61 protein-coding genes, 1 tRNA gene and 2 pseudogenes (2 of these 64 cut by a window edge) are annotated in these 56,597 nt (G+C 46.8%); 48 read left to right on the top strand and 16 right to left on the bottom strand.

The genetic code is table 11. The annotated features are described in order from the left end of the window. On the top strand, positions 1-395 hold the 3' portion of the coding sequence (locus HAP68_RS16365; protein ID WP_024085850.1) for an acyltransferase. It extends 124 nt beyond the left edge of the window; only the last 395 of its 519 coding nucleotides appear in the window; its start codon lies beyond the left edge, outside the window; its stop codon occupies positions 393-395. Between the two features lie 16 nt (positions 396-411). Here the strand turns inward: HAP68_RS16365 and HAP68_RS16360 are convergent, their stop codons facing one another. Beyond that, the gene (locus HAP68_RS16360) at positions 412-1,137 is read right to left on the bottom strand and encodes a C39 family peptidase (RefSeq protein WP_003151460.1); all 726 of its coding nucleotides are present in this window, start codon (positions 1,135-1,137) and stop codon (positions 412-414) included. A 241-nt stretch (positions 1,138-1,378) separates the two neighbouring features. Here HAP68_RS16360 and HAP68_RS16355 point away from each other — a divergent pair, with 241 nt between their 5' ends. The 21 genes from HAP68_RS16355 (at position 1,379) to HAP68_RS16255 (ending at position 21,419) form a co-directional block, all read left to right on the top strand. Continuing rightward, positions 1,379-2,551, top strand: a complete 1,173-nt coding sequence (locus tag HAP68_RS16355; protein ID WP_024085849.1) for an ATP phosphoribosyltransferase regulatory subunit — start codon at positions 1,379-1,381, stop codon at positions 2,549-2,551. Continuing rightward, the gene (gene hisG, locus HAP68_RS16350) at positions 2,544-3,185 is read left to right on the top strand and encodes an ATP phosphoribosyltransferase (RefSeq protein ID WP_024085848.1); all 642 of its coding nucleotides are present in this window, start codon (positions 2,544-2,546) and stop codon (positions 3,183-3,185) included. Before HAP68_RS16355 ends, hisG begins: the two co-directional genes overlap by 8 nt. Further along, positions 3,182-4,495 (top strand): histidinol dehydrogenase, encoded by a 1,314-nt coding sequence (hisD, locus tag HAP68_RS16345; RefSeq protein WP_024085847.1) that lies wholly within the window; start codon positions 3,182-3,184, stop codon positions 4,493-4,495. Before hisG ends, hisD begins: the two co-directional genes overlap by 4 nt. Further along, positions 4,461-5,045, top strand: a complete 585-nt coding sequence (gene hisB / locus HAP68_RS16340; protein ID WP_024085846.1) for an imidazoleglycerol-phosphate dehydratase HisB — start codon at positions 4,461-4,463, stop codon at positions 5,043-5,045. The genes hisD and hisB overlap by 35 nt, the downstream gene beginning before the upstream one ends. Continuing rightward, positions 5,046-5,684, top strand: a complete 639-nt coding sequence (hisH, locus tag HAP68_RS16335) for an imidazole glycerol phosphate synthase subunit HisH (RefSeq protein WP_024085845.1) — start codon at positions 5,046-5,048, stop codon at positions 5,682-5,684. Then, positions 5,681-6,418 carry a 1-(5-phosphoribosyl)-5-[(5-phosphoribosylamino)methylideneamino]imidazole-4-carboxamide isomerase gene (hisA, locus tag HAP68_RS16330; protein ID WP_015387650.1) on the top strand — a complete coding sequence of 246 codons (738 nt, stop codon included), beginning with the start codon at positions 5,681-5,683 and terminating at the stop codon, positions 6,416-6,418. Before hisH ends, hisA begins: the two co-directional genes overlap by 4 nt. Then, on the top strand, positions 6,415-7,173 hold the full coding sequence (hisF, locus tag HAP68_RS16325) for an imidazole glycerol phosphate synthase subunit HisF (RefSeq protein WP_003151470.1): 759 nt from the start codon (positions 6,415-6,417) through the stop codon (positions 7,171-7,173). Before hisA ends, hisF begins: the two co-directional genes overlap by 4 nt. Beyond that, the gene (hisIE, locus tag HAP68_RS16320) at positions 7,170-7,790 is read left to right on the top strand and encodes a bifunctional phosphoribosyl-AMP cyclohydrolase/phosphoribosyl-ATP diphosphatase HisIE (RefSeq protein WP_014305903.1); all 621 of its coding nucleotides are present in this window, start codon (positions 7,170-7,172) and stop codon (positions 7,788-7,790) included. The genes hisF and hisIE overlap by 4 nt, the downstream gene beginning before the upstream one ends. Before the next feature lie 212 nt (positions 7,791-8,002). Beyond that, entirely contained in the window at positions 8,003-9,772 is a 1,770-nt protein-coding gene (locus HAP68_RS16315; RefSeq protein WP_024085844.1) for an ABC transporter ATP-binding protein, read from the top strand. Between the two features lie 88 nt (positions 9,773-9,860). After that, positions 9,861-10,478, top strand: coding sequence for a hypothetical protein (locus HAP68_RS16310; RefSeq protein ID WP_024085843.1), 618 nt, complete (start codon positions 9,861-9,863; stop codon positions 10,476-10,478). A gap of 36 nt (positions 10,479-10,514) precedes the next feature. Then, complete coding sequence (locus HAP68_RS16305) at positions 10,515-11,192, top strand: response regulator transcription factor (protein ID WP_015387652.1); 678 nt, start codon at positions 10,515-10,517, stop codon at positions 11,190-11,192. Then, positions 11,189-12,250: a sensor histidine kinase gene (locus HAP68_RS16300; protein WP_024085842.1), complete on the top strand. Its 1,062-nt coding sequence runs from the start codon at positions 11,189-11,191 to the stop codon at positions 12,248-12,250. The genes HAP68_RS16305 and HAP68_RS16300 overlap by 4 nt, the downstream gene beginning before the upstream one ends. Before the next feature lie 115 nt (positions 12,251-12,365). After that, positions 12,366-13,820, top strand: coding sequence for a tetratricopeptide repeat protein (locus HAP68_RS16295; protein WP_024085841.1), 1,455 nt, complete (start codon positions 12,366-12,368; stop codon positions 13,818-13,820). A 396-nt stretch (positions 13,821-14,216) separates the two neighbouring features. Beyond that, a complete protein-coding gene (gene cwlO, locus HAP68_RS16290) occupies positions 14,217-15,629 on the top strand; it encodes a peptidoglycan DL-endopeptidase CwlO (RefSeq protein WP_003151485.1) in 1,413 nt (470 codons plus the stop codon). Between the two features lie 206 nt (positions 15,630-15,835). After that, on the top strand, positions 15,836-16,786 hold the full coding sequence (gene trxB, locus HAP68_RS16285; protein WP_007407423.1) for a thioredoxin-disulfide reductase: 951 nt from the start codon (positions 15,836-15,838) through the stop codon (positions 16,784-16,786). A 273-nt stretch (positions 16,787-17,059) separates the two neighbouring features. Next, positions 17,060-17,527 carry an 8-oxo-dGTP diphosphatase gene (locus tag HAP68_RS16280; RefSeq protein WP_003151491.1) on the top strand — a complete coding sequence of 156 codons (468 nt, stop codon included), beginning with the start codon at positions 17,060-17,062 and terminating at the stop codon, positions 17,525-17,527. 25 nt (positions 17,528-17,552) lie between these two features. Next, positions 17,553-18,440 carry an RNase adapter RapZ gene (gene rapZ / locus HAP68_RS16275; protein WP_184123321.1) on the top strand — a complete coding sequence of 296 codons (888 nt, stop codon included), beginning with the start codon at positions 17,553-17,555 and terminating at the stop codon, positions 18,438-18,440. Next, entirely contained in the window at positions 18,437-19,390 is a 954-nt protein-coding gene (locus HAP68_RS16270) for a gluconeogenesis factor YvcK family protein (RefSeq protein ID WP_007407422.1), read from the top strand. The genes rapZ and HAP68_RS16270 overlap by 4 nt, the downstream gene beginning before the upstream one ends. A gap of 26 nt (positions 19,391-19,416) precedes the next feature. Next, on the top strand, positions 19,417-20,367 hold the full coding sequence (gene whiA, locus HAP68_RS16265) for a DNA-binding protein WhiA (protein WP_003151494.1): 951 nt from the start codon (positions 19,417-19,419) through the stop codon (positions 20,365-20,367). A 23-nt stretch (positions 20,368-20,390) separates the two neighbouring features. Beyond that, positions 20,391-20,648, top strand: a complete 258-nt coding sequence (locus HAP68_RS16260) for an HPr family phosphocarrier protein (RefSeq protein ID WP_003151495.1) — start codon at positions 20,391-20,393, stop codon at positions 20,646-20,648. Between the two features lie 24 nt (positions 20,649-20,672). Next, positions 20,673-21,419, top strand: a complete 747-nt coding sequence (locus tag HAP68_RS16255) for an arylamine N-acetyltransferase family protein (protein WP_014305898.1) — start codon at positions 20,673-20,675, stop codon at positions 21,417-21,419. 59 nt (positions 21,420-21,478) lie between these two features. Here HAP68_RS16255 and HAP68_RS16250 read toward each other — a convergent pair whose 3' ends face one another. Then, positions 21,479-21,868 (bottom strand): ribonuclease, encoded by a 390-nt coding sequence (locus tag HAP68_RS16250; RefSeq protein WP_223203805.1) that lies wholly within the window; start codon positions 21,866-21,868, stop codon positions 21,479-21,481. Positions 21,869-22,072: 204 nt separating this feature from the next. After that, complete coding sequence (locus HAP68_RS16245) at positions 22,073-23,038, bottom strand: 2-hydroxyacid dehydrogenase (protein WP_024085840.1); 966 nt, start codon at positions 23,036-23,038, stop codon at positions 22,073-22,075. A 400-nt stretch (positions 23,039-23,438) separates the two neighbouring features. On the opposite strand from HAP68_RS16245, the gene HAP68_RS16240 reads away from it, so the two are divergent. Continuing rightward, the gene (locus HAP68_RS16240; RefSeq protein WP_003151503.1) at positions 23,439-24,020 is read left to right on the top strand and encodes a beta-class carbonic anhydrase; all 582 of its coding nucleotides are present in this window, start codon (positions 23,439-23,441) and stop codon (positions 24,018-24,020) included. Between the two features lie 2 nt (positions 24,021-24,022). Continuing rightward, positions 24,023-25,612, top strand: a complete 1,590-nt coding sequence (locus HAP68_RS16235) for a SulP family inorganic anion transporter (RefSeq protein WP_015387657.1) — start codon at positions 24,023-24,025, stop codon at positions 25,610-25,612. Positions 25,613-25,656: 44 nt separating this feature from the next. Here the strand turns inward: HAP68_RS16235 and HAP68_RS16230 are convergent, their stop codons facing one another. Continuing rightward, the gene (locus HAP68_RS16230; RefSeq protein ID WP_003151506.1) at positions 25,657-25,977 is read right to left on the bottom strand and encodes a MazG nucleotide pyrophosphohydrolase domain-containing protein; all 321 of its coding nucleotides are present in this window, start codon (positions 25,975-25,977) and stop codon (positions 25,657-25,659) included. 115 nt (positions 25,978-26,092) lie between these two features. Between HAP68_RS16230 and HAP68_RS16225 the strand changes: the two genes are divergently transcribed. Continuing rightward, positions 26,093-26,668: an LOG family protein gene (locus HAP68_RS16225; protein ID WP_003151507.1), complete on the top strand. Its 576-nt coding sequence runs from the start codon at positions 26,093-26,095 to the stop codon at positions 26,666-26,668. 208 nt (positions 26,669-26,876) lie between these two features. Here HAP68_RS16225 and HAP68_RS16220 read toward each other — a convergent pair whose 3' ends face one another. Next, on the bottom strand, positions 26,877-28,253 hold the full coding sequence (locus tag HAP68_RS16220) for an MFS transporter (RefSeq protein WP_003151508.1): 1,377 nt from the start codon (positions 28,251-28,253) through the stop codon (positions 26,877-26,879). A gap of 42 nt (positions 28,254-28,295) precedes the next feature. Then, positions 28,296-29,426, bottom strand: a complete 1,131-nt coding sequence (locus HAP68_RS16215) for a 2-methylaconitate cis-trans isomerase PrpF family protein (RefSeq protein ID WP_014305893.1) — start codon at positions 29,424-29,426, stop codon at positions 28,296-28,298. Between the two features lie 173 nt (positions 29,427-29,599). On the opposite strand from HAP68_RS16215, the gene HAP68_RS16210 reads away from it, so the two are divergent. Further along, a complete protein-coding gene (locus HAP68_RS16210; RefSeq protein ID WP_024085839.1) occupies positions 29,600-30,460 on the top strand; it encodes a LysR family transcriptional regulator in 861 nt (286 codons plus the stop codon). A 43-nt stretch (positions 30,461-30,503) separates the two neighbouring features. Here the strand turns inward: HAP68_RS16210 and clpP are convergent, their stop codons facing one another. After that, the gene (gene clpP / locus HAP68_RS16205; protein ID WP_003151513.1) at positions 30,504-31,100 is read right to left on the bottom strand and encodes an ATP-dependent Clp endopeptidase proteolytic subunit ClpP; all 597 of its coding nucleotides are present in this window, start codon (positions 31,098-31,100) and stop codon (positions 30,504-30,506) included. Between the two features lie 247 nt (positions 31,101-31,347). Beyond that, positions 31,348-32,322: a LacI family DNA-binding transcriptional regulator gene (locus HAP68_RS16200; RefSeq protein WP_024085838.1), complete on the bottom strand. Its 975-nt coding sequence runs from the start codon at positions 32,320-32,322 to the stop codon at positions 31,348-31,350. A gap of 389 nt (positions 32,323-32,711) precedes the next feature. Here HAP68_RS16200 and HAP68_RS16195 point away from each other — a divergent pair, with 389 nt between their 5' ends. From HAP68_RS16195 to HAP68_RS16185, 3 genes are all read left to right on the top strand, one after another. Further along, complete coding sequence (locus HAP68_RS16195) at positions 32,712-33,944, top strand: MFS transporter (protein WP_024085837.1); 1,233 nt, start codon at positions 32,712-32,714, stop codon at positions 33,942-33,944. A 14-nt stretch (positions 33,945-33,958) separates the two neighbouring features. Further along, positions 33,959-35,422 carry a glycoside hydrolase family 32 protein gene (locus tag HAP68_RS16190; protein ID WP_024085836.1) on the top strand — a complete coding sequence of 488 codons (1,464 nt, stop codon included), beginning with the start codon at positions 33,959-33,961 and terminating at the stop codon, positions 35,420-35,422. 215 nt (positions 35,423-35,637) lie between these two features. After that, positions 35,638-35,713: transfer RNA gene (locus tag HAP68_RS16185), tRNA-Arg, on the top strand. Positions 35,714-35,770: 57 nt separating this feature from the next. On the opposite strand, the gene HAP68_RS16180 is transcribed toward HAP68_RS16185, so the two are convergent. Then, positions 35,771-36,082 carry a hypothetical protein gene (locus HAP68_RS16180; protein WP_003151521.1) on the bottom strand — a complete coding sequence of 104 codons (312 nt, stop codon included), beginning with the start codon at positions 36,080-36,082 and terminating at the stop codon, positions 35,771-35,773. Positions 36,083-36,098: 16 nt separating this feature from the next. After that, positions 36,099-37,526 (bottom strand): lipase, encoded by a 1,428-nt coding sequence (locus tag HAP68_RS16175; protein ID WP_024085835.1) that lies wholly within the window; start codon positions 37,524-37,526, stop codon positions 36,099-36,101. Between the two features lie 51 nt (positions 37,527-37,577). On the opposite strand from HAP68_RS16175, the gene HAP68_RS16170 reads away from it, so the two are divergent. Continuing rightward, on the top strand, positions 37,578-37,892 hold the full coding sequence (locus HAP68_RS16170) for a DUF1433 domain-containing protein (RefSeq protein ID WP_014305887.1): 315 nt from the start codon (positions 37,578-37,580) through the stop codon (positions 37,890-37,892). 187 nt (positions 37,893-38,079) lie between these two features. On the opposite strand, the pseudogene HAP68_RS16165 reads toward HAP68_RS16170, so the two are convergent. Continuing rightward, positions 38,080-38,190 (bottom strand): annotated as a pseudogene (locus HAP68_RS16165) (sporulation transcription factor Spo0A); the annotation flags it as partial. Between the two features lie 66 nt (positions 38,191-38,256). Here HAP68_RS16165 and HAP68_RS16160 point away from each other — a divergent pair. After that, positions 38,257-38,601, top strand: coding sequence for a DUF1433 domain-containing protein (locus tag HAP68_RS16160; protein WP_015387665.1), 345 nt, complete (start codon positions 38,257-38,259; stop codon positions 38,599-38,601). A gap of 95 nt (positions 38,602-38,696) precedes the next feature. On the opposite strand, the gene HAP68_RS19575 is transcribed toward HAP68_RS16160, so the two are convergent. Then, complete coding sequence (locus tag HAP68_RS19575; protein ID WP_015387666.1) at positions 38,697-38,822, bottom strand: hypothetical protein; 126 nt, start codon at positions 38,820-38,822, stop codon at positions 38,697-38,699. Between the two features lie 247 nt (positions 38,823-39,069). On the opposite strand from HAP68_RS19575, the gene HAP68_RS16150 reads away from it, so the two are divergent. From HAP68_RS16150 to HAP68_RS16135, 4 genes and pseudogenes are all read left to right on the top strand, one after another. Beyond that, positions 39,070-39,312: a DUF1433 domain-containing protein gene (locus tag HAP68_RS16150; RefSeq protein WP_223203804.1), complete on the top strand. Its 243-nt coding sequence runs from the start codon at positions 39,070-39,072 to the stop codon at positions 39,310-39,312. 189 nt (positions 39,313-39,501) lie between these two features. After that, a pseudogene (locus tag HAP68_RS16145) lies at positions 39,502-39,782 on the top strand (DUF1433 domain-containing protein). Positions 39,783-40,027: 245 nt separating this feature from the next. Further along, the gene (locus HAP68_RS16140; RefSeq protein WP_003151533.1) at positions 40,028-40,186 is read left to right on the top strand and encodes a DUF3237 family protein; all 159 of its coding nucleotides are present in this window, start codon (positions 40,028-40,030) and stop codon (positions 40,184-40,186) included. Positions 40,187-40,207: 21 nt separating this feature from the next. Continuing rightward, positions 40,208-40,696, top strand: a complete 489-nt coding sequence (locus HAP68_RS16135; RefSeq protein ID WP_014305882.1) for a phenolic acid decarboxylase — start codon at positions 40,208-40,210, stop codon at positions 40,694-40,696. 41 nt (positions 40,697-40,737) lie between these two features. Here HAP68_RS16135 and paiA read toward each other — a convergent pair whose 3' ends face one another. Then, positions 40,738-41,256, bottom strand: coding sequence for a spermidine/spermine N(1)-acetyltransferase (gene paiA / locus HAP68_RS16130; protein WP_015387668.1), 519 nt, complete (start codon positions 41,254-41,256; stop codon positions 40,738-40,740). A gap of 132 nt (positions 41,257-41,388) precedes the next feature. On the opposite strand from paiA, the gene HAP68_RS16125 reads away from it, so the two are divergent. Both HAP68_RS16125 and HAP68_RS16120 read left to right on the top strand, forming a co-directional pair. Further along, a complete protein-coding gene (locus HAP68_RS16125; protein ID WP_014305880.1) occupies positions 41,389-42,018 on the top strand; it encodes a YczE/YyaS/YitT family protein in 630 nt (209 codons plus the stop codon). Between the two features lie 79 nt (positions 42,019-42,097). Further along, positions 42,098-42,628 (top strand): dihydrofolate reductase family protein, encoded by a 531-nt coding sequence (locus HAP68_RS16120; RefSeq protein WP_003151538.1) that lies wholly within the window; start codon positions 42,098-42,100, stop codon positions 42,626-42,628. Positions 42,629-42,659: 31 nt separating this feature from the next. Here HAP68_RS16120 and HAP68_RS16115 read toward each other — a convergent pair whose 3' ends face one another. From HAP68_RS16115 to slrR, 3 genes are all read right to left on the bottom strand, one after another. Further along, positions 42,660-42,860 (bottom strand): hypothetical protein, encoded by a 201-nt coding sequence (locus HAP68_RS16115; protein WP_003151539.1) that lies wholly within the window; start codon positions 42,858-42,860, stop codon positions 42,660-42,662. Positions 42,861-43,008: 148 nt separating this feature from the next. Next, complete coding sequence (locus HAP68_RS16110) at positions 43,009-44,457, bottom strand: carboxylesterase/lipase family protein (protein WP_024085833.1); 1,449 nt, start codon at positions 44,455-44,457, stop codon at positions 43,009-43,011. A gap of 80 nt (positions 44,458-44,537) precedes the next feature. Continuing rightward, complete coding sequence (slrR, locus tag HAP68_RS16105; RefSeq protein ID WP_003151541.1) at positions 44,538-44,993, bottom strand: HTH-type transcriptional regulator SlrR; 456 nt, start codon at positions 44,991-44,993, stop codon at positions 44,538-44,540. Positions 44,994-45,237: 244 nt separating this feature from the next. Between slrR and HAP68_RS16100 the strand changes: the two genes are divergently transcribed. From HAP68_RS16100 to HAP68_RS16050, 11 genes are all read left to right on the top strand, one after another. Beyond that, complete coding sequence (locus HAP68_RS16100; protein ID WP_014305878.1) at positions 45,238-45,945, top strand: YveK family protein; 708 nt, start codon at positions 45,238-45,240, stop codon at positions 45,943-45,945. Between the two features lie 5 nt (positions 45,946-45,950). Next, complete coding sequence (locus tag HAP68_RS16095) at positions 45,951-46,631, top strand: CpsD/CapB family tyrosine-protein kinase (protein WP_003151543.1); 681 nt, start codon at positions 45,951-45,953, stop codon at positions 46,629-46,631. Positions 46,632-46,851: 220 nt separating this feature from the next. Next, entirely contained in the window at positions 46,852-48,669 is a 1,818-nt protein-coding gene (locus HAP68_RS16090; protein WP_169539199.1) for a polysaccharide biosynthesis protein, read from the top strand. Between the two features lie 15 nt (positions 48,670-48,684). Continuing rightward, on the top strand, positions 48,685-49,824 hold the full coding sequence (locus HAP68_RS16085) for a glycosyltransferase family 4 protein (RefSeq protein WP_024085832.1): 1,140 nt from the start codon (positions 48,685-48,687) through the stop codon (positions 49,822-49,824). Further along, entirely contained in the window at positions 49,821-50,663 is an 843-nt protein-coding gene (gene epsE / locus HAP68_RS16080) for a glycosyltransferase EpsE (RefSeq protein WP_024085831.1), read from the top strand. The genes HAP68_RS16085 and epsE overlap by 4 nt, the downstream gene beginning before the upstream one ends. After that, positions 50,656-51,792 carry a glycosyltransferase family 1 protein gene (locus tag HAP68_RS16075; RefSeq protein ID WP_024085830.1) on the top strand — a complete coding sequence of 379 codons (1,137 nt, stop codon included), beginning with the start codon at positions 50,656-50,658 and terminating at the stop codon, positions 51,790-51,792. The genes epsE and HAP68_RS16075 overlap by 8 nt, the downstream gene beginning before the upstream one ends. 3 nt (positions 51,793-51,795) lie before the next feature. Next, positions 51,796-52,899, top strand: a complete 1,104-nt coding sequence (locus HAP68_RS16070) for an EpsG family protein (RefSeq protein ID WP_014305874.1) — start codon at positions 51,796-51,798, stop codon at positions 52,897-52,899. An 18-nt stretch (positions 52,900-52,917) separates the two neighbouring features. Continuing rightward, positions 52,918-53,955, top strand: a complete 1,038-nt coding sequence (locus HAP68_RS16065) for a glycosyltransferase family 2 protein (RefSeq protein WP_024085829.1) — start codon at positions 52,918-52,920, stop codon at positions 53,953-53,955. Between the two features lie 4 nt (positions 53,956-53,959). Continuing rightward, complete coding sequence (locus tag HAP68_RS16060; protein WP_014305872.1) at positions 53,960-55,036, top strand: polysaccharide pyruvyl transferase family protein; 1,077 nt, start codon at positions 53,960-53,962, stop codon at positions 55,034-55,036. Beyond that, a complete protein-coding gene (locus tag HAP68_RS16055; RefSeq protein ID WP_024085828.1) occupies positions 55,033-56,067 on the top strand; it encodes a glycosyltransferase in 1,035 nt (344 codons plus the stop codon). Before HAP68_RS16060 ends, HAP68_RS16055 begins: the two co-directional genes overlap by 4 nt. Then, on the top strand, positions 56,064-56,597 hold the 5' end (the start) of the coding sequence (locus HAP68_RS16050; RefSeq protein ID WP_015387677.1) for an MATE family efflux transporter. It continues 984 nt past the right edge of the window; only the first 534 of its 1,518 coding nucleotides appear in the window; its start codon is at positions 56,064-56,066; its stop codon lies beyond the right edge, outside the window. Before HAP68_RS16055 ends, HAP68_RS16050 begins: the two co-directional genes overlap by 4 nt.

Here is a 56,597-nt window from a genome sequence, read left to right as displayed (position 1 = left end):
TTTTAAGCGTGAAAAACTGGCTGTACCGAACCTTTTTGAAAATGAATGTCGGAAAACAGACGTCATTCGCGCTGATGGTGATGCCGGATATCATGTTTCCCGAAAAAATCACTGTCGGAAAAAACAGCATTATCGGCTACAATACGACGATTTTGGCTCATGAATATTTAATACATGAGTACCGGACCGGTTTTGTCACAATCGGTGACGAGGTGATGATCGGGGCAAACACAACCATTCTGCCCGGCGTCACCATCGGGAGCGGAGCCGTTGTATCAGCCGGCACGCTGGTGCACAAAGATGTCCCGGCCGGGGCGTTTGTCGGAGGAAATCCGATGCAGGTGATTTATACGCACGAAGAAATGAAAAAACGAATGGAAAACCCCGCAGATTAACGTCAGCGGGGTTTTTTTATGACTTGATCACAATGGCCTGGCTGCCCATCTGCTTCCAGGCTTTTTCAAAGTCAGACCGGTCTGTTTTTCTGTTTTTATAGCCGTAAGGATCATTAACGTAAACATAATCGTGATCATAACCGGTTACGGCTACGCTATGCATGCTGAACGTAATGTCGATCTTTCCGTTCGGCGTATCCCAAGTCTGCATATGATCAACCGGCTTAAAGGATGTGGTGGTAATCACCCAGACCGGCCGCCCTTTTTCAAGCTGGCGGTACACTGAAGAAATGTCTTTTCCCGTAAGATCGTATACTTTGTTTCCCGCATATTCTTTGGCAAGTTTATCAATCGGCTCATGATAAACGCCTAAACCCGGGCCGTTTTCCATATCTCCGGCAAATCCTTCATTCGGATCTCCCTTCAGCCCGCTGCTGTATGTGAGCGGAACTTTATTGATTTTATCCGCCAATGTATTTTTTGACACATGATATCCGGCATTGTTCAAAATCATGGCAAGGCTGGTCACCTCACAGCCATTGTACAGTCTGGGAGAATCCATCTGTCTGTACAGAACGACATTCAGCGGTGACGCGCTCCCTTTTAACGGTGTTTTCTCATCAGGCTCGTCGGACTGCTGATTGAAAAAATTTAAATGAATATCGTTTGTATAGATGTTATATCCCAGATAGACAAGGATGGCTGTCAGAATCAGCACACATAATGTTCCAAGCGTCTTCATTATCAATTATTCTCCCTTGTTTCTGATGAAGCTGTTCTATGTATTATAGCACTTCTGCTCAATATGATTCGATCGTTCCGATATGTTTACAGGTTTGTTCATTCTTTAGCCATGTTTATGGAAAAGAATAGGCGGACATTGGGCGTTGCAATCCATTCTTTTATCTGCTAACATATTATCATATTAGCGAACTAAAGGATTCGGAATTTTCCTTCAGACAAAGCGGAGGTGTAAAAGGCAAATGTTTATGTTTGAGAAACCGCATGGCATGAGAGATACGCTGCCCGGTTTATACGAAGCCAAGAAAAAAGTCCGTTCCACACTGACGGATTTAATTGATAAATGGGGTTATCAGTTTATGGAGACGCCGACCCTAGAATTCTATGAAACAGTAGGCGTCCAGTCAGCCATTGAAGAACAGCAGCTGTTTAAGCTTCTCGATCAGGACGGAAAAACGCTTGTGCTTCGGCCTGACATGACCGGACCGATTGCCAGGGTGGCGGCATCTAAGCTGCACAAACACAATCATCCGCTCAGAGCGGGGTACGCGGCAAGCGTCTATCGCGCTCAGGAGCGGGAAGGCGGACGTCCGGCCGAATTCGAACAGGTCGGCGCGGAGCTGATCGGCGACGGATCAACAAGCGCGGACGCCGAGGTGATTGCGCTGGCGGCCGGCGCTTTGAAAAACGCGGGATTGTACCGGTTTAAAATCGCGATCGGCCATGCCGGACTCGCTGATGAGCTGTTTGTCGAGGTTTTGGGTAATGCCGAGCGGGCGGATGTTCTGCGGCGCTTTCTCTTTGAAAAGAATTACGTGGGATACAGGGAACATGTCAAATCGCTTCCACTTTCTTCAATAGACAAAAGCCGGCTGCTCGCACTTTTGGAATTGCGAGGCGGGAAAGAGATTTGCGCGAAGGCGGAGGAGATCATCGGAATCTCCGGACAAAGCTTAATTCAGGAGCTGGAAGACCTGTGGGACATTCTTGAGGATTACGGATGTGCCGAGCATATTCGCCTTGATCTGAATATAATAAGCCATATGAGTTATTACACGGGAATTTTATTCGAAGTGTACGCGGCAAATGTCGGTTTCGTCATCGGAAGCGGCGGACGCTATAACAATCTCCTCGGCCATTTCGGCAGTCCCGCTCCCGCCACGGGCTTCGGGCTCCGTATCGACAGGCTGATTGAAGCGCTCGGCATTCAGGAAGAAACAAGTGAAGCGGACGCCGTGATTTTCAGCAAGGAGCAGCGGGCCCAGGCCATTTTATTCGCGGAGGAAGAAAGGGCGAGAGGCAGAAAAGTCGTCCTGCAGGATCTGGCGGGCATTGAAAATATCGATCATATGACAAAATCATTCGCAAACGTCACATACTTTATCGGTGCCAGAAAGGAAGAGAGGAATGGGTAAGGTACTCACAATGGCAATGCCAAAAGGACGAATATTCGAAGAAGCGGCCGGGTTGCTGCGGCAGGCCGGATACAGGCTGCCCGAGGAGTTTGAAGAATCGAGAAAACTGATCATTGACGTTCCAGAAGAAAATCTCCGCTTTATTCTGGCAAAGCCGATGGATGTTACGACTTATGTCGAGCATGGCGTCGCTGATGCCGGTATTGCCGGAAAGGATGTCATGCTTGAGGAAGAGCGTGACGTGTATGAGGTGCTCGATCTGAAAATCAGCAAATGCTATCTCGCCGTTGCGGGGCTTCCCGGGGCGGATTGGAACGGAGTCGCACCGAGGATTGCGACGAAATATCCGAATGTTGCGTCGAGTTATTTCAGAGAGCAGGGCGAGCAGGTGGAAATCATTAAGCTGAACGGTTCCATTGAATTGGCCCCTTTAATCGGGCTTGCTGACAGAATCGTAGATATCGTATCAACCGGGCAGACATTAAAGGAAAACGGTCTCGTTGAATCAGAACATATTTGTGACATCACATCGCGTTTTATCGTCAATCCGGTCAGCTACCGCATGAAGGATGATGTAATCGACGAAATGGCGGCCAGGCTGGCACGGGTTGTGGAAGGAGAAACGGCAAAATGAACATAACCGCAGTAAAAAGAAGCGAGCGGTTTTCACTGAAGCGTTCCATCGACAGCGGAACCGAAGAGCAGCGGAAAACCGTCAGGGGGATTATTGAAGACGTCAGACAAAACGGTGACAAAGCCGTTTTGGCCTATACAAAAACATTTGACGGCATCAGCCTGAACCGGATGGCCGTGAGCGCAGAGGAAATCACCGAGGCGTACCGTCTGCTTGATGATCAGCTGCTGGAAGTGATCAGGCAGGCGATTGCCAATATTAAAGAATATCACGAGCGCCAGCTGCAATCCTCTTGGTTTTACCATCGCAAAGACGGTTCGATGCTCGGACAGAAAATAACGGCGCTCGATTCCGCGGGCGTATACGTGCCGGGCGGGACGGCCGCTTATCCGTCTTCCGTTTTAATGAATGTCATCCCCGCTCTCGCTGCGGGAGTGGAACGGATCGTTCTCGTCAGTCCTCCGGGAAAAGACGGGCGCCTTTCGCCGGGCGTTCTGGCGGCGGCCTCTGAGCTCGGCATAAAAGAAATTTACAAAGCGGGAGGCGCACAGGCGATTGCCGCGCTCGCTTACGGAACGGAAACGATACAGCCTGTAGATAAGATCACGGGCCCCGGAAATATATTTGTAGCACTCGCGAAGCGCGAAGTCTTCGGCGTTGTGGATATTGACATGATTGCCGGACCCAGTGAAATCGTGGTTCTGGCAGACGATACGGCGGTGCCCAAAGAAGTCGCCGCTGACCTGCTTTCACAGGCCGAACACGATATGCTCAGCTCAAGCGTGCTTGTCACCGACTCACGGAAGCTTGCCGAAGCGGTATCAGATGAGGTGGATAAACAGCTTCAGACCCTGCCGCGCAAAGAAATCGCCGAAGCGTCGATCAGGGATCACGGCCGCATTTATATTACGGAATCGATGGAAGATGCGGTGGACACGGTGAATGAGCTGGCGCCCGAGCATTTAGAAATCATGACGCATTCGCCGGAGGCTTTGCTTGGAAGCATCAGACACGCGGGGGCAATTTTCTTAGGACGATACAGCGCTGAACCGGTCGGCGATTATTTTGCCGGACCGAATCACGTTTTGCCGACAAACGGAACGGCGCGGTTTTCAAGCCCGCTGAATGTAACAGATTTTCAAAAGAAATCGAGCATCATCTCTTACAGCCGGAAGGCATTTGAAACGCACGCGGACAGCATTTCCGCCTTCGCGAGACTGGAAGGGCTGGAAGCGCACGCAAGATCGATTGAAGCGAGAAACGGAGGAATGACCGATGAGAAAAGCGGAACGCGCCAGAACAACAAATGAGACGGATATAAGGCTGGCTTTCGAAATAGACGGAGAAGGAAAAGCCGACATCAGCACGGATGTGCCGTTTATGACTCATATGCTTGATTTGTTCACAAAGCACGGGCAATTCAATTTAACGGTTGACGCAGAAGGCGATACGGAGATAGATGATCACCATACGACTGAAGATATCGGCATCTGTTTAGGGCAGGCTTTTTTGGAGGCGCTCGGTGATAAAAAAGGGATCAAACGGTACGGATCAGCGCTTGTGCCCATGGACGAAGCGCTCGCCCAAGTCGCCGTAGACCTGAGCAACCGGCCGCACCTTGAGATGCGCGCTGCATTTCCGCAAGCGAAAGTCGGAACGTTTGATACCGAGCTGGTACATGAATTCCTATGGAAACTGGCGCTCGAAGCGAGAATGAATCTGCACGTCATCGTTCATTACGGCACGAATACCCATCATATGATAGAAGCCGTATTTAAGGCGCTTGGCAGAGCGCTTGATGAAGCGTCATCCATTGATCCGCGCGTCAAGGGTGTGCCGTCTACGAAAGGAATGCTGTAAATGATCGGTGTAATTGATTACGGTATGGGCAATTTATTCAGCGTGTCGAAAGCGCTGGAACGCGTCGGCGTCCCGTATGTCGTATCAGACCGGCCGGAAGAGCTTGAAAAAGCGGATGCTTTTATTCTTCCAGGTGTCGGATCATTCAGTGACGCCATGGACAATTTACGCAGCACGAAGCTTGATCAATTCATACACCGTATGGTTGACGAGGGTAAGCTGCTCCTCGGCATCTGCCTCGGCATGCAGCTCATTTTCGAAGAAAGCACCGAAAACGGCTCTGCAAAAGGACTTGGTTTATTAGCCGGAAAAGCTGTGAGACTCAAAGACAGAGATGCCGAAGGAAACAAGCTGAAGGTGCCGCATATGGGCTGGAACCGGCTGACGTTTCACCAAACGTCTCCTTTGCTTTCGGAAGCGGAAGAAGGATTCGTTTACTTTGTCCATTCCTATTATATAGACGGGATGGAAGACGGCGATCTTCTGGCAAGCGCTGAGTACGGCGTTCGTGTTCCGGCTGTCGTCGGGAAACGCAATATCTTCGGTGCACAGTTTCACCCGGAAAAAAGCGGTACAGCCGGAATGGCGATCTTAACACAATTTACAAAAATGGCAGCGGAACAGAAGGTGAAGAAATGAACGCTTTTACATTATATCCGGCAATCGATATGAGAAACGGCAAATGCGTCCGCCTCATCCAAGGCGATTACGGCAAGGAAACGATATACGGTGACTCTCCTTTAGACATGGCGGCGCAATTTGCACAAGAAGGCGCCGAATGGATTCATCTCGTGGACCTTGACGGCGCGAAAGCAGGCAGGAAAGTAAACGACAGGCATGTTCTTGACATTGCGCGGCAGCTTGATGTCAAAGTCGAGATCGGCGGCGGTATCCGTTCTGAAGCGGATGTGTACGGTTATTTATCACAAGGCGTTGATCGCGTCATTCTCGGCAGCTCGGCCGTTTCCGATCCGGCATTTGTGAAGAGCATGCTGAAACAATACGGCGGCAAAATCGCGATCGGCCTTGATGCAAGAAACGGATATGTCTCGACGGAAGGCTGGCTGGAAACATCCTCGGTAAGGGCGGCCGATCTGGGCCGTGAATTGGCGGCCGAAGGAGCGGAAACCTTCATTTTCACGGATATTGCAACTGACGGCATGCTGTCAGGACCGAACATCGAAAGTACCGTTCAGCTCGCAAAAGCAACGGGAAAAGACGTCATCGCTTCAGGCGGAGTCAGCTCAGTCGCCGACCTCAAAACACTGGCCCGCTTCAAAGACGCCGGCGTATCGGGAGCGATTATCGGAAAAGCGCTGTATACAAAACAATTTTCATTGGCTGAAGCGCTCAGAAGGGTGAAGGACGCATGATCACGAAACGAATCATTCCGTGTCTCGATGTGAAAGAAGGACGCGTCGTCAAGGGCATTCAATTTCTCGGGCTGAAAGATGCGGGCGATCCTGTCGAGCTGGCCGAAGCCTACGACAGGGAGGGCGCAGACGAACTTGTTTTTCTCGACATTTCCGCCTCTCACGAAGGCCGCAAGACGATGACAGACGTCGTAGAACAAGTTGCGGCAAAACTGGCGATTCCGTTTACGGTCGGCGGCGGAATCAATCAATTAAGCGATATGAAACGAATGCTTCGCGCCGGCGCTGACAAGGTATCCGTTAATACAGCGGCCGTTCTCCGTCCCGAGCTGATTACGGAAGGAGCTGAGTTTTTCGGCTCGCAATGCATCGTAGCGGCGATTGACGCAAAGTATGACGAAGATTCGGAATGCTATAAAGTGTACACACACGGCGGCAGACAGAAAACCGAGCGGGAAGTCACGGCTTGGGCAAAAGAAGCCGTCAGCCGGGGAGCGGGTGAAATCCTGCTGACAAGCATGGACGCAGACGGTGAGAAAACAGGCTTTAATCATACGCTCACACAGCTTGTCTCACGTGCCGTCCCGGTGCCCGTCATTGCGTCAGGGGGAGCCGGCAGCGCGCGCCATATGCTTGAAGCCTTCACAGTCGGTGAAGCGGACGCCGCGCTTGCAGCTTCTATTTTCCATTACAAAGAGACATCTATAAAAGAAGTGAAAGATTATATGAAGAAACACGGGGTGAATGTGAGATGAAACAGGCAGATGAACTGCGGTTTGACGAGGCCGGACTGATACCCGCCATCATACAGGATGCGGCAAGCAAAGAAGTGCTGACACTGGCTTATATGAACCGAGAATCCTATGAAAAAACGATAGAAACGAAAGAAACCTGGTTTTACAGCCGTTCACGCGGGGAGCTGTGGCATAAAGGAGCGACATCGGGGAATACCCAAAAGGTGAAAGCCATCCGTTATGATTGCGATCAAGATGCCCTTGTCGTGCTTGCGGAGCCCTCAGGACCCGCATGCCATAAGGGAAGCTACAGCTGTTTTTCCACGGAAAAAGCAGACGCGCAGGATCGTTTCGGCATCTTAAATGAACTGGAAAGCGTGATCGCCAAACGGCAGGCGGAGATGCCTGACGGAGCCTACACAACGTACCTGTTTCGGGAAGGCGTCGATAAAATCCTCAAAAAAGTCGGCGAGGAAGCCGCAGAGGTTATTATCGCCGCAAAAAACCGCGACCATGAAGAATTAAAATGGGAAGCGGCGGATTTGCTGTATCATTTGCTCGTTCTTCTGCGTGAGCAGTCGCTTCCTTTGGATGACGTGCTTGACGTCCTTGCGAAACGCCATTCAGCATCTGAGTAAAAACAAACCTCACGGAGAGATCCGTGAGGTTTTTATTCTGTCAAACTTAAACATTCAATAAAATATTCCTTATTTCCGCAACCGAAGGCAGATGAATTTGATAATATTGACTAATAGAGTTTATTTTGGTTTTTATCAAAAATATACGTTTTGTTCATATTCCGTTCATGCACATCCGTTATAGTATAAACAGTGATATAGGAGGAAAACATATGCCGAATAAACAACCAAAACCAAAAGGGAAATTCAACTCATTCTTTTCATTAGTCAAAAAAACAAAACCATCATACGGTATGCTGGCCTTCGCGCTGTCTCTCAGTATTGTGACAACGCTCGTCAGCCTGCTGATTCCGCTGTTGACAAAGCAGCTCGTTGACGGCTTTTCCGTGTCGTCGCTGTCAGGCGTGCAAATCGGAATCATCGCAGCCGTGTTTATCGTACAGGCCGCATTAAGCGCCTACGCCACCTACGCCCTGAACTACAGCGGCCAGAAAATCATCTCGGGACTGCGTGATTTGTTGTGGCAGAAATTAATTAAACTGCCCGTCTCTTATTTTGACAAAAACGCCACGGGAGAAACGATCAGCCGTGTCACCAATGACACAATGGTGGTAAAAGAGCTGATCACAAACAATATCAGCGGATTTATTACCGGAATCATTTCCGTTATCGGGTCACTGACGATCTTATTTTTCATGAACTGGAAGCTCACATTGCTCGTGCTGATCGTCGTTCCGCTGGCTGCGGTGATTTTAGTGCCGATCGGCCGGAAAATGTTTAAAATTTCTCGGGAAACACAGGATGAAACGGCGAGATTCACAGGATTATTAAACCACATCCTCCCGGAAATCAGGCTTGTAAAAGCGTCAAACGCTGAAGAAGCGGAATACGGACGCGGAAAAGCAGGCATCATGGCGCTCTTTAAACTCGGGCTGCGTGAAGCGAAGGTGCAGTCGCTCGTAGGCCCGCTTATTACACTTGTATTAATGGCGGCGCTGGTCGCTGTCATCGGGTACGGCGGGATGCAGGTGTCATCCGGTGAATTGACAGCCGGCGCACTCGTTGCCTTTATCCTGTATTTGTTTCAGATCATTATGCCGATGGGCCAGATCACTTCATTTTTCACACAGCTTCAAAAATCCGTCGGCGCAACGGAACGGATGATTCATATTCTTGCAGAAAAAGAAGAAGATATCCAAACCGGAAAAGCCATTGAAAACGCAGATCAGCCGATTAAGCTCGAACAAGTCTCATTCGGCTACAAAACAGATCAAACCATCTTAAAAGACATTACGGCTACGATTGAGGCCGGCAAAGTCACCGCGATCGTCGGACCGAGCGGCGGCGGGAAAACAACGTTATTTAAGCTGCTTGAACGATTCTACAACCCGACTGCGGGCAGCATCCTGCTCGGAAATGAACCGATTGATGCGTATTCCCTTGAGTCATGGCGGGAGCATATCGGCTACGTGTCGCAAGAAAGCCCGTTAATGTCAGGCACCATCCGCGACAATATCTGCTACGGATTAAAACGCGAGGTGACTGATGAGGAACTGAGGCAAGCGGCTGACATGGCCTACGCCCTGCAATTTATTGAAGACTTACCGAAGAAATTTGAAACAGAGGTCGGTGAGCGGGGAATTATGCTGTCAGGCGGACAGCGCCAGCGCATCGCCATTGCCAGAGCGCTCCTTCGCAACCCGAGCATTCTGATGCTTGATGAAGCGACATCAAGTCTGGACAGCCAATCTGAAAAATGGGTGCAGCAGGCGCTGGAAGTTCTAATGGAAGGCCGCACCACGATCGTGATCGCCCATCGTTTATCCACGGTTGTGGATGCAGATCAGCTTCTCTTTGTCGAACAGGGTGAAATCACCGGACGGGGCACACACCATGAATTAATGGCATCCCATTCGCTGTACCGCGATTTTGCGGAGCAGCAGCTGAAGCTGAATGCCGACTTAGAAAACAAAGCTGTGTAAAGCAAGACTTTATGAATAGAAAGCAGCTGAAAAAGCTGCTTTTTATTTTGCAGCCGGAGTTCTCTTCATAGAAAGCGGGGGTTAAATTATGAAAAAACGCACAAAGATTTTTTATTGTCACGCGGCCTTACTGCTCGTATTCATGACTGCCGGGTGTACGGACGGTAACGATGAAGAGCCGAGCCATTCTTCAAGTCCGGCCGGAGAAAGCAGCGGCATCAACAAGGCTGAAACAGCATCAGCGGCAGAAAAAAAAGAACCCGTAAACAAAGGTTCACATCACATCTCTGCGGACAAAAGCCAACCGAACAACATGTCGGCAGATTATTCTCCTCTGCAAATTGAATATGCCCGCATCTGGCTGCAGCTTGGGGAAAATCAGCAGATAGATGAATTGAACGTTCGCCGCATTCCGGCCGGGGCATACGTCAACCCTGACGATCATACGAGCGCCCGCTATCCCGAAGATGTTACGCAGTTAGCAGGCTCCCGGTTAGTCGATGGGTCAGTCACTTACAGCAGCAATGGTGACGGCACCATTCAGGTATACAATGTTCCTTTGCGCTGGGAGTCTCGTGAAGATACTGATCAAGGCGTAATGAAAGAAGTGACGGAGGAAATGATCCGCCATACAAAAAAAGTGTCTGTCGATACAGGAGACAATGAAAAAATAAGACGGTTAATAGACATCATGTCGATTCATTAAAAGAAGACAGGCAAAAAAGCAGAAGGAGGGATTTTTATGGCTGTCATATTGGTTGCGGATGACGACCGCCACATCCGTGAGCTTGTCCGACTCATGATGGAGCAGAGCGGCTTTGACGTCGCAGAAGCGGAAGACGGGGAAGCGGCGGTGCGGCTGATCGAATCAGCACCTATTGATCTCATCATACTGGATGTGATGATGCCGAAAATGGACGGGTTTGAAGTCAGTGAAGCCGTCCGCAGCTTTACGGACATTCCGATTTTGATGCTGACGGCAAAAGGCGAAACGCTGGACAAAGTGCAAGGTTTTACTTCCGGAGCGGATGATTATCTCGTCAAACCGTTTGAGCCGCTTGAACTGGAAGCAAGGGTCAAAGCATTGCTGAAACGGTACCGGATCACCGCTGAAAAACTGCTGACCATCGGAAATGTCACATTAGATAAGCAATCCCGCACCGTAACGCGCGGCGGCGGAGCGGGATTGACGCTGCCCCGGCGTGAATTTGAGCTTTTATTTAAGCTCGCCGGTTATCCGAATAAGACGTTTTCAAGAGAACAATTAATAGAAGATATTTGGGGCTTTGATTATGAAGGTGACGAGCGGACGGTTGATGTGCATGTTAAAAGGCTGAGGGAACGGTTTCCGGAAAAGGACTATCCGTTTGCTATCCATACGGTGCGGGGGCTCGGGTATCGGTTTGTGGTGACAGAATGAAACGGATCTTCAGAACGGCTGGAAAAATCATCATCCTTCTCACCGTCACCGCATTCTTATGGCTGGCGGCTCATCTGATCGTTCAGGGATTCGGTCTCATATGGCCGATTTTGCTTGTGCCGTACGCCGAGCAGATTCTGACGCTCTGGCTTGTTTTCGGCCTGCTGTTTATAACGATGTTTATCTTTTCAAAGTCAGCACGTGAAAGACATCATGCGATCTGGGATTCGCTGACCGCCACGATCAAGCAAATGTCGAGCGGCAACTTCACAGCGGCCGCCTCCAGGAAAATGGAGAAGATTGAACGGGACCACCCCGTGACGAAATTGGCTGATGAACTGTCGACACTCGCCGCGGAACTGAGTGAAATGGAAAAGCTGAAACAAGAATTTATTTCGAACGTTTCCCATGAAATCCAAACCCCGCTTACTTCATTAAAGGGCTACGCGCACCTCCTGAAAAAACCGGATTTATCATATGAGGAGCGGGGGCGCTATTTACACATCATCGAGACAGAAACAGAACGATTATCAAAAATCAGTGAAAATCTGCTGAAGCTCACTGCGCTTGAACGCCAAACCGAACCGATACAAAAAAAACCGTTCCGCATTGACAAACAGCTGCGGCGCACCATATTGACCTGTGAGCCTGAATGGTCCGCCAAACAGATTGAGTTTCTCATTGATTTACAGGAGTCGTATGTGTACGGAGATGAAGCGCTGCTCAGCCAAGTATGGATGAATCTGATTCACAATGCCGTGAAATTTACCGGTGAAGGCGGCCGCATTTCCGTTAAAATTGTTGATCTGCCGGGAGCGGCGGCTGTCGAAATCGCCGACGACGGAATCGGAATGGAGCCTGAACAGGCGGAGCGGGTATTTGAACGGTTTTATAAAGCGGATAAGGCGAGAAACGCAGGGGGAAGCGGGCTCGGCCTGTCCATCGCCCAAAAAATCGCAGAGCTGCACGGCGGTTCGATAGAGGTTGAGAGCAAGCGCGGCGAAGGAACCCTTTTCCGCGTCATTCTTCCAGCCGAGCCTCGTGAAAAAAACAGCTAAAATCTGGTCGAACCAGCCAGTAAAAAACGAAGCCGATCCTGTCTTTTGAACTATTGAGGCGAAACCGTTTTATGGTATACTACTGACGGTAATACGTATAAAACGGAGGATATTTGTGGGAAAACACACTTCTGAACAGAAAAAGCACGCGCAAATTGTCCAGCTGCTTCAGGATGGACAATATTTTTTTCATAAAGGCTTAAAAGCATATAAAGAGCGGAATTTAAAACGGGCCAGCAAACTGATTCAGCGGGCCGTCCATCTCGAGCCGAATGATTCCGAAATGCTGTCACGGCTGGCCGTCATTTATTCTGAAATGGGCCACTACCAGCAGTCAAATGAGCTGTTCGACTTTATTTTGGTGAACCTGAAAGAAGAAATGCCCGAGTGTCATTATTTTAAAGCGAATAATTTCGCGCATTTGGGGCTCTTTCAGGAAGCATACAAAGAAGCGGCGGCTTATTCAGATGCCGATCCGGACGGGGAATTCAGCGAAGAGATTGAAAATCTGATGGAGCTTTTGGATTTCGGCGAAGCGGGTGAAAACGAATCACTCTATGACCAGGATGAGCTGCTGATCAGGCAGGACCGGGCAAAAACGCTTCTTGAGAGCGGCCAGCTTCATGAAGCGGTTGTCATGCTTGAAGAGATTACGGCCGATTACCCCGAGCTTTGGTCTGCATACAACAACCTGGCGCTCGCTTACTTTTACTCAGGCAATGTTACAAAAGCGAAACAGACGGTATTCGAAGTGCTTGAGAAAAATGAAGGCAATCTCCATGCCCTGTGCAACCTCCTTGTATTCTGCTATTACGAGAGGGAAGATGAAAAAGTCGGAGAATTGAGCGGAAAACTCGCCAACGTGTATCCGATTTTATTCGAACAGCGCTATAAGCTGGGGGCGACGCTTGCGCTTGTCGGCAGACATGATCTCGGTTATAAATGGCTCCGTTCTCTTTACAAAAGCGGGTTCGAAGGCGACGAAACGTTTTATTACTGGCTTGCCGCCTCAGCCTACGGGACAGGCCGCACAGAATTTGCGGAAACCATTTGGAAAAAGGCCGAAGCCGAATTTCCCGAATCAGACCGGCCCGCGCCTTGGGCGGAGCGGCAGGAACCGCTGCCTGCTTCACTTGAACAGCGGCTTGCCGCCTATTATATCAGCAGCGCTGAAGGAGAGCGGAACCAGCTTGAAAAAGTTCTGACGGCAAAACGCGCCGTTTCACCGTTTGAACAAGATTTCGTCAGACTGCTGCTTTCCGGTGAAAAAGGCGCTTCAGGCGTCTCCGGTGACGCGCTGTTCACGTATCGGACGGTCAAGCTTCTGGAGAAAGCGGAAGCCGACAGTTTAAAAACTGACGTCATGAGCTGCTGGGTTTTTCACGTCATTCAGCACATCCGCGCCGACGCTGCCGTACAGAATGAGCGGGCATGGGCCGCAGCCATCGCATACGTATGGAAAGAAGCAAACGGCGAAAAAACGACGAAAAAAGAAACGGCCGCCGTTTACGGTATAACCCCGGCAACCCTTTCGAAATACATCAGACAAATAGATGATATATTAGAATAAAACCGATTCTTTCTATATAAAGAGTCGGTTCTTTTTTTATCAGAAAGGGGCAAAACAGAACTTTACCGCCGAAAAAAGAGGTATTCATACGTATTTTTTTGCTTTTTGAATCGAAATCAGGCCGTAATCACCGTTTATTTTGCAAAATATGAGATTTGCAATCACATTGAAATATAACTGTAATAAAAATTGTCGAAACATGATGGTATAATGAGTCTCGTACATAAGAGATTAGTTTATTTTACATGTGCTGTATAATCTATACCAATTAACCAGATTCAAAGAATCGTACATAAAAATCATCAGCCTCACGGGCATGTGAGGGAGCGTAACTTTGATGTTCATAATAGAATTCCAAATGAGAACAGGTTTAAAGTAAAAGGGAGGAAAGAAAAAGTGAAAAAGAGTTTATTAACACTTGGTTTGGCTTCCGTCATCGGGACAAGCAGTTTTTTGATCCCGTTTACAAAAACTGCATCGGCGGAAACATTAGACAGCAAAAAAGCGAAAATTGAAAGCAAGCAATCTGAGGTGGCTTCAAGCCTTGAAGCAAAAGAAAGAGAATTGTCCAAGCTTCAGGACAAACAGGCTAAGATTGAAAAAGAACTGAAAGACATTAACGCTAAAGCGTTGGATACAAGCAATAAAATCGAAGATAAAAAAGCTGAAAACGAAAAAACGAAAAAGCAGATCGCTGATTTGAAAAAAGAAATCAAAGAAACAGAAGCGCGTATTGAAAAACGCAATGAAATCCTGAAAAAACGCGTTCGTTCTTTACAGGAAAACGGCGGTTCTCAAGGATACATAGATGTACTTTTAGGGGCGACAAGCTTCGGAGACTTCATTTCCCGTGCGACTGCAGTATCTTCTATCGTTGATGCGGATAAAGACCTGATCAAACAGCAGGAGCAGGATAAAGCGAAACTCGAAGACGCAGAGGCTGAACTTAACGTGAAGCTGAAAAAAGTTCAAGATGATCTTGCGAAACTCGAGTCTATGCAAAAAGACCTGAACAAACAGCTTGATCAGAAAGACAAGCTTTTCGACGAAGCGAAAAACGGTCAGAAAAAAGCGGCTTCCGCTATCTCTGATCTGAAAAAAGAAGCGTCACAGCTTGCAAACCAAAAAGCTGACACTGAAAAAGAACAGAAGCGCATTAAAGCTGAGCAGGCTGCAGCGGCTGCCCTGATCAAAAAACAGGAAGAAGCGCAAAAAGCTTCTGAAGACCAAAACCAAAAAGATGACAGCCAGCCGGCACCGGCGGTTAAAACTGTGAAAAAAGCGGCTGTTTCAACATCATCTGATTCATCTGACAGCTCAAGCAAACCGAAGAGCACTTCAGGCGGATCATCTCATAACAGCGGCGGTTCAGATGATTCTGACGGGGGATCTGTTATTTCAAATTCAGGCGGTATTGAAGGCGCGATCAGCGTAGGATCAAGCCTTGTGGGTCAATCTCCGTATAAATTCGGCGGCGGACGCACTCAATCCGATATTGACAACCGTATCTTTGACTGCTCTTCATTCGTACGCTGGGCTTATGCTAACGCAGGCGTTAATCTCGGACCTGCAAGCGGCACAAACACAGATACATTAATCGGAAGAGGTAAAGCAGTAAGCGCGTCTGACATGAAACGCGGAGACTTAGTATTCTTCAACACGTATAAAACAAACGGCCACGTCGGCATCTACTTAGGTAACGGAACGTTCCTGAACGATAATACATCACACGGTGTATCCATTGATTCTATGAGCAACCCTTACTGGAAGAAAGCATTCAACGGCAATGTAAGACGTGTCGTGCAATAATGAATAAGACAAGGGCCTTCTATCCCGGAAGGCTCTTTCTTTATTTGTATACCCGCTCAGGAGCTCCCTAATCACGGTTTCTCAGAAAAATGAGCAAAAAAATAGCGAATTGCCCTCAGATTTAATAGGATATGGGTAAGGAATACGATTGATGGGGATTCTTAGTCATATAGGGTGCGCCCCATTTCGAAAAGGAGTGAATCATGGTGTCAGAAGAAAAAATTTATGATGTGATCATTATCGGCGCGGGTCCGGCGGGGATGACCGCTGCTGTTTACACATCACGAGCGAACTTATCCACATTAATGATCGAAAGAGGAATTCCGGGCGGCCAGATGGCCAATACGGAGGATGTTGAAAACTATCCGGGTTTTGAAAGCATTCTCGGCCCTGAACTTTCTAATAAAATGTTTGAACATGCGAAAAAATTCGGTGCGGAATATGCGTACGGCGATATTAAAGAAATCGTGGACGGTAAAGAATATAAAACGGTCAAAGCCGGTTCAAAAGAATATAAAGCGCGCGCCATCGTCATTTCTGCCGGAGCGGAATACAAAAAGATCGGCGTTCCCGGCGAAAAAGAACTGGGCGGCCGCGGCGTATCGTACTGCGCGGTTTGTGACGGCGCGTTCTTTAAAAATAAAGAGCTTGTCGTTGTCGGCGGCGGAGACTCCGCCGTTGAAGAAGGCGTCTATCTGACACGCTTCGCTTCAAAAGTCACCATCGTTCACAGACGTGACAAATTGCGTGCGCAAAGCATTCTTCAGGCGCGTGCCTTTGACAATGAGAAAATTGACTTTAAATGGAACAAAACCGTAAAAGAAATCCATGAGGAAAACGGAAAAGTCGGCAGACTTACTCTTGTGGATACCGTGACGGGAGAAGAGGAAGAATTCAAAGCTGACGGTGTCTTTATTTATATCGGTATGCTTCCGCTTTCTAAACCGTTCGAAAACTTGGGCATCACAAATGAAGAAGGCTACATTGAAACAAATGCCCAAATGGAGACAAAAGTCCCAGGCATTTTCGCTGCGGGAGACATCCGTGAAAAAACGCTCCGCCAGATCGTAACGGCGACAGGCGACGGAAGTATTGCGGCTCAAAGCGTTCAGCATTATGTGGAAGAGCTTGAGGAAACGCTCAAAACCGTTAAATAATCACTGTAATGTTCAGTTTTTGAATCGTTACTGTGTTTTAATTACGCTGTAACACGGGTGAAATACTGATGTTTTAAGATGAATGTAGTAATTGACCCCCTTTTTAATGAATACACTTTGGCACGGATTCCAGTATCCGTGCCCTTTTTTTGCGATTTTTTGTTTTCTGTCAAATAAAAGAAAAGGATGTCGGTGTCTCTGCATTGTGAGAGACATGCCGAAACGGTATAATGAAGAGACGATGATTTGTTGAGAAGGTTAGGTGACGTACTTGTGCAAAGAGTGACAAATTGTGTGCTGCAGACAGATGATCAGGTTCTCCTTCTCCAAAAGCCGAGACGGGGCTGGTGGGTCGCGCCCGGCGGGAAGATGGAAAGCGGCGAATCCGTCAGAGATTCCGTCATCAGAGAGTACAGAGAAGAGACGGGCATTTATATACTAAATCCGCAGTTAAAAGGCGTGTTTACCTTTATTATTAAGGAACAGGAACAAATCGTGTCAGAGTGGATGATGTTTACTTTCGTCGCCGACTCCTACACGGGGCGGAATGTCGCTGAATCAGAGGAAGGCGTTCTGAAGTGGCATGACGTAAAAGATATCCACAGCCTTCCGATGGCCCCCGGAGACGGGCATATCCTTGATTTTATGATCAAGGGCCAAGGGCTTTTGCACGGCACCTTTACGTATACGCCGGACTTCGAGCTGCTCAGCTATCGTTTAGATCCGCAGCTTATCAAATAAAAGAAAGACCGCAGGGGGGAGAAAGATGAGTATGAATGAAAACCATGATATTCAGCTCGTCATCATTACGGGAATGTCTGGAGCGGGGAAAACCGTCGCCATTCAAAGCTTTGAGGATCTCGGCTATTTTTGCGTCGACAATCTGCCGCCTTCCTTGCTGCCGAAATTTTTGGAGCTGATGAAAGAATCAAGTTCAAAAATGAGCAAGGTCGCGCTTGTCATGGATCTGCGGGGACGTGAATTTTTTGACAGGCTGATTGAGGCGCTGGATGAAATGGCGGAAAATCCGTGGATTACACCGCGCATTCTCTTTTTAGACGCTAAGGATTCTATCCTTGTGACGAGATACAAAGAAACGAGGCGTTCTCACCCGCTGGCCGCTACCGGGCTTCCTCTTGAAGGAATCGCGCTGGAACGCCAGCTGCTTGAAGAATTGAAAGGGCGCTCTCAGCTGATCTATGACACATCGGATATGAAACCGCGTGATCTGCGTGAAAAAATCGTGGCGCATTTCGCCACGAACCAAGGTGAAACATTTACAGTGAACGTGATGTCATTCGGTTTCAAATACGGGCTTCCGATAGATGCCGACCTCGTGTTTGATGTAAGGTTTCTGCCGAATCCGTTCTACATTGAAAGCATGAGGCCGCTTACGGGGAAAGATGAAGAAGTGTCATCCTATGTGATGAAGTGGAACGAAACACAAAAGTTTATTGAAAAGCTTGTTGATCTGCTCGGCTTTATGCTTCCGTCTTATAAGCGGGAAGGTAAAAGCCAGCTTGTCATCGCGATCGGCTGTACGGGCGGCCAGCACCGCTCCGTCACGCTCGCTGAGTATTTGGCTGACTATTTTAAAAAAGATTTCTATACTAATGTCACTCACCGGGACATTGAAAAGAGAAGCCGGAAATGAATAAGAAGCCGAAAATCGCAATCTTCGGCGGCGGAACGGGTCTGTCCGTGCTGCTTCGGGGGTTAAAGCATAAGCCCGTTGATATTACGGCGATTGTGACAGTTGCTGATGACGGCGGAAGTTCAGGCCGTCTGCGGGATGAACTTCAAATTCCGCCGCCGGGTGACATTCGTAACGTACTGGCTGCTTTGTCAGATGTTGAGCCGCTCGTTGAAAATCTGTTTCAGCACCGTTTCAACAAAGGAAGCGACTTAACCGGACATTCGCTCGGCAATTTGATTTTGGCAGCGATGACAAATATAACCGGTGATTTCTTTCACGCTGTCACCGAAATGAGCAAGGTGCTGAATGTCCGCGGCAGAGTGCTGCCTGCTGCCAACACCAGTGTCGTTCTTCACGCTGAAATGGAGGACGGGCAGGTCGTCTCCGGAGAATCGACAATCCCTTCTTACGGCCAGCGGATTAAACGGGTATTTCTTACGCCTGAAAAAATTGATCCTCTCCCGGAAACGATTGACGTCATCCGTCAGGCCGATTTAATCATTATCGGTCCGGGAAGCCTGTACACAAGCATTCTTCCGAATCTGCTCGTGCCGAAAATCGGAGAGGAAGTCGTCAAGGCCGCGGCCAAAAAAGTATATATATGCAACGTCATGACACAGCCCGGCGAGACGCTTCAATACAGCGCGGCCGACCATGTCAAGGCGCTGAACGATCATATGGAGCAGCCGTTTATCGACACGATCTTAATCAACAATGAGGAGATCCCTGACGAAATCAAAAGCAAATATGCGAAAGAGCTGGCCCGGCCCGTCGACTTCAATGTTGAAAAGCTGAAATCCATGGGGCTTGAGGTCATCAGGGATCAGATTATCACGTATAAAAATGGCGTAATCCGTCACGATACACATAAAGTGGCTTCTCTTCTTGTCGATTTATTAAGGGACTAGAGGCCTTTTGAAATGAGGTGGCTAATATGTCATTTGCATCGGAAACAAAAAAAGAACTGACGAATCTGGAAGTGAAGGACTGCTGCGCCAAGGCGGAGCTGTCCGCGCTGATTCGGATGAACGGTTCCCTGTCATTTTCAAACCGCCATCTCGTGCTTGACGTTCAAACCGAAAATGCGGCGATTGCCCGCCGCATTTATACATTGCTGAAGAAACAATATGATGTATCGGTCGAACTGTTAGTCAGAAAAAAAATGCGGCTGAAAAAAAATAATGTTTATATTGTGCGCTTTTCTGAAAATGCAAAGCTGATTTTAGAGGAATTGAAAATCCTCGGGGAGAACTTTGTATTTGAACGGAATATTTCTGAGGAACTGGTGGCGAAACGGTGCTGCAAACGTTCTTATATGAGAGGGGCGTTTTTGGCGGGAGGATCTGTGAATAATCCCGAAACATCGTCGTACCACTTGGAAATCTTCTCGCTTTATAAGGAACATAACGATTCATTATGCGCCCTGCTGAATGATTTTCATCTGAACAGCAAAACGCTTGAACGGAAAAAAGGCTATATTACGTATTTAAAAGAGGCGGAAAAAATCACTGAATTTCTGAATGTCATCGGCGCTCACAATTCACTGCTGCGCTTTGAAGATGTGCGGATTGTCAGAGATATGAGAAACTCAGTGAACCGCCTCGTCAATTGTGAAACAGCAAACTTAAACAAAACCATCGGGGCTTCTCTCAGACAGGTGGAAAATATTAAATACATTGATGAACGGATCGGTCTTGAAGCGCTGCCGGAAAAGCTTCGCGAAATTGCGCAGCTGCGGATTGATTATCAGGAGGTCACGCTGAAAGAACTGGGGGAAATGGTTGCAAGCGGGAAAATCAGCAAATCCGGCATCAATCACAGGCTGAGAAAGCTCGATGAAATCGCAGAACAGCTGCGTACAGGACAAAGCATCACTTTGAAATAACCGTACAGAAAAGGGGAGATCTTATGGTTCAGGGGAAAGTGGAAGTGCGTTTAAAGACGGGATTGCAGGCGCGCCCCGCTGCATTGTTTGTACAGGAGGCAAATCGTTTTGCATCAGATGTGTTTCTTGAGAAAAACGGCAAGAAAGTGAATGCCAAAAGCATTATGGGATTAATGAGTCTGGCGGTCAGTACGGGGACGGAAGTCACTCTGATCGCTGAAGGCGACGATGAAAAGGAAGCGCTGGAAAAGTTGTCCGCTTATGTGCAGGAAGAAGTGTAAACACTTTGTAAGGGGGACGGAACGATGAATGAGTTTCTGAAAGATTGTTATCAAACGATAGGCTGGGAAAAGGATTCCCTCGATTTCAGCAACCTGCCGGAGTTTTTAAAGGCGCTCGCGTATCGGTTTCCGTTTGAAAACCGCGCCGTTTTGTCCAAAAAAGAATATGACGTCACGAAAGAAGGACTGTGGCGGCACATGGTGAAGGAACCTCACGGCGGTCTTTGTTATGACTTGAACGGACTGCTTTATTTCATCCTGAAAGATGCCGGATTTGATGTCAAATTGATCCGCGGAACGGTCTGGAAAAACGGCTGGGCGCTGCCCGGCACACATGCGGCCGTACTTCTTTCCGCCGGGGGAAATGAGTACATCGCTGATGCAGGCTTCGGCCTCAATCTCGCCATGCAGCCTGTGCCGATGTCGGGAGACGAGACGGTATCAGCGGCCGGAGCGTTCCGCGTGAGGATAGAAGAGACGGAATTCGGGACATACGTGCTTGAAATGAACAAAGGGGACGGCTGGCAGACAGGCTACGCATTTTCGCTTGAAGAAATCGATGAAAAGGACCTCAAGTCTATGAAACAAACAATCTTTGAACATGAACGTTCTCCTTTCAACAAACGCCTGCTGGCTTCTAAGCGGACACCGGAAGGGCACATGGTTCTGTCTGAACGCAATATAACAATAAAAAAACACGATGGCACGGCGGAAAACAGCAGAATAGACCGCTCAGAGTTTGAAGAAAAATTTACTGCTCATTTTATATGAAGCTTGCAGATTCTCTGCAAAAAAACGGCCTCCGCAGGGAAGCCGTTTTTTGTATGTGTTTATCTCATTTTTGTAAAGGTTTGATAGTGGTCTGTCGTCTTATAAATCAGCCAGTCGCTTGAGTAAAGAATCCGGTCTGAATTTCTGAAGCCTGATGTATAGTTAATATCCGCTTCACGCCACGTCCGTCCGCTTTTTACAGGGAGTTTGCCTTCCCTGTTTGAGAAGATGTCCCCGCCGATGCTTTTCCCCGGGGCGACGTCCGCCAGATTCCCCTTTGATGCCACCCAGCCGAGGGCCTGTGCTTCTGATTTTGTAATGTAGTTATCAGGAAGCTTGTGATAGGTCTGAAGATAATCCGCAACCCCGTCAAACGTGTTGATAACCTGTGCTTCAGTGTGCGCCTTGTGAGAAGATGTATCCGTCTTGGCAGCCGTTGAAAACAGCATCCCCGCCGCGGAGAACAGCACCAGCAAACAAACGGAAATCCACGATAATCGTTTTTTCAAAGCAATACCTCCCATTTTTATCATGTGAAGCTGATTCCTTTTCATTGTATCAGCATCAAGAGAAAGGAATAGAAAGAATTTTAAAATAGTACTTTTGATCTAGTGAAAAATAAACCCCGGCTGAAACGGCCGGGATTTTTCATCTCATTGAAATTCCTTCGTGAGGTTTTTCGGTGTTTTTCCGTATACGGCGTCAATCATGTTCTGTGCGGCTTGCTTGAACATATTCAAGCGGATTTTTGCGGTTGCTGACCCGATATGCGGAAGCAATGTGACGTTTTCCAGCTGCAGGAGCGGATTATCTTCGGCGATCGGCTCTTTTTCAAACACATCTAAACCGGCGCCTTTTATCCAGCCCTCTTGCAATGCGCGGATGAGCGCTTTCTCATCAACTGTCTTTCCCCGGGAAATATTGACGAAACATGCCGTATCTTTCATCAATTTAAATTCCCTCTCTCCCATCATATGATATGTTTCGTCAGTAAGCGGGGTAATTAAAAGCACAAAGTCTGATGTTTTCAGCAGTGTATCTAAGTCGGTATATGTAACCCCGAGTTCCTTCTCGGCATCCGGTTTTCTGCTGCGGTTATAATACAGCACGTCCATATCGAAGCCGAATTTTGCCCGTTTGGCAGCTTGTTCACCGATTCTGCCCATGCCGATAATTCCTAATGTCTGATGGTGGACATCCATACCGAAAAGAGATTCCTCCTCAACGGTTCCCCATTTGCCGGCGCGGACGAATCGATCCAATTCGGCAACCCGTCTGGCGGAAGACAGAATTAATGAAAAAGCCAGATCAGCGACAGTGTCATCTAAGGTGTACGGTGTATGCGTGCCGACAACCCCGCGCCTTTTCATTTCTTTAATATTAAAATTATCATAGCCGACTGAATTATTGCTGACGACCTTCAGCTTCGGCGCGTGATCCAGCAAATCACTGTCAATCGCCGTTCCGGATGTCAGCAGCCCTTCAGCATCTTTCATTTTTTCGTACAGTTTCTCTTTTGGAATGGTATCTTCTTTCCAGATGTCATAGCGGCAATGCTCGTCTATCATTTGTTCGACTTCGGGCGGTATCGGTTTCGCGATGAATACATAGGGTTTCAACGGGCTTCTCCTCCTTTGTCTTTCTTCTCTATTTTATTATATAAGAGAAGCGGTAACGTGAGAAATAATCAAACGCATTACGATAAATTTCTGGTTCTTTTGAACTTAAAATGAAAGAAAAAGGAATGTACATGCTTGATTTCTCCAAACAATAACAGAATCCGCCTATATTTCTGAAGGCAAAATGAGCGGAACCGCTGTTTTCAAAAGCTTTATAGGTTGGTGTAAAGATAAATTTTATTATTTTTGAAAGATATAAATGAATATAATCTGAATTTACAGTCAAATTATCGTGTCTTTTTTTGAAAGCGCTTTTGAGGCCTTTTTCTGTGCTATAATTCCTTACTGTAAGCTGGGTAAGAAGGCTTGCAATATAATCGGATGGGAGATGAATAGAAAAATGGTTTCTTTATCAAGCATTTTGGAGCACAACCAGCAGTTTGTCCAAGAAAGGAAATATGAACCTTACCAAACGACAAAATTCCCGAAAAAAAAGCTTGTCATCGTATCCTGTATGGATACAAGGCTGACGGAGCTTCTGCCGCAGGCGATGGGACTCAGAAACGGCGATGCCAAAATCATAAAAAACGCGGGAGCCATTGTTTCTCACCCATTTGGAAGTGTCATGCGGAGCATTTTGGTTGCCGTTTATGAACTGCAGGCAGAGGAAGTCTGCATCATAGGTCACCGCGAGTGCGGAATGTCGGGATTAAATGCGGCTTCCATATTAAATAAAGCAAAAGAGCGCGGGGTGGAGGACAAATGTCTCAGCCTTCTGCAGCATGCGGGAGTCGATTTGGAAACATGGCTGACCGGTTTTCACAGCGTCGAAGAAAGCGTGGCCCACAGCGTGAATATGGTCAGGCATCATCCGCTCTTGCCTGAAGAGGTGCCGGTGCACGGGCTGGTGATCGATCCGGGAACGGGGACGCTGGATGTAGTCGTTGACGGTTATGAAACAGTCAAAGGAGGATGCAGCTGACGATGCAATTTACCGGCAGATATCAGGGATACAATTTGCAGAAATTTCAGAAAGACCTAATCGCGGGAATTGTGGTCGGAATTGTAGCGATTCCACTGGGGATGGCCTTTGCCATCGCCTCGGGGGTCGGTCCGGAATACGGGCTTTACACCGTTATTGTGGCCGGAATTCTGATTTCGCTGTTGGGCGGCTCTAAATATCAGATCGGCGGGCCTACAGGGGCGTTTGTTCCCATTTTATTTGCCATTGTGATGCAGTATGGTTTTGAGAATTTACTTGTAGCCGGTTTTATGGCAGGCGTCATGCTCGTCCTGTTTGGCGTATTTAAGCTCGGAAAGATTATGAAATTCGTGCCGAAGCCGGTGATCGTCGGATTTACGGCCGGGATCGCGGTGCTGATTTTCTCGGAGCAGATTGCCCATTTTCTCGGTCTGCGCGATATCCAAAAGCATGAAAGCTTTATCCTCAACATTGCGGAAATAGGCAAGAAGATCGGAACCTTTAATTTGTACAGCATCCTCATCGCGGGAATTGCTTTGGCCATTTTGCTGTTATCAGCCAGGCTGATGCCGAAGATCCCGGGCGCGCTTGTGGCGCTGCTTGTCTCTACAGCCGCGGCGGTCGTGTTTTTTCCTGACAAAATGGCGACAATCGGTTCTGCTTACGGAGAAATTCCGCGGCAGCTTCCGGCTTTCCAGCTTCCGGATTTCTCAATTGATAACATGGTGATGATGTTTCCGTCGGCTCTGATCATTGCGCTTCTCGGCGGACTTGAATCCATATTATCGGCGATGGTCGCGGACAATATGAAAGGATCACGGCATGACAGCAATAGGGAGCTTGTCGGGCAGGGCATCGCCAATATGGCAGCGCCGCTTTTCGGCGGCATACCGGCAACGGGAGCGATTGCGCGGACCGCAACAAATATTAAAAACGGCGCAGTTTCTCCGATTTCCGGTGTTGTCCACGGAGTCACCGTCCTCCTCGTCCTGCTCGTCTTCGCCCCGCTTGCCGTTCACGTACCGCTGGCAAGCATGGCGCCGGTATTGATGGTTGTGGCTTGGAACATGAGTGAGCGGAGGGAAGTCGCCAATATGATGCGGCTGAAAAACACTGATTCATTCGTACTGGCGGCAACCTTTTTGCTGACGGTTCTGTTTGATTTAATTATCGGCGTTTCTGCCGGTCTTGTGCTCGCTTTTATTTTCTTTATCAGAAAAATGAGCGAATCAACAAGCATTAAAACACCGCATGCCGCGGTCAAATCGGTTAAAAATGATTCGTCCGTCAGCACATATTCCATTGAAGGACCGCTGTTTTTCGGTTCAATTGATTCACTGGAATCATCGCTGCTGGAGAGGCTTCAGGAAAAGCCGAAGACGCTTATTCTGCTGATGAATAATGTGCATTACATGGATACCTCCGCAGAAGCGGTGCTGGGGAATGTGATGAACCGGATCAAACGGCATAACGGGAGATTGATGATCGTCGGATTGCAATCACAGCCGAGAGAGCTGATCCGGAAGACGGGGCTGTTTCATAAAATCGGGAAACAGCATTTCTTTGAGCATCAGGACGAGATAACGGGATAAATTCAGATACGGCCTGTCCATGAAAAAGCGGACGGGCCGTGTTTTTATTCGGTTTCAAAGCGCTTGATCAGTTTTTCCTGATGGGCTTTCATCGCATCTTCTAACGTGATGCCGTACTTATCGGCAAGGATAGCCAGATTTCCGAGGACGTCACCCATTTCTTCAATCAGCTCCTGCCTGCGTTCAGCCTGGGTCGCGTCCTTTTCATCCGGCCGGTCTCTGCCGATTTCATATGCTCTTACCGCCCGGGCGAGCTCACCCGCTTCTTCCATTAAAAAGCCGATTCTGATAAATGGCCCGTACGCCGTCCATCCTCGTTTTTCGTAAAAATCTTTCGTCCATTGTTCTGCTTCAGCCATCTGCATGTGAAACACTCCTTATGTCCTGTATGATTCTTATTGATATTATCATAGAGAGATGGGACAATATATAGTGTATTTTGATTTATTGATGTACATATATAGATGCGGAGATGAAAAAATGAAAACCATTTGTGTATTTGCGGGGTCAAACCCGGGGGTAAATGAAGAGTACAAACGCAAAGCGGCCGAACTGGGTGAATATATGGCGGAGCAGGGAATCGGCCTTGTTTACGGCGGTTCACGGGTCGGTCTGATGGGAACCGTCGCTGATGCGTTAATGGCAGGCGGCGGAAAAGCTGTCGGCGTCATGCCGAGCGGGCTTTTCAGCGGAGAGATTGTTCATCAGAATCTGACGGAGCTGATTGAAGTCAGCGGCATGCATGAGCGGAAAGCGAAAATGAGTGAACTTGCCGACGGGTACATTGCCATGCCCGGCGGTTTCGGAACATATGAAGAGTTATTTGAAGTGCTGTGCTGGGCGCAAATCGGCATTCATCAAAAACCGATCGGGCTGTACAATGTGAACGGGTATTTTGAGCCGATGATGAAGATGGTCAAGTACAGCATCCAGGAAGGATTTTCGAATGAGTCTCATTTAAAGCTGATACATAGTTCCTCCCGGCCGAATGAGCTGATTGAGCAGATGAATCGGTATACATACCCGATTTTAGATAAGAAATGGCGTGAATTGTAAGGCAGCGGTCTGAAATATGTTTCGGCGGCTGCATCTAATTCATTCTGACGGAAAGTTCTTTTCTCCTTCTCATGCGTACCACGCCTTTCTTCGTAATAAGAGATATGTCTGAGAATAAGAGGCGAATGAGACTGCTGTTGGGGTTGAAAGAAGAACATCCATTTCCTCAGAGGAGATGGATGTTTTACGGTTTCCAGACTGTATGCGTTTACAACTTTTGTTGCACGAATGTTTCTTCCGATATGAAATCATCCTGCTGCATCTTTTGTTTTTTTGAACCGATTCCAAATATACCGACTGTCAGTGCACAAAGAAACCAGCAGCCTGTAAAGAATAAGAAAACACTTAAAAATCCGTAGCCTGAATACAGGAAACTGACGACAAAGGGACCGGCTACATTTGCAAGGCGTCCTACGCCGTAAGTGAGGCCATTTCCAGATGCCCTGGCTTCAACCGGATATAATTCCGGCGTATAAGCATATGCGATCGAACTGAAAGTACGCTCAAACATATGCATGAGAAATCCGCATACGATAATGACCATCGGCAAAGGATTGATGCCGTAAAAGAATCCAAGCGCCATAATAATTAACGATAAAACAGAAATGGCCCACTTTCGATCCACACGGTCAGAGATTTGCGCCGCAATGAGAGCGCCCAGCGGGGCACCGATCGTTCCCAGAGTGACGTATACGATAGACTCATCCATTGATACGCCTTCTTTCACCAGAAGGGTGGGAACCCACGTGCCAAAGCCTTGAATTGCAATGGTGGAAGCTGCCCACATCGTCATTAAAACAAAAGTTCTTCCTGCCAAAGGCTTTTGAAACAGCTTCCGATATGGAACGGATTTTACAGCGGTTTGTCTGCTTTGCAGAGCCGGAGCTGGTTCAGGCAGTTCACCCTTTTCATTTTCTGCTTTTGCCTCCAGTTCAAGCAGAATGCGGTGTGCTTGTTCGCTTTTTCCTTTCGTGTCCAGCCATTTCGGTGATTCTTCCAGTTTTCTGGCGATCAGCGGAAAAAAAATACCGACCGCGCCGAATAGAAAGACAAACCGCCAGCCGTAAGAGGCGGACGGCACGACCAATTTAGCCACCCAGCCGGCCGCAGGAATTCCGCATATGCCGATTGTAATACAGATTGCCTGGTATTTGCCTTTAGTTGCGGATGGGAAAAATTCGCTGATATACGTACTCGCCACAATCGTTGTGGCGCCGATACCTAAACTCGTAAAAAATCTAAAAACACCGAGTATTTCTGGGTTCCAAGCCAGAGAAGAGAGGAGGGAGAAGGAAGAGAAAAAGGTGACAACCAGAATTAAACCTTTTTTCCTTCCGAAACGGTCTGAAAACCATCCTCCGGCAGAGGCGCCGATAAACATTCCGAAATAGGAGACAGATGTAATAAAAGCGATAGTATGAGTGGATATGTTCCATTCCTTTAAAAGTGAAGGCGCCGCATATGAAAACGTATTTAAATCGATAAAATCAAAAAAGTAAGCGAATGAAAGGATAACGAGCACTGCTTGATGGGCCCTTGAAAAAGGCAGTCTGTTTAATCGATTAGACGCATTTACATTGATCATCTCGTATTCCTCCGTTTATCTTTGACTTGTCTGAAGACGGTATTAACCAATGTGATTGAGCGTATTCATGCTGTAACTTTGTTTAGTAAACACATAGCCTTCAGAGATTTTTCTTGCTGTGCGTACTACTTTAATCGTTGTTCCGTCCGGATCAACATCTGCCTCGGTTTTTAAAATACCGCTTGGATGCCCCAATCGGATCGTTCTCCCGGAGAATGAAAATTCAGATAATATTGTATCTTGCAATAGCATGCCGGCAGTCGTACATACCGCCCCTGTAATGGCTAAAGCTTGATGCGGTTTTTGCATGGACATCATACGAATGACAAGATCCATCTCTTCTGCGTGTCTCTTTATCCCTTTTGTATCGATATAATCCGCTGGAGATGAGATTAATGTCAGTTTTGGTACGGCCGGTGATTTTGCAGCAGCCTCATGTCTCGGAGCGAATCTGCATTTCTCGGCTGCAATCGATCGGATCATTTCGAGCTTTTCCAATATATCCGGGGTATATTCATCCGGAAGTTCTAAGCCGGTAAGCCCCGTGTCCTCTGCTTTTACAAAGACAAGCGGATTGGCGTAATCAATAATCGATACCGAGATATTTCCATACGGGGTATCGAGAACATCAATAGGCTGACCGGTGGGAAACAGCTTACCGGTCACCGCTCCTTCAGCCTGGTGAAATGAAAGATAAATAGGAGAAGCTGTACCTGGAACCCCCGGAATAGAGCAGTCCCCCTGGTAATGAAATGTTCCATTTCTGACTTCGACTTCTGCTGCGATCACTTTTTGAGTGTTTGTATTTAAAATTCTGACTTTTGTAACCGGCTCTTCAGCTTGAACGAGCCCTTTCTCAATAGCATAAGGGCCTACGGCAGAAGAGATATTTCCGCAATTGCCTTTGAAGTCGGTAAATTTGTCAGTCAGACTGACCTGAGCAAACGTATACTCAACATCTGCATCCTTTCTGGCGGATTTCTTAATAATGGCTGCCTTGCTTGTGAGAGAATGGCCGCCGCCGAGACCGTCAATTTGTCTCTCGTCAGGGCTCCCCATAATGTCTAAAAGAAAATCGCTCCATAGGTTTGTATCGTCTGGCATGTCTTTTTGAAGAATAAAAACGCCTTTGCTGGTGCCGCCTCTCATAACGGTTACAGGAACTTTTTCCATGCTGTCTCATCCTTACATCATTTTGTGTGGATAAAAAGGTACCGGTCCCTTTGGAAGATATCGTATGATAAATAAGGATTATAAGTAAAACATATAATTTTTATAAAGTTAAATAAAAAACTTTTATAATAGGAGAAAATTTTATAGCAGAAAAATATTTTGGGGGATTTCATATGGATGAAAAGGATTGGATTGTGCTCATTACATTATTCGAAGAAAAAAATATGACGAAGGCGGCAGAGCGATTATATATGACACAGCCGGCGTTAAGTTATCGGCTCAAAAACCTGGAAGCACAATTCGGAGTGCGCCTTTTTTATAAAAGAAAAAAAGGGATGGAGTTCACTTCAGAAGGTGAACATCTGGTTGATTATTCGAAAGAGATGCTGCAGGAGTTCAGAAGAGTGAAGGATGATATGCTCAATATGAGCCATGAAGTCAGCGGGGTTCTCAGATTAGGAGTCTCAAGCAATTTTGCTCAGTATAAGCTCCCGGCGATTCTAAAACGGTTTTCTGATCAGTATCCGTCTGTTCAATTCCACGTCAATACGGGATGGAGTGCGAAGGTGATGGATCTGCTTCATCATTCGGCGGTACACCTTGGGATTATGAGGGGAAATTATGATTGGCAAGGAGAAAAACAACTGCTGAATGAAGAGAGGCTGTACCTTATTTCAAAAACTGAAATCAACAGTGAGGACCTTCCCAAATTGCCGATGATTTATTATCAAACTGATGCTTCTTTGAAAAGTTTGATTCAAAAATGGTGGAATAACCAATTTACTGAACCGCCTTTCATTGCAATGGAGGTAGACAGGCAGGAAACCTGTAAAGAGATGGTGAAAAACGGCCTCGGTTATTCTGTTGTGCCGGAAATCTGTCTTCAGCCTTCTGATGAATTATACACATTGGCGCTATCCTATAAAAATAATGAGCCTGTGATACGCGATACTTGGCTCATGTATGATTCTTCAGCGTTAGAATTATCTGTCGTCAAAGCATTCATTACTTTTTTGAATGGGAATAAAGCATAAAAAAACCTGCAAGAGACATCATCTCTTGCAGGTTTTTTGGGCATTACTTCTGGTCTTCCGTATTGCGTGTCAGCACTTTATCGATTAAGCCGTATTCTAAAGCTTCATCAGCTGATTTGAAGTTGTCGCGGTCTGTATCGCGCTCAATGACTTCAAGCGGCTGGCCGGTACGTTCAGCAAGCACTTTGTTTAATTTGTCGCGAAGCAAGAGAATGCGTTTTGCGGCGATTTCAATTTCTGTCGCCTGTCCTTGCGCTCCGCCAAGCGGCTGGTGAATCATAACTTCACTGTTAGGAAGCGCGTAACGTTTGCCTTTTTCTCCGGCTGCAAGTAAAAATGCTCCCATAGAAGCGGCCATACCGATGCAGATCGTGGATACTTTCGGTTTAATGAACTGCATTGTATCATAGATTGCCATACCGGCAGTGATTGATCCGCCAGGGCTGTTAATGTAAATGGAAATATCTTTTTCAGGGTCTTCCGCTTCAAGGAATAAAAGCTGTGACACGATGGAGTTCGCAACGTTGTCATCAATCGCAGATCCAAGCATGATAATACGGTCCTTCAAAAGACGGGAGTAAATGTCATAAGCTCTTTCTCCGCGGTTCGTTTGTTCAATGACTGTAGGTATTAAATTCATAATGCTCCTCCTTCACCTTTTAGGTAAGTATGTATTTACATGATACATTTTTGGTCAATAAAGGTCAAACAAAACGCTGACCAAAATGCCAACCTTTTCTTCTAACACCATTTTTCCCATAAAACAAAAAGTTCAAACAGCAAAGTGAAAATGAGGATGATCAGCGCCGGAGCCTTGAGAAAATGATATGGCCGGAGCGCTCAAAATAGACCGCAGTCGCGTCGGTACATACGGCTGAACGGTCTGACTACGTTGTCCGTCCTTCCAAAAGCCGTACCGGCAAATACGTTTCCAGCGGCAAATCATCAAATTCGCCTTCAATTTCTTTTGCTAAAATCTCGATGGCTGTTTTGGAAATCAATTCGATCGGCTGCTGGATGGTTGTCAAGTCCGGCAGAACCGATTGAACGGTTTCAGTGCCGTCATAACCGATCACTTTTAATTGATTCGGGATGTCTTTCCCCCGTTTTTTGGCCTCGGTCATCACGGCAGCCGCCATGATATCATCGCTGGCAAAAATTCCGTCGGTGTCAGGCTGTTCATCGAATAATGTTGAAATAATATCATGGTAATGCTGATAAAAGGGTACTTCATATGTAATAGGCTTCCGTCCGTGTTCATGCATGACGTCTTCGTATGCTTTTCTTCTGAGGTTTGCCGGTGTTTCGAGTTCAATCGGGCCGTTGAGATGGACGATGTGCCGGCACCCTTTTTCAATCAGCAGTTCAGCCGCCTTTTTTCCGCCGTCATAGTTGTCTGAGCCGACGACGGGAATCGTGTCCGATAAGTAATGATCAATGGCGACAATCGGCAGATTCTGCTTGTGATAATTGAGAATTCCCCGGTTATAAGTCACGGCGATCACGCCGTCCACTTGGTTTCTTATCAGCATCTCCAAATATTTTTCTTCCTTATCCTTTCGATGTAAACTGTTGCAAAGCAGCAGTTTGTAGCCCATGGACGTACAAATGCTTTCAATATGAAAGGCGAGTTCGCCGAAAAACGGGTTGCTGGAGTTTGGGATGATAAGTCCTATTAAATTGGTTCGTTTTCGGAATAAAGAGCGGGCCAGATCGTTTGGAAAGTAATTGATTTCTTCCATCGCCTTGTACACTTTTTCTTTTGTTTTTTCGCTGATATAGCCGCGGTTATTTAATACCCGCGAAACGGTTGTAGATGAAACTCCCGCTATTTTCGCAACATCATGAATGTTAGGCTTCATTCCCGTGCCCTCCTGCTTACTGAAATGGCTTACAATTTCCGTCACGCACTTATTTTAGAGAATCAGGCTGACATGTGCAAGGACATTCCATGTTTCTGTTTTCATATAAAGAGGGTGCGTTTTGTTTGATTGGAATAATCAGAAAATCATATGTCAACCGATTGACATATGAAACCGGTTGACATACAATTCTTTTTGAAAGCGCTTTATTTACGGAGTGAAGGGAAGTGACGGGTATGGAGAGATGGCTGGCGGCAATAAAGTGAAAGAATCAAGCAGCGGCGGAAAGTAAGCGCTTACTCGGAGCTCGCATGTATGTGATGAATATGAAGAAGGAAGTATGCGGCTCAAAATGACTATTAAAAGGTCCTATTAAAGGAGCGGTGCAAATGAAAAGCTCAAAAAGTCTGTATTGGAAACTGAGTGCTTATTTCTTCTTTTTCTTTTTTACTTGGTCTTCCAGCTATTCTTTATTTGCGATTTGGTTAGGGCAGGAAATCAATTTAAACGGATCAGCGACAGGCATTATCTTTTCTGTAAACGCCGTATTTGCCCTGTGCATGCAGCCTCTTTACGGTTTTATCTCTGACAAATTGGGGCTGAAGAAAAAGATTTTGTTTATGATCAGCTGTCTTCTCATATTCACGGGTCCGTTTTATATCTACGTCTATGGGCCGCTTTTACAATACAACGTCTTTCTTGGCGCCGTTGTCGGAGGCTTATATTTGGGAGCCGCTTTTTTGGCGGGAATAGGCGCGATTGAAACGTACATTGAAAAGGTCAGCCGTAAGTATGATTTCGAGTATGGAAAATCAAGAATGTGGGGCTCGCTGGGCTGGGCGGCGGCTGCATTTTTTGCAGGGCAGCTTTTCAATATCAATCCCAATATCAACTTCTGGATCGCGTCTGTTTCAGCCGTCATATTAACGGCCATTATCATGTCCGTGAAAATAGAAATGACCGATCATGAGAAAAACAGAGCGGAATCGGTCCGGTTAAAAGATGTGGGGCGGCTCTTTTTATTAAAAGATTTCTGGTTTTTTATGATGTACATTATCGGGGTGACTTGCATTTACGGCGTTTATGATCAGCAGTTCCCGATCTACTATGCGTCTTTGTTTCCTTCAGTGTCGATGGGTAACCAAGTATTCGGCTATCTGAATTCATTCCAGGTGTTTTTGGAGGCCGGCATGATGTTTCTTGCGCCTTTTATCGTCAATAAGTTCGGAGCGAAAAACAGTTTGATTTTAGCGGGGTTTTTAATGGCTTTCCGCATCGTCGGGTCCGGAATTGCAGTTGAGCCTGTAGGCATTTCATCAATGAAACTCATCCACGCACTGGAATTGCCGATTATGCTGATCGCCGTTTTTAAATATTTGGCCGCCAATTTTGATACGCGTCTGTCGTCCGTCCTTTATCTCGTCGGTTTTCAATTCGCATCTCAGGCAGGCGCGTCGATTCTGTCGCCGCTTGCGGGAGGATTATATGACAGTGCGGGGTTCCGTCAAACCTATCTCATCATGGGATTCGTCGTCTTTGGTTTTACCGTCATCTCCATATTTACTTTATTGGGCCCGAAACAAAACAGCAGGCGTGTCCAGCGTCTGCAAAAAATCGGATAGAGAGGATGTTACAAATGGACAGAATTCAGCAGGCGGAAGAAGCTTTGAAGGAAGCCGAGGGTAAAGTGAAACAAAGATATCGATTGGGGTATCATATTATGCCGCGGGCGAATTGGATCAATGATCCGAACGGGCTTATTCAGTTTAAAGGAGAATACCACGTCTTTTTTCAGCATCATCCGTATGATGAGCATTGGGGGCCGATGCATTGGGGACATGTAAAAAGTAAAGATCTCATTCATTGGGAGCACCTGCCGGTTGCCTTAGCTCCGGGGGACGAATTCGATCAAAGCGGCTGTTTTTCGGGAAGCGCGGTCGATGATCATGGAAGATTAGCCCTTATCTATACAGGACATAATATAATTGATCAAGAGAAAGACCTATTCTATCAGACTCAAAATATCGCTGTCAGCCAAGATGGAACCGTGTTTGAAAAGCTTCAGGAAAACCCTGTTATTACGGAACCGCCGGAAGACAGCGCCCGTCATTTCCGCGATCCGAAAGTATGGAAGCATCGCGATGTTTGGTATATGGTCATCGGCAACTCTTCAAAAGAAAACGTCGGACGGGTCGTTTTATACCGTTCACCTGATTTGCGTGATTGGGAATACGCGGGGGTTCTCGCCCAAAGTGACGGTAATCTCGGTTATATGTGGGAATGTCCTGATTTCTTTGAATTAGGCGGCAAACATGTCCTGCTGATTTCGCCCCAGGGTATCGAGGCGGACGGCGATTCATATAACAATTTACATCAAACCGGCTATTTAATCGGTGACTATAATAATGAAACAAACAAATTTACACACGGCGCTTTTAAAGAACTGGATCACGGCCATGACTTTTACGCCGTGCAAACATTATTAGATGATAAAGGACGCAGAATTGCCATCGGCTGGATGGATATGTGGGAATCTGAGATGCCGACAAAAGCGGACGGATGGTGCGGTGCACTGACTTTGCCGCGGGAACTGACTTTGCGTGATGATCATAAACTTTTGATGAATCCCGTGGAAGAAACCAAGCAGCTGCGGAAAATGGAATATCGGGAATGTGCCGGACGATCGGTTTCAGGGAGTTACTTGGCAAAGACGCCCGAAGACCTGCTTGAAGTCCGAGCCGTGTTTGATGTAAACGATTCTGATGCCGAAACGGCAGGTTTTAAGATTCGCGGCCTTGACGAAGAAGAACTTGTGCTGACATACAATCTAACGGATAAAAAGCTGACACTTGATTGCACCAAGATGGGGAAAGACGGTGTGAGAAGGGTGCGGCTGGATGCAAACGGCAAGCTGGCGCTGCGTATCTTTATTGACAGATCCTCGATTGAAGTATTCGCCAATCATGGAGAAACAACGATGACAAGCCGTATCTATCCGAATGAAGGCAGATTGGGGATTGAGCTGTTTTCTGAGAAAGGCGCCGTAAAGGTTGAGGAATTCACCTATTGGACGTTAAAGGACATTTGGAAAAAAAGCTGAAACGGGTGATTATCGCTTTTTCTGAAGCGGCTGGAAATGTACCGAGCCGAGGGCAGTCCGCCTGAAATACATTTTTTGTGAAAATCAATGCCGTTAAACGATGCAGGATTATGCAGCGTCCTCGTGCAGCATAATCCTGTTGTGTATAATCAAAAAAGAGTTGCTTTCTGTGCGTTTCTTTATTATAATATAAAGGTATCTGATTGAAAAAACGTGCGCTCGTAGCTCAGTTGGATAGAGCGGTGGTTTCCGGTACCACGTCTGTCGGGGGTTCGAATCCCTCCGAGCGCGTCTCAGTTAAGACGATAGGAAAAACCTCGCAGATGATAAATCTGCGAGGTTTTTATTTTATCTTGTTTTGAAACTGTTAATGAATGTGTCTCTGTTATGTTCGGTGCCGGCAATCAGCCGCGCACTTTCACTGATCCGCTGCGCAAGAGCTTTTTGCGCCTTGCCTTCAAAGCTGTTCAATAGTGCTGAATACACTTCATATAATTCATCTTTCAATGTGTCCATTTCGAATGTCGGTTTCAGCGTTTGGCGCACTGTTTCCAGTTTTGTCCCCGCTGCCTGCGTCATGGCGGTTTTCAGCATCTGCCGCTGCAGCCTTTTCTTCATCGGGTCGTCCTTGTGTTCTAAAAGTTCGTCTAATGTCGGCATTATGTATCCACCTCTATCATCTTAACCAGTTTGCGAGCATCTGGTCTTTTTCCTGAAATTCGTCCGCTATTTTATGTAAGAATCCGCCGATCTCTTCAAGGTCCGTGATCGCCGCCTGCAAAGAATCAATAAACGCCTGCTCAGCCTGTGTGTCGTAAAAAATCGGTCCTTTATCGTAGGATTGCGCAATATCTTCAATTGTATTGGTCACGTCCTGTGCTTGAAGCTGATCAAACAAGCCGTGTCCGACTTGGCCGTAAAATTCCGTTTTCAGCTCGGCGATTTTTTCATCGTGCTCCTGATAGGCGTTCTGCGCTTCTTTTTTCATCGTCCGCAAATCCTCAGTCATGGCCTGCACCTTTTCAGCCAGCTTCTTTGCGTTTTTCGGCGTTACTTTTATCGCGTCTCCGCTTCCGATCGCACCGGCCGGCAGAAGAGCGCCGAGATTTTTATCGAAGACTAACTCATCTCCGTTCGGATTTGTGATGTTTCCGTTTCGGTCAAATATGAAATTCGCTTCATTTAAGCCGTGTGTATCCGGATTTCTCAGAATGACGGTAGTAAAGAAATAAGCGAGATTTTTGCCGATCTGCTCGTTCAAGTTCCCATCAAGCCGCTGCTTCCGGCTGAACTGTGAGAGTGAGGGGTTTTTCGTATAAATCGTTGTCCCGTTGTGGCGGTCATATTCGTTCCAATAACCCGCCCCGACCATGTCGTCCGGATTGATAATTGACCGGATGTAAGGATCGTATATGCCGCTGTTGATGTCTTTCTGTGTTTCCTCATCGTGCAGTTTCACGACGGAAGGGCTGTTAAACGCGACGGCGTACACATCATTATTCACCGCGCTGTATTCGGCCTCAGCGCCGCCGAGTGAATGGCCGGTTGTTGAAATAATCGTTGATGTTCCGGCATACTTTTTCTTTACGCTGCGTACCAGCTGATCGGCTTGATCGATTTGCGATGTTTTCGTTATCAGCTTATACTTTCCGGTTGTGAGCATGGCGTCTTGAGAGGGCGTTCCATTATATTTTCCGAGTGTTTTCGAGGTATCCTCCGCGTCTTTTTTTACAATATAATACACTTCTTTTTGCGGATCATTACCGAAAACAATATTGCCGCCGTCCGCTTTTACGCCGTCATTGATCGGGTCTTTTCCGATATCGGTTCCCGCAAAAGCGACGACCACGTTTTCGGGGTTTTTTGATTTTATCCATTTTCCGTTTTTGGACTTGATGCCTTTTGAGAATACAAAGGCATCAAGACCCGTATCAGAATCCTGCTTCACTTTCTCAACGTACCAATATGAAGTCTTACTTATTTTATAAGGAGTTTTATATTTCATATGCAGGGCTAACATTTTATAATTGTAAGCTGCTTGACTCAAACGGTAATATTCTTTATCTGTGACATCAGAGACGGTTATTTCTTTTCCTTTTGGCATATATACATCACCTTTCTTATATTGTAAAATAGTTCCGAAAGGATGATACGCATGAGAAAATACATTATTATCCTAATTGTTATAATTATAGCAGTGGGAGGTTTTTTCGTGAAGCATCAATATGATAAACATAAAAACGAAGAAAAACTTGTGATTGAGGCGCAAGATCATATGAGGAATTACTTAAAAAAAGACTATAAAAATGTACAGGAAGTTCACTTTTCAAAAGACTACAATATCGATCCGACAGGCGGAGTTGAAGTTTCAGGCTACATAAATAATAATAAAGAAAAAGAATTTTCCGGTATATATGATCCAACGAACAAGGAGATAGGTATTTCAGTGGTCAATGCCGAAGAAAGGTAAAATACCCACCTCAGGATGAGTGGGTATTTATTTTGTTTAATTATCTTACAAAATTCGTGATATGTTTCTCATACAGTTCAAACCTATTCCTGAGATCAATCGCCTCTACCGTCTCATTTGTCGAGGTATCCCCGATATTAACGGTAAACGCGTACAAATATCATGACAACTCAACGACAGGAAAACGTCAGATCAGCATTTTACTCGCTTTAAGTTCCAATCTTAACTTGTCAGCAACAATCGCGATGAATTCTGAATTGGTTAGCTTTGCTTTTGACATGCTGAAAGTATATTCATATCAAGTTTTCGCTCATTTCGTTTACTTAAGAACGACAGTTATTTATAGGAAGGGATTGATTTCCAAATGAAAAAGAAAAAGTACATAATTATCCTTATTTTAATAATTATAGCAGTTGGGGGACTTTTTATGAAGCATCAGTATGATCAGAAGGAAAAAGAGATTGCGTTATTCGAAGAAGCCCAGAATCATATGGAAAAGTTTTTAACAATGAATTATAAAAATGTGGATAATATCCATTTTTCCGAGGATTACCATATTAATCCAATGGGTGGTATTAGTATTAAGGGTTATACGAATGGAAAAAAAGAGTTTGAAGGTCTATATGATCCAGGCAATAAAGAAATATTATCATATACGGTTGATGCCGAACCCAAAGAAGAATGTAAAGATAAGCTTTGTACAAGATAAATTAGCCAGCTCAATCGAGCTGAGCTAATTTTGTTTTATTGCTCTTACTCTATCTCCTCGACATAAAACAAATCTTCCATAGGTACATTTAATCCTCAGTTAATAATGAATAGTGTTGTGATATCATATCTTGTATTTGTTTTAAATCTGCTTATCGCAGCCTCAGTAGAACCAACTAAATCAGCCAATTCCTTCTGAATTTGAATTCCTTTCTCCTTCATCACTTCATTTAACCTAGATCTAACTATAACTAACGCTTATAAAAAAGTATTCTCGATCACTGATACTTGATACGTTGATGTTTTTTAGACATGTACAACACCCCGAGGTTGATATAAATTTAATCTAAGAAAGGATGAGTTTGTGAAGAGATGCAAAATTGCCCTAATATTTGTGATAACTATAGCGTCAGGAAGTATCTACATGAAGTACCACCATGATTAAAAAGAAGCAGAACAAGAACTTTTTATCCAAGCGAAAAATAAAATGGAAAGTTATATAAAAGCTAATTACAAAAATATAAAGCGGATTACATACATTAACAATTATAAAATAAATCCTATGGGTGGTATTTCCTTGAAGGGGTACTTGAATGGTAATAAGGAAAAAGAATTTTTCGGACTTTATGACAAAACGAATGATGAAATAGGAGTTTCGTCAGTCGATGCAGAAGAGAAACCCGAATGTCAGGAAAAAGAATGTGAATACTAAAAAGACGCTGGAATAAAGAAGTACTCTGGATTGCCGCTTATATGATCCTCTGCGGACATTGAATAAATGCATCGGATGTCACCACCATTTTTCCATTCCGCGAGCTTCATTATAACTGATGGGACGGATGATTCTGTGAAAAAATATATTATTATCTTCATTATCTTAATAGCAGCTGGAGGTTTTATAATGAAGAGTATGAATGATAAAAATGTTCAGGCTGAAGAGATAAAGATTGCTCAAGAACGAATGGAGAAATTTATCAAAGCGAATTATGAAGGCATACATAACGTTACATTTAAAGATAAATATGAAACAGATCCAATGGGCGGGATAGAGGTATTTGGCTATTACAACGATGATACATCAAATAAATTTGACGGTATTTATGATAAAGCAAATGACAAGATTATGGGACACACTATAGATGCTGTGAGAAAGAATGCAGAGATAAAGATTGTGATTACTAAGAAGACGCTCGTCTGCGTTTTTATAGATAAGCTTAATGAAAAAGACAAGGGTTTCGGCATGTGCCGCCCTTGTCTTTTTTATTGAACACTGTAAAACATAACCGGAAACAGCTCATTATTTGACAGTCCATTTTAACAGCGTTACAATTAATCATGTAAATAGTTACATGTTTAAACAAACATATTGTCTCGGGAGGTGATACGTCCTTGAATGAACCTTCTTTAAAAAAGTCATTTATGAGTCAGTGAAACGCATCATTGATCCCGAGCACGTGTATTTCCGCACTGTGCCTGTGTTTGAAACAAGCAGTGAGGCATATCAGCATCTGCAGGACCGGCTGTTTATCGGGGCTGCGGTCAGATTGCCGGATGACATTCGGTTAGATATTTATGAAATTCAATAATAAGATGGAGAGTGAGTCAACATGGAAAACTTTATCGGAAGCCATATGATTTACACGTATGAAAACGGCTGGGAGTATGAAATCTATATTAAAAATGATCATACGATCGACTATCGGATTCATAGCGGAATGGTAGGCGGCCGCTGGGTGCGCGACCAGGAAGTGAATATCGTCAAGCTGACAGAAGGCGTATACAAAGTGTCATGGACTGAACCGACAGGCACAGACGTTTCCTTAAACTTTATGCCGAATGAAAAACGGATGCACGGAATTATTTTCTTCCCGAAATGGGTGCATGAGCATCCGGAAATCACGGTGTGCTACCAAAATGATTACATTGACGTGATGAAAGAGTCACGTGAGAAATATGAAACATACCCGAAATATGTCGTTCCCGAGTTTGCGGATATTACGTATCTTAACAATGCGGGAATCAATAACGAAACATTGATTTCAGAAGCGCCGTACGAAGGAATGACCGATGATATCCGTGCGGGAAAATTAAAATAAGAGAAAAAACCCGGCAGCTTGGCCGGGTTTTTTGTATCCTTTTACGAGAGGGTTTTGGTCATGATAAAGTCGACTTGTTTATCATCCCCCATATAAAAAGAGTGTTCTCCGGTTTGGACAAACCCCATTTTTTGATAAAAGGCGATTGCATTTTCGTTTTTTTCCCATACGCCCAGCCAGATGTTCTTTTTATTGTGTGCTGTTGCGATTTTCACAGCTTCATTCAGCAGATATTTGCCAAGCCCGTGTTTCTGATGGCTTTTTCTTATATAAATTCTCTCAATCTCAAGAGAATCTTCCCCCATTTTTTCTGACTGTGCTTCGTTCATGTTGACTTTTACATACCCCGCAAGGTCATGATGATAATAAACAAAATAGAATTGAGAAGACGGATTGGATAATTCCTTTTTCAGCTGTTCAGAGCGGAATGCATTTTCCAAATAAGCTTTCATATTTTCAGGTGAATTTTGATCTTTAAATGTATCATTGAATGTTTCAATGCTTATCTCCCGGAGCTCTGTTATATCGTTAAGGCTGCACTTTTTTAATTGAATACTCATGGTCATACAGCTCCTTTCTTCATTTATCATATCAGCTGAATTTTGTTGTATTTGCAATGAAAATACCGTATAGTAAACATACCGTAATTTTGTTGTATTTGCAACATAAAATAAGAAAATGAGGACGATAAAGTGAAATATGTTTTTTATGTTTTAGGAATCATGATCTTGACCTTTGGTATTTCTGTCACGATTCAATCAGATCTTGGAACATCGCCTTTTGATGCGCTTATTGTGGGATTGTCCGTCCATGCAGGGCTTACCGTGGGAAGCTGGGAAATCATCATCGCTTTCCTGTTAATTTGCTGTAATTCAATGTTAAAAAGGCAAAGACCGGAATTTTCAGGGATGATTACGGCGTTCATAACGGGAATCGGGATTGATATGTGGCTTTTTTTTCTGCATCGAGTCATAACGCCTGAACTATGGTACGGAAAGGCGGGCTGTTTTGCAATCGGTTTAGTTGTGATAGGGATAGGAACCGCAACCTATCTGCACACAAATTTCGCACCGATCCCGGTTGATCGGTTAACGCTAATTGTCCGTGATTTAACCGGGAGAAGCATCTTTTTTTCAAGAACGGTCATTTACTTCATATTTTTCATACTGGCCGTGATGCTAAAAGGTCCGGTAGGCATCGGAACGTTATTAACCGTTTGTTTAGGCGGGATCATCCTTCATTTCTTTATGCCGATTACCGGAAGATGGATAGACGGCATATTAACAGCATCTCCAAAGCAGGAAGAAACGAAAACCCGGTAACGGCGGTTTTTACCCGATTTTATCATTTTTCATTTCACCCGCATGTTTAAGGTATAATAAAAAAGGGGGAGGGATTTTTATGAGCGGTCAAAGAAAGCTCGTTTTTTACGGAGCTGTCAGCGCAGATGGCTATCTTGCGCGGGAAAATCATTCTTTAGATTGGTTAATCGGAACTGAAGGTGAAGACAGCACCGATTATGAAGCTTTCTATGAATCTGTCGATACGATCATTATGGGCAGAAAAACATACGAGGAAATATTGGTTTTATTGCCTGAGGAATTTCCGTACAAAGGTAAAGAATGCTATGTGTTTTCGCGGACATTGACCGGGCGTACTGAACATGTGCGGTTTATTCATGAAGAGCCTGCCGATTTTATAAATGCATTGAAACGGCAAGAAGGCAAGCGGATTTGGATTGTCGGCGGGAGTGATCTGCTGCACCCGGTTTTGGAGGAAAAACTTGTCGATGAGTTTATCATTCAGATCGCCCCCGTTCTGCTCGGCCGCGGAATTTCTTTGTTTAAACCCGGAGACCGGGAGACAGGACTGAAGCTGACTGATGTCAGGCGTTACAAACAATTTGCGGAGTTGCATTATGAAGTGAGATAAAATGAAATGTATGAACGAAACCCAGTAAAGGTTACCGGGTTTCTTTTTCATGTTTGTTTTTATGTTTTGAAATGGTGTGGGCCGGACCGAATGAAAACCCTGCAACCATGATAACAACCCCTATCCACCTCACGGCATAGAAATCAGTGTCGCGCAGGAAGATAAATGAAACTAAGATAATAAGCGCCCCGATTATAACGGCAGCTGTACCGATAATACTTGATTTCTCCATATAGAAACTCCTTTATGAATGTTTGGTTAACGTATTGGGTTGGAATATAACATATCAGGGGTAATGCGGAAATGGATATGCTGCGAAGCTGACTGATGTCTGTAAGATAAAAATGAAACGCCAAGGGAGCCGGCTCCCTTGGCGTTTTTTATGCTTGAAACAGGATGCGGCGTTTTGCTGAATCGGGATCACTTTCGACAGCGGTATCCGTGTTGAAAAGCAAAGTTTCGCGTGAATCGGTTTCATATTCAGGCCAATTGTAGTGAGAGGTGTTCGGGTTTCCGTTTTTTGCAAAAGCGAGCCATGCGGATTGAATTTGTTTGGAAAGCTGTTCTGCGTCATCACCGAGCGGCTCTTGCAGCGTCTTTCTCAAAGAATCAAAGTTTCCGAACACAAACGGCAATTCCAGAGCGTGAACGGCTTTATGAAACGGCGGTGTTTCGCCATGCCAATCAAAGCGGTACATCCAGACCGGTGCGTGTTGCGACTGTCCTTGTGCGAAAGCGACAGCCGGCCGCCAGAAAATCAGATCCGTCATCATATCGATTTGTCCCTTTAATGAATGCGGATATAAATCTGCCGCTTGCTCGGTGCAGTTTTCTCCGAGGTGATAATGCAAATAATCTTGCTGCTTTTTCTCGGAGTGAATGTCTGTATCAGGGGTGAAAAACAAATATGCTTCATCACGATTGGTTCCGATGATCATAGGTATGCCTTCTGCGGCCCCGTCTGCTATGGCTTTCACCGGTTCCGCAGGCAATGTGGCCGGATCGATGGCGGGCTGAAACAAAAGCTGAAAAATGTTTTGATCCAGTGAGCGCCGCACTTTATCCGCAGTCTTAAGCAGGTCATTAACGGAAAGCTCCTGCAATTGATCAGTGCCGGCTTCATGAATAAATGCCGCCGCGATGTCTTTTGCCATATCCGCCGGCATCGTATGAGAGGCGCCGCTTTCTAAAATGGCTTTATGAAACAGGCCTTTTGCGTCAGGCATTGCCATAAGCGCAGCGATGCTCATGCCGCCTGCCGATTCACCAAATATCGTAACGTTATCCGGGTCTCCTCCAAATTCGGAGATATTGTCCCTCACCCAGCGCAGCGCGGCGATCTGATCGAGCAGCCCGATATTGGCGGAATACGCGTCATGAATAGAAGACAAATGTAAAAAGCCTAACGGTCCGAGCCTGTAATTGAGTGTCACGACAATGACATCTCCGTCAGCGGCAAGGGCAGATCCGTCGTAAAGCGGTTCGCTTCCGGCACCTAAATAAAATGCCCCGCCGTGTATCCATACCATGACAGGCTTTTTTTCGTCCTCTGAATCGGGGGCGAAAACGTTGAGGTAAAGGCAATCTTCAGATTGAGGCGGTATATCTCCGGAAAACGATATGGACAGCATATCATCCGGCTGCGGACAAATCGGCCCGAACGAATCGGCATGTTTTATGCCGTCCCAAGGTGCGGGCGGCTCCGGCGCTTTAAATCTCAGCTCTCCGACGGGCGGCTTCGCGTACGGTATGCCCTTCCATGTGCGGGCACCGCGGCCGGCAGTTCCTTTCAGTGCGCCGCAGCGGGTTTGAACGGTAAGTTTTGTCATGATTTCATCCCCTTTTTTCTTTTCATTATAAACAGAGATGAAGGCATGAAGCGAATAAAAGCCCTTTCATCAGCATATCATCAGTAACGCTTCCGTTCTAAAAATGATCTGACTTCCTGAACGGACAAGCCGAGTTCTTTTGCTTCCTGCATCAGCGCTTTCCATTCTTCAATGTTGGATTCAGTCAGTTTTCTGTTGCGGTAGGGTGCGGGCTCCGGGCGCTTTTCAGTCAGTTTGTTCGTAAAGGTGAACAGTTCTTCTTTCGGCATGCCCGACTGCACGGCCTGCACAAGGTGGATGCGCCACTCATCTTCCGTGCCTCCCATGTGATGCAGCATCGTTTCGGCATCAAAAAGCTCCGTCAGATCGACCTGCAGGGTGGCGGATACTTTTTTCAGAAATTGGATGGACGGATTTGAGTGAACCCCCCGTTCTATCTTGCTTAAATAAGATTTAGAGACACCTGCTTCAACTGCTAGCTGATTAATAGAGTAGCCTTTTCTTCTGCGGTATAAACGAATTATTCTTCCAATCATTGTGCTGAATTCTCCCCTGTATACTGGCATTTTTTTGTTCATTATAAGAAATTTTTCGTTCTTTATAAAATTTAAAATTATAAGGGAAGTGCAGTAAATAAGAGGAAAATCATGATAATGTTCTCTAAAAAGAACTAAATGGCTTAATTTGAAATTTTCAAATTTCGACCTTTTCTTTTATAATCCAATCATTAACAGAAGGGGGCGTTTAAGCCTGATGCAATAAGGATGAGGCTGTAATTACATGAATGAGAATATGAGTTTTAAAGAGTTATTTGACATTATTAAACACAGATTTTTACTGATTTTTATCATGACAGCAGTTGTAACGCTGGTGACGGGATACATCCAATTCCGGGTGATTTCGCCCGTTTATCAGGCATCGACCCAAGTGCTCATTCATGAAACAAGCGGTGAAAAAAATTCGAATCTCAGCGACGTTCAGCTGAATCTTCATTACAACAATACGTTTCAAACGATAATGAAAAGCCCGGTTGTGCTTGAGAAAGTGAAACAGAAGCTGCATCTTTCTGAGACGGCATCCGCTTTAAAAGCAAAGATCACGACAAGCAGCGAAACCGATTCAGAGATCATTAACGCAGCGGTGCAGGACGAGAACCCGAAACAGGCCGCCGCTATAGCGAACACGCTGATGAAGACATTTAAAAAAGAAGTCCGTGACAGGATGAATATAAAAGGCGTCATTGTTTTGTCCGAGGCAAAAGCATCGGAAAGCCCGATGGTCAAGCCTTCGCGCATCAGGAATATCATGATGGCGTTCGGTGCGGCTCTCATGGCGGGTGTGACGCTTGCGTTTTTTCTCCACTTTCTTGATGAAACCGTTAAAAGCGAGCGGCAGCTCAGCGAAAAAACAGACTTGCCTGTTTTAGGGGTTGTGTATGACATCAAAAATCAGCAGACACGGTCTGATGAAAAACATTTCGGGGAGTGAGGCGTTTGGGATTCAGAAAAAAGAAATCAAGAAGGGGACTGGCTCAAATATCCGTTTTACATCACAAATCATTGGTGGCTGAACAATACCGCACCATTCGGACAAATATTGAGTTCTCCTCTGTTCAGACCCATTTGCGCTCTATTCTCGTCACTTCCTCCGTTCCGGGAGAAGGAAAGTCATTCAGCGCCGCCAACCTTGCCGCGGTATTTGCGCAGCAGGAAAAAAAGGTGCTGCTTGTCGATGCCGATTTACGAAAACCGACGATACACGAGACCTATCAGCTTGAAAATGTACAAGGCCTTACGAATGTGTTAGTCGGAAACGCTTCCCTCGGCGAAACGGTGCAAAAAACGCTGATTGATAACCTTTACGTCTTAACGAGCGGGCCGACGCCGCCGAATCCGGCCGAGCTTTTATCTTCAAAGGCGATGGGAGAGCTGATTCAGGAGATGTACAGCCGGTACAGTCTGGTTATTTTCGATTCACCTCCGCTTTTGGCGGTGGCGGACGGCCAGATTTTAGCGAACCAGACAGATGGAAGCGTTCTCGTCGTCTTGAGCGGAAAAACGAAAATGGATACCGTCCAAAAGGCGAAAGACGCGCTCCAGCAGTCAAAGGCAAAGCTTTTGGGGGCGCTGCTGAATAAAAAGAAAATCAAAAAAACAGAGCACTACTCGTATTGAGCGGTGCAGGTGATGTCTCCTTACCTTTATCAACGGAGGCACTCGGCTCTGCTGTGGGCGGCGTTTTCCGCCGCCTTAGATGCTGGTCGTCGGTGGCGGGGTGTGAGGACGGGTTAAATGCCCAATTTATCTTAAGATGATGCATTGTTATCGGCTTAGCTGTTATGTCTGTTTTTACGAAAACCGTATCAGCTAAACCGATAAATGAGGAGGGGAAAGATTGACTTACCGGAGAAGACTTTCAATGATTTTTGCATTGGATACGTATCTCGTTTTACTTTCCGTTGTTATAGGATATCAATTTTTTGAGGATTCTTATCACTTTTATGACTCCGGAGCGTTGCTGCTGACCGCCGTGACCATGCTGATCAGCCATCATGTATGCGCTTTTATGTTTCACCAGTATAAGCAGGTATGGACGTATACGGGAATTGGCGAGCTGCTTGATCTGCTGAAGGGGATCACGCTGTCCGCAGCTGTCACAGCCGCCGTCCAATACGGGGTGTTCCACACGATTTTGTTCCGGCTGTTAGCCGTCAGCTGGATGGTTCAGCTATTGTTCATCGGAGGGAGCCGGATGATTTCGCGCGTGCTGAAAGAAACGATCGGAAGGAAGCAAAATGACTCTTCCCGGGCGCTGATCATCGGCGCAGGCGCGGGAGGAACGCTGCTCGTCCGTCAGCTTACCCAGAAAAATGATCTCGGAATCATGCCTGTGGCTTTTATTGATGATGATCAGACGAAGCATAAGCTCAAAATCATGGGCCTGCCCGTCATCGGCGGAAAAGAAAGCATTATGCCGGCGGTGCAGAGGCTGAGAATTCACCACATCATCATTGCCATTCCGTCTCTTTGCACCCATGAGCTCCAGACGCTGTACAAAGAATGTGTACAGACGGGCGCCCATATTAAAATCATGCCGCAATTTGATGAGATCCTGCTCGGAACGCAGGCTGCCGGACACATCAGGGATGTGAAAGCCGAAGATCTCCTCGGCAGAAAGCCGGTCACCCTTGATACGAGCAAAATTTCTGACAGCATCAAAGGGAAAACGATTCTGGTCACGGGCGCCGGCGGCTCTATCGGTTCTGAAATCTGCCGCCAGATCAGCTCGTTTCTTCCGCATGAAATCGTCCTTCTCGGCCACGGGGAGAACAGCATTTATTCGGTGCATAACGAACTGTCCGCACGCTTCGGCAAAGAGGTGCTTTTTCACGCGGAGATCGCCGATATTCAGGACAGAGATAAAATCTTTACGTTGATGAAAAAATACGAGCCGCACGTCGTCTATCATGCGGCCGCCCATAAACATGTGCCGTTAATGGAACATAATCCGGAAGAAGCCGTCAAAAACAATATTATCGGCACGAAAAATGTCGCCGAAGCCGCCGATATGTGCGGAACGGAAACATTCGTGCTGATTTCTTCTGACAAAGCGGTCAATCCGGCCAATGTCATGGGCGCGACGAAGCGGTTTGCGGAAATGGTCATCATGAACCTCGGAAAGGTCAGCAACACCAAATTCGCCGCCGTCCGTTTCGGGAATGTGCTCGGAAGCCGCGGCAGCGTCATTCCGATTTTCAAAAAGCAGATTGAAAAAGGCGGACCCGTCACCGTCACGCATCCGGCGATGACAAGATATTTTATGACGATCCCCGAAGCGTCAAGACTCGTCATTCAGGCGGGGGCGCTTGCAAAAGGGCGGCAGATTTTCGTTCTGGATATGGGAGAACCCGTCAAAATCGTCGACTTGGCAAAAAACCTGATTCATTTATCAGGCTATACGACAGAACAGATTCCCATTGAATTCTCCGGCATTCGCCCGGGAGAAAAGATGTATGAAGAACTGCTGAATCATAATGAAGTACATACGGAACAGATTTTTCCGAAAATCCATATCGGGAAAGCGATCGACGGGGATTGGGCCGTGCTCATCCGTTTTATGGAGGAATTCAGCCGTCTGCCTGAAGATGAGCTGAGAAAACGGCTGTTTGAGGCGATCGAATCAGTACATGAAGAAGCGGCCGCAGGTGTGTGATGGGAGGACAGAAAGATGACGAAAAAAGTATTATTCTGCGCCACTGTCGATTATCATTTTAAAGCCTTTCATCTTCCGTATTTTCAATGGTTTCAGGATATGGGCTGGGAGGTGCACGTCGCGGCAGGCGGCAATATGAATCTTCCGTTCGTTGATGAAAAGTTTTCCATTCCGATCCGGCGCTCGCCGTTTCATCCCGAAAATCTTTCTGTTTACAGGCGGCTGAAACGGCTCATTCAGGCTAACGGCTACGACATGATTCACTGTCATACGCCGGTCGGCGGCGTGCTTGCACGCCTTGCGGCGAGACAAGCGCGCCAAAAAGGGACAAAGGTGCTGTACACCGCGCACGGCTTTCACTTCTGCGACGGAGCGCCCCTGAAAAATTGGCTTCTTTATTACCCGATCGAAAAATTTCTCTCTTCTTACACGGATTGTTTGATTACGATTAATGAAGAGGATTACGAACGGGCCAAGCAAATGAAAAAAACAGCTTGCGGCGCGAAGAAAATACACGGCATCGGCGTGAATACAGACAGGTTTCGCCCTGTGAGCCGGGCAGAGAGTGAACGTCTGAGAGAAAAACACGGCTTCGGCGCCGGGGAATTTATCCTCATATACCCCGCTGAATTAAACGGCAATAAAAACCAGGGACTTCTCATTGAGGCTGCGGCACTGCTGAAGAACCGCATTCCAGAGCTGAAACTCGTATTTGCCGGAGAAGGCGTGATGGAAGAGCCGTACAGAAAAAAGGCTGAATCACTCGGGGTATCCGACATTGTGCGGTTTTACGGTTTTTGCCGTGACATTCATGAGCTGATTCAGCTTGCTGATCTGTCCGTCGCCTCAAGCATCCGCGAAGGGCTCGGTATGAATCTGCTTGAGGGGATGGCTGCCGAAAAGCCCGCCGTTGCCGCAGACAACAGGGGGCACCGTGAGATCATCGAAGACGGTGTGAACGGTTTTCTCGTGCCGGCAGGGGACAGCGCGGCATTTGCCGATCGGATTGAAAAGCTGTACCGATCCCCGGGTCTGCGAAAAGCAATGGGACAAGAAGGGCGCAGGACGGCGGAATGTTTTTCAGAAACACGTACGGTAAAGGAAATGGCGCACATTTACGCCGGTTATATGGATAAAAAGGAGAAAAGCGTATGAATGCAGGAGCACAACCGAAAATTTCCGTCATCATGGGAATTTATAATTGCGAAGAGACTTTAGCGGAGAGTATTGAATCCATCCTGAGCCAATCGTATAAGAATTGGGAACTGATTATGTGTGATGACGCGTCAACTGACGGAACGTATCAGATTGCGCGCCGTTACGCGGATCATTACAGCGACCGGATCACGCTGATTCAAAATAAGACGAATCAACGGCTTGCCGCTTCGCTGAACCGCTGTCTGACATACGCAACGGGGGATTATATCGCCAGGCAGGACGGTGATGACATCTCCAACCCGAGGAGACTGGAAAAACAGGCCGCTTTCTTAAACAAGCACGCCCACTATCAAGTCGTGGGCACGGGGATGCTCGTATTTGATGAATTCGGCGTCAGGGGCGCCCGGCTTTTGCCGCCCGTGCCGAAACCGGGAATTATGGCGAAAGGCACACCGTTCTGCCACGGCACCATTATGATGCGGGCTGAAGCGTACAAAGCGCTTGGAGGCTACCGGTCAGTCAGGCGGACGCGGCGGATGGAGGATATCGATTTGTGGCTGCGCTTTTTTGAAGCGGGTTTCCGAGGGTACAATCTCCAGGAAACGCTGTATAAAGTAAGAGAGGACAGTGATGCGTTCAAAAGGAGATCGTTTACGTATTCCATTGATAATGCGGTGCTCGTTTTTCAGGCATGCAGACGGCTGAAGCTGCCGATTTCCCATTACGCGTATATCGCAAAACCGCTCATCCGCGCCATTACGCCGCCCGCGGTCATGAACCGTTATCATAAAAACAAGGACATCCGCCAAAAAGAAGGGCTTGCCGAACATGACTGACAAACCGATGCGGGTGCTGCACATCTTCAGCGGGATGAACAGGGGCGGCGCAGAAACGATGATGATGAATTTGTACCGGAAGATGGACAGAACGAAGGTGCAGTTTGATTTTTTAACCCATAGGAACGATCCGTGCGCTTATGACGAGGAAATTCTCGCTCTCGGCGGACGGCTTTTTTATGTGCCGAGCATCGGCAGCACAAACCCGATTACATTTGTAAAACAGGTCAAGCGGATGATTCAGGAAAAAGGCCCGTTTGCCGCCGTGCACGCCCATACCGATTTTCAGTCTGGATTTATCGCGCTTGCCGCTCGTTTAGCCGGCGTCCCGGTGCGGATCTGCCATTCGCACAGTACGTCGTGGCGGGGGCGGGCATCGCGGCTTGCCGGGATGCAGCTGTTTGTTTTCAGACGGCTGATCACGGCAAACGCCACGGCACTGTGCGCCTGCGGAAAAGAGGCGGGCCGTTTCTTATTCGGGAAAGAAAAAGACGTGCATCTTTTGCCGAACGGCATTGATCTCGACTTATTTGCCGGCGGGTGCGCGGACACAGAAGCTGAAAAAAGGAAGCGGGGCATTGCAGACGGCCGTTTGGTGATCGGCCATATCGGCCGCTTTACAGAAGAAAAAAACCACGAATTTCTGCTCCGGCTGGCCGCTGATATGAAAGAGCGGGGCATCGGCTTACAGCTGATTCTCGCCGGAGACGGTCCGCTTCGCACCGATATGGAAAATCTGGCGGCGAAGCTGGGGCTTGATGATGATGTGCGTTTTATCGGTATAGAAGACCGCGTTCATGATCTGCTGAAAACGCTGGATGTATTTGTCATGCCGTCTCTTTATGAAGGGCTGCCCGTCACGCTCGTTGAAGCGCAGGCCTCCGGGGTGCCGTGCGTGATATCAGACGGCATAACGGAAGAAGCCGATGCCGGGCTCGGGCTGGTCAAAAGGCTCAGCCTCAAAGAACCGCCGGGACAATGGGCATCCGCGGTTTTACGGGCAGCAGAGGCGGCAAAGCCTGACGGGGCGCGCATTAAAGAAACCCTCAGGCGGCTGGGATATGACGCGGGAGAAAATACGGGGGCTGTTATGAAGCTTTACAATATGAATTGGAAAAAGGAACAGTAACGAATGATTGTATATGTAGTCAATATGGGAATTGTTTATATTTGGTCATGGTTCGCGAAAATGTGCGGCGGGCGTGATCAATCGCTTTCGACCGGATACCGGCCGAATCAGCTCGTCATGCTCGTTCCGCTGCTATCGCTGGTATTGGTCTCCGGTTTGCGCTACAGAGTCGGGACGGATTTTCAGACGTACGCGCTAATGTACAAGCTGGCGGGAAATTACGGCAGCATTTGGGAGATCTTCGGGTTCGGAGCGAAAAAAGCAGCCGTTGATCCGGGGTTTACGGCTCTCATCTGGCTCATGAATTTTATCACGAAAGATCCGCAAATCATGTATTTCACCGTGGCGGTCGTGACATGCAGCTTTATTTTAAAGGGGCTCGTTGAGTTCGGCCGTCCGTTTGAGCTGAGTGTATTTTTGTTTTTGGGCACGTATCACTATTACGCTTCCTTTAACGGGATCAGGCAGTATATGGTGGCGGCCGTTTTGTTTTGGGCCGTCCGCTACGTGATCAGCGGAAGCTGGAAGCGTTATATGTCAATCGTGCTGCTGTGTTCGCTTTTTCATTCCTCAGCGCTGATTATGATTCCGGTTTATTTTCTCGTCAGAAAAAGAGCCTGGTCGCCCGCGATTTTCGGACTGTCGGCATTGTTTCTTCTTATGACGTTTCTGTATCAGAAGTTCATTTCGCTGTTTGTCGTCGTGCTGGAAAACAGCTCGTACGGCCATTATGAGAAATGGCTGATGACGAATACGAACGGGATGAACGTCGTAAAAATCGCGGTGCTGCTGCTGCCGCTGTTTTTGGCTTTCTGCTACCGGGAGCGGCTGCGGAAGCTCTGGCCTGACATTGATGTCATCGTGAATTTCTGTCTGCTCGGCCTGCTTTTCGGTCTTTTGGCGACAAAGGATGTTATTTTCGCCCGGTTTAATATATATTTCGGCCTGTACCAAATGATCCTGATCCCTTATTTTGTGAGAATTTTTGATGAAAAATCAAATGCGCTGATTTATATCGCCATTATTGTCTGTTATTTTCTTTACAGTTACTTGCTTATGCCGGTCGATTCGTCTGTGCTTCCGTACAGAACGATTTTTTCCCGGTAATGGACACTGGAGGTTTATATGGAAACACCCGCGGTCAGTTTATTAATTGCTGTGTATAATACGGAAACTTATTTAGAAAGATGCTTAGATTCATTGCTCAATCAGTCGCTCGCCAATATCGAAATCGTGGCCGTTAATGACGGGTCCACGGATCAAAGCCCGGCGATTCTTGAAACCTATCAGAAGCGGGATGAGAGAATCAGGGTCGTTCATCAGCAAAACCGGGGGCTCGGCGCGGTCCGCAACAAGGGCATCGAGGCGGCGCGCGGCGAATTTATCGCTTTTATTGATGCGGACGACTGGGTTGAACCTGATTATTGCCTGCGCATGTATGAAAAAGCGAAGGCTGATCAGGCTGATCTCGTGATTTGCGAATATGCGGCTGAATTTGCGGATACGGGGAAGACCGCCGTTTCAACGATCGCTTCAGCGTACGAGGGCCGCCCGAAACAACGGTACCTGAAAGATTTATTTGAAGGAAGAGTCAGCGGCTTTTCATGGAACAAGCTGTACAAAAGATCTATGATCGAGCATCATCAGCTGCGCTTTCCGCTTCGTGATGAGCTGGAGCACGTGGAGGATCAGTATTTCAGCCTCCGGGCGCATGTTTTCGCAGGTGCGGTCTCGTACGTGGATCAGCCGCTCTATCATTATCGGATTCACTTGACTTCCATTGTGCAAAGCTATCAGAAAAAGCTGTTTGACTCAGGTCTCGTTCTCTATCGGCTGAACGAAGCTTTTTTGCGTGAAAACGGCTGCTTACACGAATACCGGCAGGAGCTGGATTTTTTTATCGTTCAGCACGGAACAGTCTGCCTGCTGAATGAATGGAAGCGGAATAACGGCGGCCGGTTTTCTGAGAAGTGGAAGAATATCAGCCGGATATGCGCTGATCCCGTATTCCGCCTGAGCCTTTCCAAAACGGGAACGGCGCCGTTTGACGCCAAACGCTCATGCCTTCTGCTTTTGGCGAAGCTGAAGCTGATTCCGTTCGTGTCGCTGGCATCAGCCGCGTATCAGCGGGCAATCGAGTACAAAATGAAAATCAGAGGGTGAAGACATGTCGATACAATCTTTAAAAATCAATCTCGCGGAATGGCTTTTGCTTAAGGTCAAATACCCGTCCCAATTTCATTTCGGAACGGCAGCGGATGGGGCGGGGCTTACAGCGGCAAGAAAAAAGATCATTCTGACGCTGCTCCCGTCCCATGATAATCTCGGCGATCACGCCATCGCCTACGCAAGCAAAACGTTTCTTGAACGGGAGTATCCCGATTTTGACATTGTCGAGGTGGATATGAAGGATATATACAGATCGGCAAAAGTGCTGATCAAAAAACGCCACCCTGATGATATGGTATTCATCATCGGCGGCGGGAATATGGGGGATTTGTACCGGTATGAGGAATGGACGCGCCGCTTTATCATAAAAACATTCCGGCAATATCGGATCGTTCAGCTTCCGGCGACGGCTCACTTTTCTGAATCAAAAAAGGGACGGAAGGAACTGAAGCGCGCCCGAAAAGTGTACAATGCGCATCCCGACCTTTTGTTGATGGCGAGAGATGAGACGACGTATCAATGGATGAAGCGTCATTTTCCCGGAAAAACAGTGCTCAAACAGCCTGACATGGTCTTATATTTGGATAAAAGCGAGCGGGGCATAGCGCGGGAAGGGATCTACCTCTGTTTACGGGAGGATAAGGAGAGCGCGCTGACGGCTGAGGACAGAACGATGGTAAAAGAAGCTTTGGCCAAAGAGTACGGAGAGCTGTATTCCTTTACCACGACGGTCGGCCGGAGGGTCAGCCGCCATACACGCGAAAAGGAGCTGGAAGCGCTTTGGAATACGCTGAAAGGCGCGGAAGCCGTCGTCACTGACAGGCTTCACGGGATGATTTTTTGTGCGCTGACGAAAACGCCTTGTGTCGTCATTCGTTCGTTTGATCATAAGGTGATGGAAGGCTATCAATGGCTGAAAAACATACCGAACATGACATTGCTTGAACGTCCGGACCCTGAAGCCGTAACATCCGCCGTAAATCGGCTGCTCAGCGGCAAGCATGAGGAAGGCGGTTCTTTGCGAAGTGTTTATTTTGCCGGGCTGCGCTCGAAAATCAGCGGTGATGCCCAATGACCGCGCCGCTTGTGAGCGTGATCGTGCCGATGTATAAGACAGAGCCTTTTATTAAAGAATGCGCGGTTTCTTTAACAAAACAGACGCTGAGAGACATCGAAATCATTTTCGTCAATGACGGTTCACCGGATCAGTCAGGCCGGATGGCTGAACAATTCGCCGCAGAAGATGCGAGAATCCGGGTGATTCATAAAGAAAACGGCGGCCTCAGCTCGGCCCGCAATGCCGGAATAAAAGCCGCCCGCGGCCGTTATATCGGTTTTGCGGACGGCGATGACTATGTGACGGAAACGATGTTCGAGCGGCTTTATGAAGAAGCGGAGAAGAACCGGCTGGATATCGCCGGCTGCGGTTATTATAAGGAAACGCCGTCTAAGAAAAGAACGTATATGCCGCCGTCCCTTCCGCCGGGCCGCGTCTTCACAGCGGATGAAATGACCGCATTGCTGACCCGCGCGCACGAACATCGGTTTATTTGGTATGTGTGGCGCTATATATACCGGCGAGAAGCATTGCAAGGGCTGTTGTTCCATGAAGATATCCGGTTTGCCGAGGACTCTCCGTTTAACTTGGCAGCGTTCCGCCAAGCCGCGCGTGTCAAAGTGATAGACGAAGGGCTGTATATCTACCGGGAAAATCCGCAAAGTCTTACAGAAACACCGTTTAAGCCCCGCTTAGATCACGAACTGCAAAAGCAATATGCAGCGAAAATGGCTTTTTATGAGGCAAACGGGCTGACGGACGCCTGTCGGAGCGATATTGATACATATTTGTGCAAGCATCAGATTCCGATGCTGATCGCCAACGCATGCGCCGCCCCGCAGCCGTCACACCAGATTACGGCGCATATCGGCAGAATCTTAACGTATGACATGGTAAAAACGGCCGTGCGCAGGACGCCGTGCCGCCATAAACAGCTGCTGGCCGGGGAGCGCGTGGTGCTCGGTCTGTGCAAAATGCGCCTTCCTCTTCTTCTGCATGCGTTTTTCGAACGGAAATCGAAAGAGAAAGGCAGTGCGGAAGGAGCATGAAATTTGCCATTAATTTCGGCGCCAATGTGACGGCGTTTTTACTATCGGTGTTTTTATCAGTGTGGATGACGCCCTTTATTGTGAAAACATTAGGTGTTGAGGCTTTTGGGTTTGTCCATCTGACACAGAATATCATTAACTATTTCTCTATTATTACCGTTGCGCTGAGCTCAGTCGTTGTGAGGTTTTTCTCCGTCGCCGCCCACAGGGGGAACAGGGACGAGGCCAATGCGTATGTAAGCAATTATTTAGCCGCGTCTGTCGTGATATCTCTATTACTCGCTGTGCCGCTCGCCGGGACTGCTTTTTTTATTGACAGGATTATGAATGTACCGGCCGGGCTCTTAACGGATGTGAGGCTGTCTATCGTAATCGGCAGCGTGCTGTTTATGCTGACGTTTTTTATGGCGGGGTTCGCGACGGGGCCGTTTTTTGCCAACAAGCTTTATATCACAAGTTCCATTCAGGCCGTGCAAATGCTGGTCAGGGTGCTGTGTGTGCTCGCTCTGTTTACGTGCCTGCCGCCGAAG

This window comes from Bacillus sp. Bvel1 (genome assembly GCF_014872755.1).
Classification (GTDB): Bacteria; Bacillota; Bacilli; order Bacillales; family Bacillaceae; genus Bacillus; species Bacillus velezensis.
Note: the sequence above shows the minus strand (reverse complement) of the source record. Positions and strands in the feature narration are given on the sequence as shown.

Bases quoted from the DNA above. Each gene is read 5' to 3' on its own strand.
- HAP68_RS16160 (WP_015387665.1), top strand. From the start codon at position 38,257: ATGAAAAAGAAAAAGTACATAATTATCCTTATTTTAATAATTATAGCA.
- HAP68_RS16135 (WP_014305882.1), top strand. From the start codon at position 40,208: ATGGAAAACTTTATCGGAAGCCATATGATTTACACGTATGAAAACGGC.
- HAP68_RS16255 (WP_014305898.1), top strand. From the start codon at position 20,673: ATGAATGAGTTTCTGAAAGATTGTTATCAAACGATAGGCTGGGAAAAG.
- HAP68_RS16110 (WP_024085833.1), bottom strand. From the start codon at position 44,457: ATGACAAAACTTACCGTTCAAACCCGCTGCGGCGCACTGAAAGGAACT.
- HAP68_RS16355 (WP_024085849.1), top strand. From the start codon at position 1,379: ATGTTTATGTTTGAGAAACCGCATGGCATGAGAGATACGCTGCCCGGT.
- HAP68_RS16075 (WP_024085830.1), top strand. From the start codon at position 50,656: ATGACTGACAAACCGATGCGGGTGCTGCACATCTTCAGCGGGATGAAC.
- HAP68_RS16250 (WP_223203805.1), bottom strand. From the start codon at position 21,868: ATGCTGTTTTCAACGGCTGCCAAGACGGATACATCTTCTCACAAGGCG.
- hisIE (WP_014305903.1), top strand. From the start codon at position 7,170: ATGAAACAGGCAGATGAACTGCGGTTTGACGAGGCCGGACTGATACCC.
- paiA (WP_015387668.1), bottom strand. From the start codon at position 41,256: ATGAGTATTCAATTAAAAAAGTGCAGCCTTAACGATATAACAGAGCTC.
- HAP68_RS16085 (WP_024085832.1), top strand. From the start codon at position 48,685: ATGACGAAAAAAGTATTATTCTGCGCCACTGTCGATTATCATTTTAAA.
- HAP68_RS16310 (WP_024085843.1), top strand. From the start codon at position 9,861: ATGAAAAAACGCACAAAGATTTTTTATTGTCACGCGGCCTTACTGCTC.
- HAP68_RS16360 (WP_003151460.1), bottom strand. From the start codon at position 1,137: ATGAAGACGCTTGGAACATTATGTGTGCTGATTCTGACAGCCATCCTT.
- HAP68_RS16260 (WP_003151495.1), top strand. From the start codon at position 20,391: ATGGTTCAGGGGAAAGTGGAAGTGCGTTTAAAGACGGGATTGCAGGCG.
- slrR (WP_003151541.1), bottom strand. From the start codon at position 44,993: ATGATTGGAAGAATAATTCGTTTATACCGCAGAAGAAAAGGCTACTCT.
- HAP68_RS16215 (WP_014305893.1), bottom strand. From the start codon at position 29,426: ATGGAAAAAGTTCCTGTAACCGTTATGAGAGGCGGCACCAGCAAAGGC.
- HAP68_RS16225 (WP_003151507.1), top strand. From the start codon at position 26,093: ATGAAAACCATTTGTGTATTTGCGGGGTCAAACCCGGGGGTAAATGAA.
- epsE (WP_024085831.1), top strand. From the start codon at position 49,821: ATGAATGCAGGAGCACAACCGAAAATTTCCGTCATCATGGGAATTTAT.
- hisB (WP_024085846.1), top strand. From the start codon at position 4,461: ATGAGAAAAGCGGAACGCGCCAGAACAACAAATGAGACGGATATAAGG.
- hisH (WP_024085845.1), top strand. From the start codon at position 5,046: ATGATCGGTGTAATTGATTACGGTATGGGCAATTTATTCAGCGTGTCG.
- HAP68_RS16200 (WP_024085838.1), bottom strand. From the start codon at position 32,322: ATGAAGCCTAACATTCATGATGTTGCGAAAATAGCGGGAGTTTCATCT.
- HAP68_RS16180 (WP_003151521.1), bottom strand. From the start codon at position 36,082: ATGCCGACATTAGACGAACTTTTAGAACACAAGGACGACCCGATGAAG.
- HAP68_RS16070 (WP_014305874.1), top strand. From the start codon at position 51,796: ATGATTGTATATGTAGTCAATATGGGAATTGTTTATATTTGGTCATGG.
- hisD (WP_024085847.1), top strand. From the start codon at position 3,182: ATGAACATAACCGCAGTAAAAAGAAGCGAGCGGTTTTCACTGAAGCGT.
- HAP68_RS16210 (WP_024085839.1), top strand. From the start codon at position 29,600: ATGGATGAAAAGGATTGGATTGTGCTCATTACATTATTCGAAGAAAAA.
- whiA (WP_003151494.1), top strand. From the start codon at position 19,417: ATGTCATTTGCATCGGAAACAAAAAAAGAACTGACGAATCTGGAAGTG.
- HAP68_RS16100 (WP_014305878.1), top strand. From the start codon at position 45,238: ATGAATGAGAATATGAGTTTTAAAGAGTTATTTGACATTATTAAACAC.
- HAP68_RS16230 (WP_003151506.1), bottom strand. From the start codon at position 25,977: ATGCAGATGGCTGAAGCAGAACAATGGACGAAAGATTTTTACGAAAAA.
- HAP68_RS16120 (WP_003151538.1), top strand. From the start codon at position 42,098: ATGAGCGGTCAAAGAAAGCTCGTTTTTTACGGAGCTGTCAGCGCAGAT.
- HAP68_RS16305 (WP_015387652.1), top strand. From the start codon at position 10,515: ATGGCTGTCATATTGGTTGCGGATGACGACCGCCACATCCGTGAGCTT.
- HAP68_RS16170 (WP_014305887.1), top strand. From the start codon at position 37,578: ATGAGAAAATACATTATTATCCTAATTGTTATAATTATAGCAGTGGGA.
- HAP68_RS16300 (WP_024085842.1), top strand. From the start codon at position 11,189: ATGAAACGGATCTTCAGAACGGCTGGAAAAATCATCATCCTTCTCACC.
- HAP68_RS16195 (WP_024085837.1), top strand. From the start codon at position 32,712: ATGAAAAGCTCAAAAAGTCTGTATTGGAAACTGAGTGCTTATTTCTTC.
- hisG (WP_024085848.1), top strand. From the start codon at position 2,544: ATGGGTAAGGTACTCACAATGGCAATGCCAAAAGGACGAATATTCGAA.
- HAP68_RS16240 (WP_003151503.1), top strand. From the start codon at position 23,439: ATGGTTTCTTTATCAAGCATTTTGGAGCACAACCAGCAGTTTGTCCAA.
- HAP68_RS16065 (WP_024085829.1), top strand. From the start codon at position 52,918: ATGGAAACACCCGCGGTCAGTTTATTAATTGCTGTGTATAATACGGAA.
- HAP68_RS16055 (WP_024085828.1), top strand. From the start codon at position 55,033: ATGACCGCGCCGCTTGTGAGCGTGATCGTGCCGATGTATAAGACAGAG.
- HAP68_RS16115 (WP_003151539.1), bottom strand. From the start codon at position 42,860: ATGGAGAAATCAAGTATTATCGGTACAGCTGCCGTTATAATCGGGGCG.
- rapZ (WP_184123321.1), top strand. From the start codon at position 17,553: ATGAGTATGAATGAAAACCATGATATTCAGCTCGTCATCATTACGGGA.
- hisA (WP_015387650.1), top strand. From the start codon at position 5,681: ATGAACGCTTTTACATTATATCCGGCAATCGATATGAGAAACGGCAAA.
- HAP68_RS16315 (WP_024085844.1), top strand. From the start codon at position 8,003: ATGCCGAATAAACAACCAAAACCAAAAGGGAAATTCAACTCATTCTTT.
- HAP68_RS16175 (WP_024085835.1), bottom strand. From the start codon at position 37,526: ATGCCAAAAGGAAAAGAAATAACCGTCTCTGATGTCACAGATAAAGAA.
- hisF (WP_003151470.1), top strand. From the start codon at position 6,415: ATGATCACGAAACGAATCATTCCGTGTCTCGATGTGAAAGAAGGACGC.
- HAP68_RS16270 (WP_007407422.1), top strand. From the start codon at position 18,437: ATGAATAAGAAGCCGAAAATCGCAATCTTCGGCGGCGGAACGGGTCTG.
- HAP68_RS16060 (WP_014305872.1), top strand. From the start codon at position 53,960: ATGTCGATACAATCTTTAAAAATCAATCTCGCGGAATGGCTTTTGCTT.
- HAP68_RS16235 (WP_015387657.1), top strand. From the start codon at position 24,023: ATGCAATTTACCGGCAGATATCAGGGATACAATTTGCAGAAATTTCAG.
- HAP68_RS19575 (WP_015387666.1), bottom strand. From the start codon at position 38,822: ATGAAGGAGAAAGGAATTCAAATTCAGAAGGAATTGGCTGATTTAGTT.
- HAP68_RS16220 (WP_003151508.1), bottom strand. From the start codon at position 28,253: ATGATCAATGTAAATGCGTCTAATCGATTAAACAGACTGCCTTTTTCA.
- HAP68_RS16190 (WP_024085836.1), top strand. From the start codon at position 33,959: ATGGACAGAATTCAGCAGGCGGAAGAAGCTTTGAAGGAAGCCGAGGGT.
- clpP (WP_003151513.1), bottom strand. From the start codon at position 31,100: ATGAATTTAATACCTACAGTCATTGAACAAACGAACCGCGGAGAAAGA.